Below are 57,671 nucleotides of genomic sequence, written 5' to 3'. Positions count from 1 at the left end.
AGCATTGATGAAATAATAATTTCTACAGGTGCAAAGCAGCCTATTTATAATAGTATACTTGCAACCTGTGATGTCGGCGATGAAATAATAATACCTTCTCCTTACTGGGTAAGTTATATTGAAATAGCAAAAATTGCTGGTGTCACTCCTATTATAATAGAAACTAAAGTCGAAAATGAATTTAAAATCACAGCTAATGATTTAAGCTCTTATATAAATCCAAAAGTAAAAGCTATTTTATTTAGCAACCCCTGTAATCCTACAGGAAGTATCTATTCAAAAGAGGAACTAGAAGAAATTGCTGAAGTTTGTTTACAAAATAACATATTAATAATATCTGATGAAATATACGAAAGAATCTATTATGATATTAGACCCATATCAATAGCAAGCATATCAGAGGCTATAAAAAACATAACTATCGTTGTAAATGGTTTTTCTAAGTCATGTGCTATGACAGGTCTTAGAGTTGGATATACTGCATCAAGAAAAGACATTGCTGACAAAATAGCATCAATTCAGGGTCATATTACTTCTCATCCTTCACTTATTTCTCAGTATGCTGCTTTAGGTGCATTATGTGAAGGATTAGATGATGTTGAAAAAATGGTAGAGGAATTTAAAGTCAGAAGAAATTATGTTCTAGACTTTATATCAAGCATTCCTGAAATCTCATTTATAGAGCCGCTTGGTGGGTTTTATTTATTTTTTAAAATTGAGAACCACTTTGATTCTATGAAACTATGCGAAGAGCTACTTGAAAAGTATAATTTAGCTTTAGTTCCATCTATCGCTTTTGGAGTTGAGGGCTATTTAAGAATGTCTTATGCTGCTGATTTAGAAGTTATCAAAAAAGGATTGAATGCTATAAAAAGCTTCATAATTGAAAATAACTAATCCTATAATAGAATTAGTTATTTAATACAATTTATAATTATGCACTTACTTTATTACTTTGTAATATGGTAGGTGCATTTTATGTAAATATGATATTTATCTAGCTATTTTATGATTCCTTCTATATTGCTCATAGGAATTATATCTTATATCTTCTTTCATAGCCACTGCTCCAGAAACATAATTGCTATTTCTTGTTGCTTGATAAGAATATTCTCTAGTAGCTTCTGGCATAGCGTGATGATGCGAAGTTCTAGTTGCTCTTCTTGATTTTTTAGGATTGCTTTCGTAAAAAAATGAGACATATAGTAATTTTAAACAATTTGCACAGATTATTGAAAAACAAAAAACGCAAATCCAACTTACAACTATATTCACCTCTATCACTCCCATCCATGGTAACTACTTAGTTTGATATAATCGATGACCCTCTAAGCTAGATTTCTTCAGCAATTCAAAAAATCCTTCTTTTTTTTGAAAAAAAAATTAAAATGAATCAAAGGTCCCACAATAACATCAGTTAAATTAAATAATATTTACTATTTTGTCAGAGATTTATCGTAAAATGAAAAAAGGCCTAAAAAGAATACATTTAATATTCTTTTAGACCTTTTATTAGATTAGTTCATAATATTTAGTATATATTTTTCATTAGTTTTGTTCTTTAGCGTCATTCTTTTCTTCTTTTATAGGCTTCATTGTAGGAAAAAGTATTACATCTCTGATAGATGACGAGTTAGTAAGTAACATTATAACTCTATCAATACCTATTCCAAGACCGCCTGTTGGTGGAAGTCCTACTTCTATTGCATTTAAGAAGTCTTCATCAAGCATATAGGCTTCATCGTCTCCTAGCTCTCTTTGCTTCAATTGATCCATAAATCTTTCTCTTTGGTCGATAGGATCATTTAGCTCTGAGAAAGCATTTGCAATTTCCCAAGTGTTTACAAATGCCTCGAATCTATTTGTAAGTCTTGGGTCATCTGGATTTCTCTTAGATAGCGGAGAAACCTCAACTGGATGATGAGTTATAAATGTAGGCTGAATTAAATGCTCCTCACAGAACTCTTCAAACATCGCAGCTATAACAAAGCCTCTATTCATAACTGGAGTAATTTCAATGTGATTTTCTTTTGCAACTTTAATGGCTTCTTCATCCGTTTGAATTTCATTAAAGTCTATACCTTTAAATTCTTTTATTGCATCAATCATGCTAAGTCTTCTCCACGGAGGAGTAAGATCGATTTCTGTACCTTGATAATTTATTTTTGTAGTTCCAAGTGATTTTTGCGCCATGCAAGCTACAGCTTCTTCAGTAAGTCTCATTATATCTTCATAATCAGCATAAGCCTGATATACCTCTATAGCTGTATACTCAGGGTTGTGCTTGATTGACATACCTTCATTCCTAAACATTTTTCCTAGCTCATATACTCTTTCAAACCCACCCACAATAAGTCTTTTTAAGTATAGCTCATTTGCAATACGCATATACATATCAATATCTAGAGTATTATGATGAGTGATGAAAGGTCTTGCTGTTGCTCCTCCTGCTATAGTAGATAGTATAGGAGTATCTACCTCTAGGAAATCTCTTTCATCTAGATATTCTTTTAATGCCTTTATTGCTTTACTTCTTATCAAGAAAGCCTCTTTTACATCTGGATTCACGATTAAATCCACATATCTTTGTCTATATCTTAAATCAGGATCTTTTAATCCATGATATTTTTCAGGTAAAATTTGAAGAGATTTAGTAAGTAATGCAACCTTAGATGCTTTTACTGATTGCTCCCCTTTATTGGTCATAAACACTGTACCTTCTACACCAATAATGTCTCCCATATCATAAGTAACAAAATCTGTGTAGCTATCATCACCTATAGCATCTTGTCTTACATAAACCTGTATTCTTCCTTGTTCATCTTGGATATCAATAAAAGAAGCCTTGCCATGTCCTCTCATACTCATAATTCTTCCTGCAAGAGAAACTTCGCTTCCCTCTAACTTTTCAAAGTTGTCCTTAACTTGCTTGCTGTGATGAGTCTTTATGTATTTCTCTATCTTAAAAGGGTTTTTACCAGCTTCTTGAAGCTTCTTCAGCTTGTCCCTTCTTATTTGAAGCATCTCGTTCAAACTTAGCGTTTCAGAATTCATTTGATCATTAGACATAACACTACCTCCTGTTTTTTTTATTATTAAAGCTCATATAAATTTTATATGAGCTTTTTATAACCCTGTTGTTATTACCTTCTTATTTCTAAAATTTTAATTTTAGAAATTCCATCTGGAACCTGAACGTCAATTTCATCTCCTACTACTCTTCCTAGAAGAGCTTTACCTATAGGCGATTCATTTGATATTTTAGACTCAGAAGGGTCTGCCTCTGCAGAGCCAACTATTGTGTACTCATCTTCTTCTACTTCATCTGTAAGTGCATCCTTAAACTCTATTTTAACTACTGAGCCTACTGTAACAAGATTTGTATCTATCGAGCTTTCATCGATTATAACAGCTACTCTAAGTATATTTTCAAGTTTTAATATTCTTTCCTCTAATTGAGCCTGCTCATTCTTAGCTTCATCGTACTCAGAGTTTTCAGAAATATCACCAAACGAAATGGCTACTTTGATTCTTTCTGCTACTTCTTTTCTTCTAACAGTCTTTAAAAGCTCTAGTTCATCCTCTATCTTCTTAAATCCTTCTTCTGTTAAAAGTATTTCTTTTTTTTGGTTGTCCACTTCTAAATCTCTCCTTTTTATCATGGCTCAAAGAGCATATTTTCTATTATATATGCGAATGATTATATAGTATGAATTTAACTATGTCAAGGATTGAGCATATTCAGTTAATGCATTAATAACGTCTGATGGCTCATACATTTTATTTATATGGTCTTTTATTCTGGCGCTATTTTTTAAACCTTTCAAGTACCAACCAAGGTGTTTTCTCATTTCTGTAACAGCTTTATGCTGTGTTTTATATTTTAGTGCAAGCTTATAATGGCTTATAGCTGTATCTATCTTTAGTTTAGGACATATTTCCTTTGGTAAAATTGCTGATTCCATATAATCATTTACTTCTTTAAAAATAAAAGGATTTCCTTGGGCTCCTCTGCCTATCATAAGTGCATCTGCTTTAGTTATATCGAGTATTCGCTCCGCTGCGTCAAACGATGTTATATCACCATTTGCAATCACTGGAATTGTAAGTTTCTCTTTTAATTCTTTTATTATTTCCCAGTCAGCAGTCCCACTGTAATATTGCTCTCTTGTTCTTCCATGAAGAGTTACAGCATCTGCTCCAGCCTCTTGCATTAGCTTTCCAAATTCAAGTGCATTAATACTTTTTTCGTCCCATCCCTTTCTAAATTTAACTGTTACAGGAAGATTAGTAGCTGCTTTTACTTTATTTACTATATCATAGGCAAGCTTTGGGTTTTTCATAAGAGCTGAGCCATCTCCCGCTTTTACAACTTTAGGAGCAGGGCATCCCATATTTATATCTATAATTTCAAATCTATTAAGCTCTGTTAATGTTCTTGCAGCTTCTGCCATAAAACCTGGTTCGCTTCCAAATATTTGAACAGCAACTGGTTTTTCTTGATCCTCTACAAGTAACATATCAAAGGTATTTTTGTCTTCATAGCAAACTGCTTTTGCATTTATCATCTCAGTATAGAGCAAGGATGCTTCAAACTGCTTACATATAAGTCTAAATGGCAAATCTGTCACTCCAGCCATAGGAGCTAAAAATACATTTCCTGGTGTTTCAAAGTTTCCAATTCTCAATTACATTCTATTCCTTTCATAAATTATCCTAAGTCCTTCTAATGTAAGAAACTTATCGACAATTTTTACAGTTTTTGTCTCTGCGCATATCAAAGGAGCAAGGCCACCTGTAGCAACAACATTTACATCATCACTTCCAAGTTCTTCTTTCATCATAGAAACTATATTATCTACAAGCCCTGCATATCCGAAAACTATTCCTGATTGCATTGCCCATGTAGTATTTTTGCCTATAGCACCTTTAGGCTTAGCTATTTCAACTTTATGAAGCTTTGATGCTCTTTGGAAAAGTGCCTCACTTGAAATTTTTATTCCTGGCGATATAGCTCCTCCTAGGTATTCTCCTTTTTGAGAAACTGCGCAAAATGTAGTAGCTGTGCCGAAATCTATAAGTATAAGAGGTCCACCATATTTTTCATAACCAGCTACCGCATTTACTATTCTATCAGCACCAACTTGCTGTGGATTTTCATATTTAATGTTAATTCCTGTTTTTACTCCAGGACCTACGATAATTGGTTCTTTTTCACAGTACTTGAATGAAAAGTTTTCAAGGGAATGCATAACCTCTGGAACAACTGAGGAAATAATAACATCTTCAATATTTTTCAAGGATATACCTTCATAATCAAATAATTGTCTTATTATTACGCCATATTCATCTGAAGTTTTGGATTTATCTGTTCCAATTCTAAAGTTGCATATAAGTTCCTTATCTTTGTATACTCCTAAAACCATATTCGTATTTCCAATATCAAATACCAGTAGCATAATTCACCTCTAAGTATATTTTAAGGGAAGCCATTGGCTTCCCTATCATAGTCAAATTATTATCGTCTTACCTTTTTTATAGCTTTTACTGCTGCAGTTACTATTAGCATTGCAACAAACATTTCAGGAAGACCATTTGTTATTCCTATACCACTTATAACTTTGAATGCGTTTTGGCCAGATAGTCCAAGTGCTGATACAAATTTTTCTGCATATAGTGCATATACCATACCCAACACACCTAGAGTATTTACTAAAGTTCCAAGTGCTCCTGTAATTCCAATCGAAACAGCTTCATTCTTTGTAGCTTTTGAAAAAAACTTGTAAATATAGTATGAAGCAAGTCCTATTAAAATTCTAGGAAGAATAGATACAAGGGGGTTCCAAAATACAAATGAAATAGGTGTAGGTGCTGTAATACTTCTTATAAGTGAGAAAATCCCAAATATAAGTCCTACAAGCATTCCTACTATAGGGCCTTCAACTATTGCTCCTATTATTACAGGAATATGCATTATAGTTGCGTTTGTTGGGCCTACTGGAATAAACCCCAGTGGAGTCATCCCTAGTACAACTGAAATAGCTCCAAGCATGCCTGTTACTGCCATATGCCTTACTGTAAAGGACTTCTTTGTTTCTATCAATTTGTCCACCTCCGTTCCAGCTCCTTCATGGATGCCGGACTAATAAAATAATGTTAATACACAAAGTTCAGTTTTATATGAATAAATACTGACTTACAAATAAATATTATATGCTAATTTATACCCAATTTCCATAGTTTTTGTATAATTTTTCAAATTATTTTTTTAGATACTTATTTTACTTTTCATCAGAAAGATCATTGAAGCTTTTTAAGCCTAAAACAGATTTTGAGCTTTTGACAGCGCTGTATATTGCTTCTTGCATTACTTCACTTGCCAAATTTGCAACCACATCGATACTTGTTTCAATTTCTCCCGTTGCTAAAGCAAAAATTGTATCTCCATCTAAAGTGGTGTGTATCGGAGATATAGCTCTTGCATATCCGTTGTGAGCCACCTGAGAAACTTTCTTACACTGGGCTTTTGAAAGCTTAGCATTAGTTATAATTGCTCCTATAGTTGTGTTTGTATTATCAAAGCCTCTTTGCAAAAGAGAGCTTGTCATTAATTTAGATGTATTGGCAAAGGAAGCTTTGTCTTTATTTAAAGCTCCAGCTATAATTTTCCCATCTTTTATAATATCTCCAAAAGCGTTTACTGCAACCAAAGCTCCTACAACCAGTCCTGATTCGTGAACAAACTCACTATACCCAAGGCCAGATTTCATAGCAAACTCCATAGAGTTTATCTTGCCTATACTCGCTCCAGTCCCTGCTCCATAATTCCCTATCTCAAAATCCTCACCCGCATTTTCACAAGCTTTATATCCCATAACTTCATCTGGTCTTACTTTATAATCCCCTAGCAAAAGATCAAATAAAACTGCTTGGCAAACAATTGGAACCTTTGTTACTCCTACATCAAATCCAATTTCTCTTTCTTCTAGATATTTCATAACACCAGTTGCTGCAGCTAATCCAAAAGCCGAACCTCCTGAAAGTACAACAGCGTGTACCTTATCAACTGTGTTTACTGGATCAAGTAAATCCGTTTCCCTAGTTCCAGGTGCACTTCCTCTTACATCAACGCCTGCAGTAGCTCCATTTTCACATAAAATTACTGTTACCCCAGTGAGAGCCTCTTCATCTTGTAGATTTCCAATTTTAATTCCTTTTACAGTTGTTTTTATAGTAATCACCCCTATCGTATAGAAATTTCTCCTGAGCTTAACTCTTTTACTTCACCATCTTGAGTCTTGATAATAAGCTCTCCTTGATTATTAATATCAACAGCTATAGCACTTTCAATTTGATTCATATAATGTACATTTATTTGCTTTCCAAGTACGCTTGAATTGTTTCTTAATATATTCACTACTTCACTGGTATTTTCATTTAAGTATAAATTATACAGAAGCTCAAATTCATATACAAATTGCCAAATTATATTTAACTTTTTCACATCATAGCCCTCTAATTTAAGAGAAGTTGCTACATTTTTAAGCTCACTTGGAAATTCTAAGCCACTAACGTTTATTCCTACTCCAAGTACTATATATTCTATAAACTCCATATCAGCTGACATTTCAGTAAGTATACCAGCAACCTTTTTGCCGTTTATTAACACATCGTTTGGCCATTTTACTTTAGTCTGTATATTGAATTTATTAAATGTATTTACAAGCGCCGCTCCAGCTATACTTGTTATAAAAGGTGCTTTAGCAGGTTCAAAACCAGGCTTAAGTATAATTGATAGGTATATTCCATCCCCTTTTCCAGAGTGAAAGCTTCTACCTCTTCTTCCTTTCCCCTTTACTTGCTCTAGAGATATAATCACACTACCATCTACTAATTCTTTTGCTTTTTTCTTTGTATAGTCATTGGTTGAATCAACACTTTCCAAAACTTCAACACTATGCCCAATAAAATCTGACTTCATTCCTATTTCAATAAGCTCTTTATTTAATATATCTGGATATGAAAGTAGCTTATAACCTTTTTTAGTTACGGACTCGATTTCAAATCCAAGCTCTTTTAGTTTAGATACCCTTTTCCATACTGCAGCTCTTGTAATTCCAAGTTTATCAGAGATATGTTGTCCCGATACATATTCACTACTCGAATCTATTAGCATTTGAATTATAGTTTTATTCATAATATTTCTCCTCACAATCAACATAACAGCTTCTTTCTTTATTTTAGCAAAAAAGCAGCCATAAGGCTGCTTTTAATTAATTAAATAAGCTTAGCATTACACCTGCTGCTACAGCTGAACCTATTACGCCTGCAACATTAGGCCCCATAGCATGCATGAGCAAGAAATTAGCTGGATTTGATTCTTGTCCTACTTTGTTCGAAACTCTAGCAGCCATAGGGACAGCCGATACTCCCGCAGAACCAATAAGCGGATTTATAGGATCTTTTGAGAACTTATTAAGTATCTTAGCTAAAATAACTCCAGAAGCAGAACCTACACCAAAAGCTACAACTCCAAGTACTATTATTTGAATTGTTTGAAGTGTAAGGAATTGTTCTGCATTAGCAGTAGCTCCAACTGATATCCCAAGCAATATAGTTACTATATTAATGAGCTCATTTGTTGCTGTTTTGCTAAGTCTTTCAGTCATTCCAGATTCTTTAAATAAATTACCTAACATAAGCATACCAATTAAGGTTGCAGCTGGTGGCAATATTAATGAAACAATAATAGTAACGACTATAGGGAAAATAATTTTCTCTTTTTTGCTTACAGTTCTAAGCTGTTTCATAACTATTTTTCTTTCATCTTCAGTAGTAAGCGCCTTCATTATAGGAGGTTGAATTACAGGCACTAAAGCCATATAAGAATATGCAGCAACAGCTATTGGACCAAGTAGATGAGGTGCTAACTTAGTAGTTAAAAATATTGCTGTTGGTCCATCTGCTCCACCAATTATTCCTATAGATGCTGCTTCTTGAGCCGTGAAACCAAGTGCAATTGCTCCAAAGAAAGTAAAAAATATACCAAATTGAGCCGCTGCTCCTAAAAGTAGCGACTTAGGATTTGCAATTAACGGTGCAAAATCAGTCATTGCACCTACTCCTAAAAATATTAAAGGTGGGAATATCCCAAGTTTATTACCCATTGATAAATAATATATTAACCCTCCAGGCAAGTTTGTCTTCATATGGGCTGAAAATATACCTTCCTGAGCTTTTTGTGCCTGCTCCATTGTTTCTATAGGGTCTATGTATAACAGTGTTTCTGGCGAACCCATAATACCTGCTAATGGTAAATTAGCCAGTAGCATTCCAAATGCAATCGGTACAAGTAATAAAGGTTCAAATCCTTTAGCTATAGCTAAATAAAATAATATACATGCTACAGTAATCATACCAATTTGTCCTAAAGATATATGAGCTATTCCGGTAGAATTCAAAAATTCTAGTATAACCTGAATCATAAGGTATCTCCTTTCTGTTTAAGTCAGATACTCAAAGCGTCTAGTTTGTGTAGTGACCTTTATTGATATATTACTGTACTACTACTAGAACATCTCCTGAACTAACAGGTGCTCCTTTAGTAACAGCTATTTGCTTAACAACTCCATCAATAGGAGACATAATTTCGTTTTCCATTTTCATAGCTTCCAAAATTACTAAAACTTCTCCTGCTTTTACGGTTTGTCCTTCTGAAACTTTTATATCATTAATAGTTCCAGGCATAGGTGCTTTTACGCTACCTGCTCCAGATGTGACTACTGGTTTTTTTACTTCAGCTTTTGGCGCTACTGTCGCTTTTGGTTGAATAGCAGCACTTGAAACCTGCGCCTGTGGTTTAGAAATACTTGTTGCAGAATCTTTTATTTCTTCAACTTCTACTTCATACTGATTACCATTAACTGTTATATTAAATTTTTTCATTGCCTACCTCCGATTATAATCTATTTTGAATTTGTTCAATTCTTCCATTTTTAGCCCATGTAGGTGTAACATCAGATACCCTATTAACATTAACAACTCTTATCTTACTTTGGCTAACTCCCATAGAGCACGCAATAGCTGCAGTAATAACTGCTACTAACTCTAGAGAATCTTCACTATCTACTTCAACTTCTTGAAGTGTAGAATCTACTATATCTACAGTATCATTTATACCTTGTTTAGGTTTGCTGTTTAGTAATAGTTCCATGGATTTTATAACTCCAATTAATAAAACTAAAACAGCAAAAACAATTAACATGGATAAAAATGTTACAGCTAATCCTCCAGCCATTTTTTCTCCAAATGTAAGAGCAGTTATATCATGTGCCATTTGGTCTAAAATTTCATTTATATTCATTTATAGTCCTCCTTTTATAATGGTACATTTCCATGTTTTTTAGAAGGTCTTTGTTCTCTCTTTGAAAGTAACATATCAAAGGCCTCAGCCAATCTTATAACTGAATGTGCTGGCTCAATTACATCATCTACAAAGCCTCTTTCTGCCGCTTTGTATGGTGTTGCAAACTCGTCAGTATACTCCTTGATTTTTTCAGCTCTAGTTGCTGCTGGGTCTTCTGAATTTTTTATTTCATCTTTAAAAATAATATTTGCAGCTCCCTGTGGTCCCATTACAGCAATTTCAGCTGTTGGCCATGCAAAAACCATATCCGCACCTAAATCCTTTGAACACATTGCAAGATATGATCCACCGTAAGCTTTACGAGTTATAATCGTAACCTTAGGAACTGTAGCCTCGCTATATGCATAAAGCATTTTAGCTCCATGTCTGATTATTCCTCCTAGCTCCTGTGAAGCTCCAGGCAAAAATCCTGGTACGTCTACAAATGATAATATTGGTACATTAAAACAGTCGCAAGTTCTGATAAATCTACTTGCTTTATCAGATGCATTTATATCTAGGCATCCTGCCATAACCATAGGCTGATTTCCAATAATTCCTACTGATTGACCATTTATTCTAGCAAAACCTGTTACAATATTTTTTGCAAAATATGGCTGCACTTCAAAGAAATCTCCAAAATCCACAATTGATGTAATGATTTTTTTCATATCGTAAGGCTTGTTTGAATCTGCTGGAACTATATCATTTAGTTCATCCGATACTCTGTTTATATCATCTGCTTCAAATACTGGAGCCATTTCCATATTATTTGAAGGCAAGTAGCTAAGGAGCTTTCTTATTTCAAGCAGACAAGCTTCATCATTTGAAGAAATAAAGTGAGCTACTCCTGAAACAGAGTTATGTGTCATAGCTCCACCTAGTTCTTCAGCTGAAACTTCTTCTCCTGTAACAGTTTTAATAACCTGAGGTCCAGTGATAAACATCTGGCTAGTTTTATCAACCATAAATATAAAATCTGTAAGCGCTGGAGAGTAAACAGCTCCACCTGCGCAAGGTCCCATTATTGCTGATATCTGAGGGATAACGCCTGAAGCTATTGTATTTTTATAAAATATTTCTCCATATCCAGCAAGAGCATCAACAGCTTCTTGTATCCTAGCTCCTCCAGAATCATTTAAGCCCACTACAGGTGCACCCATTTTCATTGCTAAATCCATAATTTTAGCCATTTTTTTGGCATGCATTTCTCCTAGAGAGCCACCGACTACAGTAAAGTCTTGAGCAAAAGCATAAACCAATCTTCCATCCACTTTCCCATATCCAGTTATAACGCCTTCAGCTGGAGCATCTACCTTGTCCATTCCAAAATTTGTACAGCGATGCTTTACAAATGCATCGAGTTCAACAAAAGTTCCTTCGTCAAAGAATACATTCATACGCTCTCTAGCTGTTAGTTTACCTGATTGATGCTGTTTATCTATTCTTTTTTGTCCGCCTGCCATTTCAATTTTTTCTCTTTTTTGGCGAAGCAGTTCAAGTTTTTCTGACATTTTATTGCCTCCTTAATTAATTGATTGATTGATGTCTATCTTTCGCTTAACTCGAGCAGAATGCCTCCAGTTGCTTTTGGATGACAAAAAGCAATCTTTGCTCCTCCAGCTCCATATCTTGGTTTTTCATCTATCATTGCATAGCCTTTTTCTTTCATATTGGCTATAGCCTCTTCAATATTGTCTACACGAAGCGCAACGTGCTGTATTCCGCCTCTTCCACCATTTTTTTCTATGAACTTAGCTATAGGACCATCTTCTGATGTAGATTCTAAGAATTCTAATTCTGTGTCTCCTACTGGGAAAAATGCAACTTTAACTTTTTGATCTTCAACTACTTCAGTACCTTCACATTTTATTCCAAGAACCTCTTCATAAAACTTTATAGTCTCATCAAGATTAGTTACAGCTATTCCAATATGATCTACTCTAGATACGTTCATTTACAGCCTCCTAGTTTTATTGAATAAATAGTTAATTATATAAATATCAAAATATTCTATATTACAACAAAATCTTTGATAAGATTTTCTCAGCCACTGAATATGGATCTATTTCATTATTCACCGTATCCATTAAAATTTTGGACATACTGTCCTCTGATATCAGCAAGGAAATTTTCTTTTCTATATTATCGTGTACTATTTCCTTTATTTCAGCTTTATTCCTATTTATTTTTTTCGAAATGATTTCTTCACTTGTTTCAAGGTATGATCTATGAAGCTCAATATTATCAAATAATTCAGCTATACCTTCGCCAGTTTCTCCTATAGCCATTGAAACAGGAGGTCTAAATTTCCAATCTTTTTTAAAATCAAGCATGATTTCAACTTCTCTAAAGGTTTTCTTAGCTCCGTCTTTATCGGATTTATTCACTACAAATACATCGCCGATTTCCATTACTCCAGCTTTTATAGCTTGGATGTCATCGCCTAACCCTGGAACCATTACCATAACAACTGTATCCGCAGTCTTTACTATATCAACCTCAGATTGTCCTACTCCAACAGTTTCAACAATAATATAATCACAGCCATATACATCTAATATTTTTATGGCACCTTGAGTGGCCCTTGATAGACCACCCAAATGCCCTCTAGTGCCCATCGATCTGATAAACACGTCTTTATCTACAGATAAATCAACCATTCGAATTCTATCGCCTAGAATCGCACCTTTTGTAAAGGGACTAGTAGGATCTATAGCAATTACACCAACTTTTTTGCCCTTTTCTCTGAGCTTTTTAATTAGCTTATCAGTCAAAGTTGATTTACCCGCTCCTGGAGGTCCAGTTATACCTATTACATAAGCTCCTTTGGTATGTTTATGAAGCTCTTTTAATAGCTCTACATATCCAGGTGATTCGTTTTCAACTATGCTAATAAGTCTAGCGCATGCAGTTTTTTCTCCTTTTAACAGCCTTTCCAAAAGTTCCATTGATTTTACCTGCCTTAATATAAATTTTTAAGCTTTTTTCTTAATATTCTCTTTTATAAAGTCTATTGTAATTTGTGTAGGTGTACCTGGAGTAAATACCTCAGAAATTCCCTTTTCCTTAAGTTCAGGGATATCGTCATCTGGAATAACTCCTCCACCTATGACAAGAATTTCATCAAAAACATTTTCAACTTTCAATAACTCTACTACTTTTGGAAGAAGGTGACTGTGAGCTCCTGATAAGATACTCATTGCTACTACATCCACATCTTCTTGTATAGCTGCTTGAACTATTTGGTCTGGAGTTTGTCTAAGTCCTGTATATATAACTTCCATACCTGCATCTCTAAGAGCTCTAGCTATAATTTTTGCGCCTCTGTCATGGCCATCTAGCCCTGGCTTAGCAACTAAAACACGAATAGGTCTATCCATTTTGGTTTCCTCCCCAAATCTATATAAATATTATAATTAAAGTATTACAGATTGCTTGTATTCTCCAAACACATCTCTCATAACGTTGGAGATTTCGCCTAAAGTTGCATAAGCTTTTACAGCATCTAGTATATATGGCATTAAGTTCTCATCCGTACTACATGCATTTTTAAGTGAAGCTAAAGCCTGCTCTACTTTTTGAGAATCTCTTTTTTGCTTAAGGTCAGCAATTTTATTTTCTTGTAGTTCTCCTACTATAGGATCAACTCTAAGTAATCCTGTTGGTTTTGGCTCTTCAACTTGGAATTTGTTCATTCCTACTATAATTCTTTTGCCCGATTCAATTTCTTTTTGGTAAGTATATGATGCATCCATAATTTCTTGTTGCATATATCCTTTTTCAATTGCAGATGGAGAACCACCTAAATCGTCAATCTTGTTAATTAGCTCCATAGCTTCATCTTCTAATTGATTTGTAAGCGATTCTACATAATATGAACCTGCAAGTGGATCTATAGTATCAGCCGCTCCGCTTTCATGAGCAACAATTTGTTGAGTTCTAAGAGCAGTTCTAACTGATGCTTCAGTAGGAAGCGCTAATGCTTCATCCTTTGAGTTTGTGTGTAGAGACTGAGTTCCACCAAGTACAGCAGCTAAAGTCTGGATTGCAACTCTTACGATATTGTTTTCTGGTTGCTGAGCTGTAAGAGTTGATCCACCAGTTTGAGTGTGGAATTTTAACATCATTGATTTAGGATTAGTTGCATTAAATCTATTTTTCATAACTTTAGCCCAGATTCTTCTAGCTGCTCTATACTTAGCAACTTCTTCAAATAAATCATTATGAGCATTAAAGAAGAATGAAAGTCTTGGAGCAAAGCTGTCTACATCAAGACCTGCATCTATAGCGGCCTGAACATAAGCTATACCATTTGAAAGTGTAAATGCAATTTCTTGAGCAGCAGTAGAGCCTGCTTCTCTGATATGATATCCTGATATACTGATAGTATTCCAAAGAGGAACTTCTTTAGAACAGTATTCGAATATATTAGTGATAAGTCTCATAGACGGTTTTACAGGGAAAATATATGTACCTCTTGCAACGTACTCTTTTAGTATGTCATTTTGAATAGTACCACGTAATTTATCTGAAGTAACTCCTTGTTTTTCAGCCACTGCAATATACATTGCAAGTAATACTGCCGCTGGAGCATTAATTGTCATAGAAGTCGAAACCTTATCTAAAGGAATTCCATCAAATAGAATTTCCATATCTGCTAAAGAGTCTATAGCTACTCCAACTTTACCGACTTCACCTTTAGATATTTCATCACTTGAATCATATCCCATTTGAGTAGGTAGGTCAAAAGCAACCGATAATCCCATAGAGCCTTGCTCAATAAGGTACTTGTATCTTTTATTTGATTCCTCTGCTGTAGCAAATCCTGCATACATTCTCATAGTCCAGAATCTACCTCTGTACATGGTGTCTTGCACGCCTCTAGTGAATGGATACTGAGCAGGTATTCCCAAATCTCTTTCATAATCAAGTTCTTCGATATCAGCTGGAGTATAAAGTCTTTTAACTTCAATCTCCGATGAGTTTTTAAAAGTCTCTTTTCTTTCTGGGAATTTTTCCAGAGCCTTTTTTACTTTTGTAGCTTCCCAGGATTCTACAGTCTCTCTGATTTTTGAAACATCATTCTTATTAAACATTTTTACTTCCTCCCTAGATAGTTATGTTTGTTTGGGAACCAACTACAAGATTAACACACTTTTTGTAATTTGTCTTTATAAATCAGAGTAATTTTCATGCAATTGAGTGAAAAAATTTCATGATTTCTTGACTAAGAATTATTTCATGCCATAAAATGCATTTTTGTATTCACTAGTTAATCATAAAGACTTATAAAACCTCTATTTTTCAGCTATAAGCTAATTGTTAAATTGTATTTTTTGCAGAATTACAATTTTAATCATGCACAATGAAAAAAGCGCCATATTGCTAATTTTAAAATAGCAGATAGGCGCTTTAAGCTTATTTAATATCTAAATCTAACTTTTTTACTAAACTTCTTTTTCACTTTCATCATCAAGTTTAATTTCAGAAGGAGTATCAGAAACAGTTTCACTGCTGATAGTTTCATCAATAAACTGACCTATTTCTTCTTTAGTTTCTGACTTAGCTTCATCACTTGACTCTAGATCATCATCTGTCAAATCAAGCTCACCAGCAAAAGCTTTTTGGAATTGAGCAGCATCAAGAGTTTCGTATTTTAACAATGCTTTTGCAACACCATGAAGCTTCTCTATATTATCACTAAGAAGCTTTTCTGTCATATGATATGCTTCATCTACTATCCTTCTTATTTCTCTATCAATTTCTGAAGCTACCTCTTCAGAATAATTTCTTCTAGTAGTAAAGTCTCTTCCTAGGAAAACTTCATCCGAAGAATCTCCAAATGCCATAGAACCAAGCTTTTCACTCATTGCATATTTTGTAACCATAGCACGAGCAATTGCAGATACTCTTTCCAAGTCATTTTGAGCTCCAGTTGATATATCATCTAAAACTAATCTTTCAGCTACTCTACCACCTAATAGATGCACTAATTGCTCTTCCATTTCAGTTTTTGTAGCATAGTATTTATCTTCAGTAGGGAGAATCATTGTGAATCCTCCAGCTCTACCTCTTGGAATAATAGTAACCTGATGAACAGGGTCTGTATGAGGTAATAGTGATGCCACAACAGCATGACCTGCTTCATGATATGCTGTAAGCTTTCTTTCTTTTTCACTTATTACTTTTGACTTTTTCGGAATACCAGCTATAACCTTAGTAATTGCTTCTTCTATTGTATCCATTTTTATTGTTTTCTCATTTAGTCTTGCTGTAAGAAGTGCCGCTTCGTTCATAAGATTTTCTATATCGGCTGGCGTAAATCCTGGTGTTCTTCTTGCAAGAACCTTTAAATTTACATCTTCAGCCAGAGGCTTATTTCTTGCATGAACTTTTAGAATCTCTTCTCTGCCTTTTGCGTCTGGCGAACCAACTAGCACCTGTCTATCGAAACGACCTGGTCTAAGTAAAGCAGGATCCAAAATATCAGGTCTGTTTGTAGCAGCCATGATAATAACTCCTTCATTTACTCCAAAGCCATCCATTTCAACTAAAAGCTGATTAAGTGTTTGTTCTCTTTCATCATGTCCGCCTCCAAGACCTGCTCCTCTTTTTCTTCCTACTGCATCAATCTCGTCTATGAAAATGATACATGGAGCTGATTTTTTGGCTTGTTCAAACAAATCTCTCACTCTAGATGCTCCGACTCCGACAAACATCTCAACAAAGTCAGAACCACTTATAGAGAAAAATGGCACTTTAGCTTCTCCAGCAACTGCCTTAGAAAGATATGTTTTACCTGTTCCAGGAGGGCCTACCATTAATATACCTTTTGGTATTCTAGCTCCTAACTCAATATATTTTTTAGGATTTTTTAAGAAATCTACGATTTCCTCAAGCTCCTCTTTTTCTTCGTCTAGTCCAGCGACTTCCTTAAAAGTTACTTTAACTTTTTCATCACCTTTATGCATTTTTGCTTTGGACTTTCCAAAATTCATAACCTTGCTACCGCCACCTTGAGACTGCTGCATAAACACGAACCAAATCACTACAAAAATCAATATCATAAATAGTGAAGGCAGTATTTCAATAAGCCAAGGTGTAGCTGGTACAGGCTCTCCTGTAACTACTAGCTTTTTCTCTTGTGCTTGTTTTAATATTTCCGAAGACAAGCTCTCCTCATTGATTGAATAAGGTAAATACGACGTAAATGTTTCATTTGTACTCTTTAAAGTTCCTGTAATTCTTCTATCTACAAATTTTACCTCTTTAACATCTTCTGCTTTAAGATTTTGGTAAAACTCTGAAAACGGTATATCCCTAATCTCCTGAGTCTGGTTCCCAAAAAGCTGAACAACCGAGATGATAATTAAAAATATAAGTAGATAAAAGCCTGCTCCTCTGAAAAATTTTTTCAAAAAGAAGCCCTCCTCTCTAACTATTTCGATTTAAGATATATCAAAGTATATCATACAACATTTTTTTTATAAAGTTTTACAAGTTATTCTAATGACCCTTTTAGTATTTTCATCAATTTTATAATCCTCGCTAATCTTATGTCCCATAAGCCACAAGATTCCTTTGTCATCTGAAAGTACAGCAATACTGTTTCTTTTTTCTCTTGGGATTTTTAAATCAATAAAAATGTCTTTAAGCTTTTTCGTCCCTCCTAACCCCATAGGTTTCATTCTGTCACCATCTAATCGTGATCTGACAATTAAATCACCTTTGATTTTATCATAATCAAAAGCTTTGGTATACTGACCTGTCGGAAGTGCAATGCATCTTTCTTTTGACATGATTTTAGATTCAATGCGCATACCGATTTCATCTATTTGTATATACCCATCTGGTTTCAAAATATAGTTGTAATTTACATTTTCAAAAGATATTTCTTCAAAAGTAAAAATTAAACCATCTGTTGTTTTATATATCATCAATCCTTTAGGAAGATTAAGCTTAAGCTGATTCTTAGAATTTTTTATAAGAGCTAATATATCCTCTATATGTACATTATCAATTCCTTCAAGTGTCCCAGCTAAAGTTTTAATAGCCATCCTAATAAGTCTTTTTACCAAAGAAGAATGAGTACTTTTCAGCTCTTCTATATCAAGTTTAATGATTTCATTTGTATTTTCCAGTACCTGCTCTTCGAAAATTCTTTGAGCTTCAGCTTCTAGATAATCGCTATCTTCTCTTAATATATTTGCCATTCTTGAAATTGTATCCTTTATATTAGCAGAAAATTCTTGCTCTATAAAAGGAAGTAATTTTAGTCGAATCTTATTTCTTGTATATTCTGTTTCTAAATTTGTGTAATCTATTCTAGGGTTCAGTTTGTTTTCATCGCAATAACTTACAATGTTAGCTTTTGAAATATCCATAAGAGGCCTAATAACTCCGTCTCCCCTTTTATAATCCATGCCCTTAAGACCTGTGATTCCTGTACCACGTATAAGCCTCATTATAACTGTTTCTGCTTGATCGTCTAGATTATGAGCTACAGCGATTTTTTTCGCTCCTATACGATTTTTCACTTCAAAAAGCATATCATATCTCAATTTTCTCGCAGCTTCTTCTAGTGTCATTTTCTTTTCTTTTGCATAGGCTGGTACATCTATAGCTTTTACAAAAAAAGGGACATCTAGCTCATCACATAATTTTGCTGCATAAAGTGCGTCCTTTTGGGCTTCTATCCCCCTAATTTTATGGTTTAAATGAGCAGCATAAATTTTTATATTATAATATGTCTCCAATTTTTTTAAAGCATGCAACAGACATACTGAATCTGGTCCTCCAGATAGAGCTACCAAAATTTTATCTTTATTTTCTATAAGATTTTCTCTTTCTATGGTTTGCTTAATTTTTTCAATAACCATCGAGTTCATCCTTTACAATATATTCATCTTTTATTTATTAACAGTTATGTGCATACTGTTTTTTCCTTCAAACATATTTTTTATCAAAATATCATATTCTATTGTGATATCTATTTCAAGAGGCTCTTCTTTAATATAAACATCCACACTTTTAGTCAGCATTTCCATTGTCATACTTCCATATGGTGTTTTATACTGAGTCCTATGTCTTTTATTCTTTTCAAACTCCATAGTTGAGGAGTTACTCCCTAGCCTTCTTAAAACAACTTGATTATCTTTTATTTTTAATGTAGTAGTCGTTCCTTGCATTCCAGAAATTTCGCTCTCATCATAAACAAGATAATAAGCATCGCTTTTTTTGTAAAACTTTCCTTCTGTTATTAACTCAATAACTTCATCTTGCTTTGTATTAATGTCTAACTGAGTAGTTCTTATATTTATAATTGCCTTATTCAAATGTATCACCTTTCAACTAACACCTACATATTCTTTTTAGAAGAATCTCTTTTATGTCTTTGTATAGCTAAGTCAATTAGTTCTTCTAACAAGTTTTCATAAGATACTCCACTATTTTCCCAAAGCTTAGGATACATGCTAATAGATGTAAATCCTGGCATTGAGTTAACTTCATTAAGATACACCTTTTGAGTATCCTTGTCTACAAAAAAATCTTATTCTGCAAAGTCCCTCTGCATTTAAGCCTTTATATGCTCTATATGCCATGTCTTGAATCTGTCTATCAGCTTCAAAACTAAGGTCTGCTGGTATGATAAGCTGAGATGCATTGCTTTTGTACTTAGCATCATAATCGTAAAACTCATCTGAAGGAATTATCTCTCCAGCAACTGATATTCTAATATTATCGCAATTGCCTAGCACTGCAACTTCTATTTCTCTTGCATTAACACCTTTTTCAATTATTATTTTATGATCATACTCAAAAGCTTTTTGCATAGCTAAAACCAGCTGTTGTTTATCTTTAGCTTTTGATATTCCAACACTTGATCCCATATTGGCTGGTTTAATAAAACAAGGATACCCTAAATTGGCTTCTGCTCTTGAAACAATCTCTTGTGTTTGCTCATATGAATAGCAAGTTATATGAGGTACTTGGTTTATCCCTTCATACGAGAATATTTTCTTCGCCATATCCTTATCCATTCCGTTAGCAGATGCTAGGACTGAACATCCTACGTATGGTATACCAGAAAGCTCTAGTAAACCTTGAAGCTTTCCATCTTCACCATATGGTCCATGAAGAACTGGAAAAACAAGCTCAAGCTCAGCAATCACTTTATCATTATCATAAATTCCTGGTTTTTTCTTGTTACTATATAAAATCACTTCAGCTGAAGTTTTTTTATCGAACCAGCTTCCATCTGAAACCTCTTCGATGCTTCCATCAAAGTAATGCATAAAACCATCTCTGTCCATTCCTATGAGATATACATTATGAACATCCTTATTAAGTCTTTTGTAAATATGCATTGCAGACTGAAGTGAAACTTCATACTCTGCAGATTTTCCACCAAATATTAATCCAATGTTCATTATTTTCACCTAGCCTTTTTTTTGTATTTATCGAGTATGAACTCCTTTACCTCTCTTATATGTTCCATAGCACAAGCTCTAGATATCTCTGGATCCCTAGATTTTAAAGCATCTAATATTTTTTTGTGGCTATGAACTATATATTTCGCTGTAGTAATGTCTTCAATATAGCTTTTTCTAAATCTATGAACTTGCTCTATAAGAACAGCATTAACCTTTACTAATCTTGGATTTCTAGAGGCACTTAACAAAACATCATGGAATCTAGAATCCCATCTTATAATTTTTTCAATATTTTTTTCCTCTACACTTTTAATAAGGGCTATATACGCTTTTTCTAGCTCCTTAAGCTCTTCTTCACTCATATTGACTGCAGCTAGTGATGCTGCTAAGCCTTCTAAGGTTTCTCTTACTTCAAGCACATCAGCTACATCTTTTACAGAAAGATCTGAAACCTGAGCCCCTCTTCTAGGAATCATTTCTACTAAACCTTCTAGCTCTAGCTTTCTAATAGCTTCTCTAATAGGAGTTCTAGACACACCTAGCTTGTCAGCTAGCTGAACTTCCATTAACCTCTCTCCAGGTAGCAACGTTCCATCTAAAATTGCATTTCTAAGATGCTCGAATACAATTTCTCTAAGTGGTTTTATATCTTTTATATTGAGCTTATTAATCCCTCGATTCAATATAAACTCCTCCTCTCTCTGTTTTAGTTACAAAAATTTCATTATATTTAAATCTTAAACTCTCATAGCAATCTTTCAAATCTGAAATGGATTCGAAAATTCCAAATACTGCAGTTCCACTGCCAGTCATCATAGAAATTTTCGCCTTGCCATTTATCATATCTTTTTTTATTTCGTTTATAAATGAAACTTTACTTGCTGTAACACTTTCTAATACATTACCCATAGTTTTTACCATCTCATCTAAATTATTATTCATAGCCTTTATAAAGCCATTATTGTCAGGTCTATTTGCAAGTTCTGAAAGAATTAGATTCTTATATACAAAAGCTGTAGATATAGACTCATCTGGCTTAATAATTAGCAGATTCAAATCCATAATTGGGAGCTTTTCCATTTTTTCTCCAATTCCTGTTGCTCTTACACACCCTCCTTCTATACAAAAGGGTACATCTGCTCCTATTTTAAGAGCTATACTTTTCATTTCCTCAAGTGACATGTTGAGATTAAAAAGCTCATTTATTCCAACTATTACAGCGGCTGCATCTGCACTTCCCCCAGCCATTCCTGCGCCAATTGGTATGGTTTTATTAATATGTATGTCCACTCCTGAAAATTCTTTTTCTTCCATAATTAACTTTGCTGCCTTAAATGCAGAGTTCATTTCGTCTATTTCTAAGCTATTATTATCACAGCTTACCTTTATATTGTTTTCATAATTCTTTTTTATAGTTATTTCATCATATATACCCACGCTGTGCATTACCATATCCAACAAATGGTAGCCATCTTCGCGTTTATCTATAACATCCAAAGTAAGGTTTATCTTTGCATTTGCTTTTACTACTAACTTTTCCATACTTCCTCCAAAAGGACAATTGATAATAATGTATTTTTTATACAATAAGAACATTATACTATACAAAAGTTGCAAAATACATAAAAACTGTAATTATAATCGAAAATAATTCTGCATACAAAAAACCCCTCTTAACTTAATAAAAGGGGTTTCTTATGTAGTAATACTAAGAAAGTTTAGCTAAGTCGTTTTTACTCAGTTTGAGTTTGACTGTAGATGTAAGTACATCAGAATAGCTATAAGATACTCTAGTAGTAGTTTCGTAGTTTCCATCAAGCCTAACAACGAAAACATTAGGATATGCATTTTCAAGTATGCCTTCCCTAACTATAATCTTTTTTCTGCCTTTGTTAGCTTTTAGAATTATCTTTTTTCCCAGGTGCTTTTCAATACTCTTTCTTATTCCTTCTAAGGTATGTTTCGTAGCCAAAAAATCACCCTCTTCTCTATTATCACTATTTACATAATAGCACAGCAGAGAGTAATTGTCAAATTTGTAAATTTTAATTATAATCCAAGTGCATAAGCGTTGTCAATAAATAAAACAAGATTTATAAAATAATTATTTTATAGTGTCTCATTTTGCAATAATAATGTAAAAACATTCGACATTATTTGGTTTTTACGTACTTCCTTATATGTTGCATATTGGGTCCAAACTCTTTATCCAGTTCTAGCTTATGCATTTTATATATTTCAGCGATAAAAATATCATGTGAAATAAACGACTCTGCCATGAGCATAAACGCCTTATTCTCTGTCCATATTCCTTGATCTATTCCTTTTTCAACAAAGACAGCAAATAAAGACTCTGCTCCATCTACAACAAGTGTAAACCACCTTCCAACTTCCTCTACTTGCTTTTCAAGCCCTTCCATCTCATGAAAATGCATAATACCTATATCATTTTTAGTATCTCCGTAGATAACGCTCACAATTTCTATTCCTTTACTTTCCACTTCTTTAAGCTCATCCGCAAAAAAATCAAATTCTTCAGCCCAAGCTTCTAAATATAAAAATGAATTTGCTTTAGGTATCATGTTTTTTATCTTTTGGAAAATATTATCTCTTCCTTCTAAATGCCATAGATATGATACTTTTTGTGATTGGCTTAAATTTTTTATATTCTTTTTTAGATAATCTACAGAATACTCAACATTTTCTTTGTACGTATCTAAAAATGCATCAAAATCAACGGGGATATATTTTGTAGGGTTATCTCCAATTATATTAACTAGATTTTTTGACAAAAGCTTACTCATAGTTTCATATATTTTAGCTTGGGGAACGCCAGAATCTTTACTTAGTTCATACGCAGTAACTTCAGGATTTTTAATTAGAGCTACATAGGCCTTAGCTTCATATTTATTTAGTCCAAAATCCATCATTTTTTCTATTATTCTTTCCTGATCCAAAATGGCTCCTCCTTAAATTTTTATAAAATAAAATTGTTATGGTTTTAATCATTTAAAATCATAACAACTCTATTTTAAATAAAAGGGAAGATTTCTCTTCCCTTTCACTACATTATATACTATTTTACTATTCTTGTCCCTGTCTGTCCTGCAATCCCTGCAGATGCTTTTTCTAGTGATGTAATAAGAGCTTTTCTACCTTCCTTTGACTCAGCAAAAGATATAGCCGCCTTAACTTTTGGAAGCATTGAGCCAGGAGCAAAATGTCCTTCTTCAATATATTTCTCAGCTTCACTTATAGTTAAAGTTGAAAGCCACTGCTCGTTTTCTTTTCCAAAATTAATAGCAACTTGCTCTACTGCTGTAAGAATAATCAAATAATCTGCATCTAAAATTTCAGCAAGCTTTGCTGAAGCAAAATCCTTATCAATAACTGCAGGAATTCCAATTAATTTATTGCCTTCAGCATAAACAGGAATTCCTCCTCCTCCAACAGCAATAACTACTTGATTGTTGTCAACTAGGGTCTTTATTGTTTCTTTTTCAGCTACGTCTATAGGAAGTGGTGAAGCAACTACTCTTCTATAGCCTCTACCTGCATCCTCTTTCATTACAAAGCCCTTTTCTGTCATTAGCTTTTCTGCCTCTTCTTTAGAGTAAAAAGCTCCAACAGGTTTAGTTGGGTTTTCAAATGCTGAATCATTTTTATCTACTATTACTTGAGTAACTACAGTAGCTACTGGGATTTGCATATCTCTTTCAAGTAGTTCTTCTCTAATCGCATTTTGAAGATGGTAGCCTATATAACCTTGGCTCATAGCTCCACACTCTGGAAATGGCATTTCTGGAGTAGCCGCAGATGATTTTGAAGCTACATCCATAGCAAGATTTATCATACCTACCTGTGGTCCGTTGCCATGGGCTATTATAACCTCATGACCATCAGCTATCAAATCCACGATTGGCTTTGCTGTATGTCTTACAGCTTGAATTTGCTCCTCAGGTGTATTTCCAAGGGCGTTTCCTCCTAGTGCAACAACAATTTTATCTTTCATTCATTTTCCTCCTAGTTTTATACATAATTTAAGTCTATAAAAGCAGGGAAAACTCCCCTGCTTTTAGTTTTTTTATTTAATCGATTAATCTTATAAGTTTCCTATAGTTGCAACCATTACAGCTTTTATAGTATGCATTCTGTTTTCAGCCTCATCAAATACTTTTGAATGTCTGCTTCTGAAAACTTCATCAGTAACTTCCATAGACTCAAGTCCAAACTTCTCATAGATATCTTTACCTACTGTTGTGTTTAAATCATGGAAAGCTGGTAAGCAATGTAAGAATAGAACATCTGGGTTTTCTGTCTTCTTAATCATATCCATGTTAACTTGGTAAGGCTTAAGCTGCTTGATTCTTTCTTCAAACATAGCCTCTTCACCCATAGAAACCCATACATCAGTATAAATAACATCAGCATTTTTTACATCATCAACATTCTCACTGAAGTTAATAGATGCTCCAGTTTCCTTAGCAACTTCTTTCATTTCGGCAACTAACTCTTCTGATGGCCATAATTCTTTTGGCGCAAGACCCCAGAACTCCATACCCATTTTTGCTGCACCTATCATTAAAGAGTTACCCATGTTATTTCTTGCATCTCCAGCATAAACAAATTTAACTTTGTTAAGTGGCTTAGCAACATGCTCTTTGATAGTTAAAAAGTCAGCTAAAATTTGAGTTGGGTGATAAAGGTCAGTAAGACCATTCCACACTGGAACTCCTGCATTTGCTGCTAAAATTTCTACTGTCTCCTGCTTAAATCCTCTAAACTCAATACCATCATAAAATCTTCCAAGTACTTTAGCTGTATCTTCGATTGATTCCTTTTTACCCATTTGACTATCGCCAGAACCTAAGAATGTAACATGACCACCTTCATCAAGTACTCCAACTTCAAATGCGCATCTAGTTCTTGTTGAGGTTTTTTCAAATAGTAAAACTACGTTTTTACCTTCAAGTAGATTCCCTTTAATGCCTGCTCTTTTTTTCGCTTTTAAATCAGCTGATAGATCTAAAAGATAGTTGATTTCTTCTGGTGTAAAATGCTTTAATGTTAAAAAACTTCTTCCTTTAAGACTTACTGGCATATTGTATTCCCTCCAATTTTTAAATTAAAAATTATTATTATTATTCTATAGGCAAGCCTAAGTTTAAGTGTATTATAGATTTTCTCTGTATAAAGGCATAGACATGCAGCGTGGACCGCCTCTACCTCTTGAAAGCTCACTCGATGGCATGATATGAAGTTTCACTCCAGCTTCCTCAAGCAATTTATTTGTTACGTGATTTCTAGAATAAACAACTACTTCACCTGGAGCAATTGCAAGAGTATTAGATCCATCATTCCACTGCTCTCTAGCGGCATCAATCATATCTCCGCCGCCACAACGGATTAAAGTAACTTTTTCAACTTCAAGATATTTTGCCAATACCTTATCTAGCTCTTGAGTTTCTTTTTGGATTTTTATACTGTTACCTTCTCCCCTACTGATAGCATATACTGTAAGAGGTCCTTCGATTTCAGGATGTATTGTGAATTTGTCAAAATCAATCATTGTGAAAACTGTATCTAGATGCATAAACGCCCTTTTATTAGGTATATGGAAAGCTAAAACTGTTTTAAAGCTCTCATCCTTATCAAAAATACGTTTTGCCATTTTTTCGATAGAAGCAGCATCTGTTCTCTCAGAAATACCTATAGCAAGTACTTCTTTATTAAGTACAAGCTCATCTCCACCTTCTAATGAAGTGTTGTCATCCCTGTCAAACCATTTAGGAACATCACTATCTTTAAAGCGTGGATGATTTTCAAAGATATACTTTGCAAATAAAGTTTCTCTGTTTCTTGTAACAGTGCGCATGTGATTTAACGAAATTCCAGAGCCAATAGTAGCAAAAGGATCTCGCGTGAAATATAGATTAGGCATAGGGTCTGCGACGAAAGGATAGCCTGAGTCCACCATGTCAGCAAGAGAAGTTGCATTGTAATTTGGAAGTTCAGATTTTCTGATTCCTTCCATCATTTTGTCAACTAATTCTCTATTTGTTTTGCAATTTAATAGGAGTTCTTTTACTAGCTGTTTTTTCTTCTCACCAAGAATACCAGCTTCTTTAATAAATTCATCTACAAATCTTTCTTTTACACTAGCATCTTCGATTGCCTCTGCTGCTAAATCCTCCAAATAAAGTACCTCTACTCCATTGTCGGATAAAATTTTGGCAAAAGCATCATGCTCTTGTCTGGCTACTTCCAAGTAAGGAATATCATCAAACAACAGTCTATCCATAAGATCTGGTGTAAGATTCTCAATTTCTTTTCCTGGTCTGTGAAGCAGTACAGTCTTTAGTTTACCAATTTCTGAATAAACATTAAGAACCTTCTTGTCTTCCATTACAGTCACCTCAATTTTATTTTTTTCCATAACTTTGAAAATTTTGTTATACCAAGCTACCATATTTAAAATAATAGGTAGGTGATAATCTCTCTCACCTAATATTATATACCCAATAAAAATAAAATAAACATTTATTGTACTACAAAGGTGGTTATTATCTACACAGTTAGTATAATACTAGCATAATAATTGTGTCAAATGTTTTCCAGTATATTTTTTAAAATTTCAAATAATTAATTTTATCCAATTTTCTTTATTTTCCGATAATTTTATTTTGTAATTTTTTTATAAAATTTCTATTTTTTATGTTTTCAATGCTTTGTTTTACATTATTTAATTTTCATTACAGGGATTTGTATTTCAGATATGTATTCTTCTTCAGAATCAGAAAAATCATAGTCTACGATGTTTTTTTCTATTGAGTTTCCTGTAATTTTATAGCCATGGTTTGAAATCCAATGAATTAAAATTTCATAATGCTTATGCATTTCTCTATATGGTCCTAAGAAACTAATGCATGCATATTCACCTTTAGGTAAAGTTATTATATCGGATTTTAATATATCTTCAGCGAATGGAAGCTCAATAAAATAGCTAAACTTATTAAAAATACCTTTTTCCAAATCTTCTTTTTCAAGAGAAGTGTATATCTGCCCATCAACAAGCCATGAACTCATAGCTATATATTGTTTGTTGTCACTAAACATTTTTTTAGTTTCATAATGGTCATCTTTTTGCTTTATTCTCAGAAAAATACCACTTCTAGCTGGCATCATCTTTAGTCTCACTATGTCTAAATCTTTTTGGGCTGATTCTATTATCTGTATTTTTGTCTTAATCTTATTTTCTAAAGCGCTCCAGTGCTGAACCTTTGCATGGGCCTCCTTCTCTTTTTTCTTCAAAAGAACCAGAAGATTCTCAGTGTTTTTATTATGGAGGTAATTTTTTATATCTTCAAGAGAGATATCCAAGCTTTTAAAAAAAAGTATCCTACTAAGCTTAAAAAAATCTCTCACATCATAATACCTATAGGAGTTATCTTTGTTGCACTGAGGTTTTAATAAACCTTTTTTGTCATAATGTCTAATAGTATCCGTGCTTATATTAAAAAGTTTGGCCAATTCTCCAATCATGAACTTTTCTTTCATAAACCTCTCCTTTGCTTGTGATTATATCTATTATTTGGATTATTATACTTTAAATTCAGCTATAAAAAAACTCAATATACTTTTTTTGTAAAAAAATATTTGACCTTTGAGTAACTCTAAAGTTTATAATCAACTCACATTTATTTTTTGATATTATATGGAGGTCGTTTGATGGAAAACAAAAGTTTAGCAAAACAGGCTTGGACAGTATTATTAGCTGGCCTTGGCGTAAATCTAACTATCGGAGTTTTATATTCTTGGAGCGTTATTAAAAAGTCACTAGTTGCTGATTTGAATTGGTCAAACAGTGAAGCTTCACTGCCTTACACAGTTGCTATTTTAGTATGGGCTCTTACTCTTCTTGTTGCAGGAAAGCTTCAAGACAAATATGGCCCAAAGAAAATCGTTATACTTGGAACTATATTTACAGCTTTAGGTCTTATCTTATCAAGTTTTACAACAAATCCTGCAATAATAGTATTGTCATATGGAATAATAACTGGAGGTGGAATAGGTTTTGCTTATGCTTCAGTAACTCCCCCAGCATTAAAATGGTTTCATCCAGCAAAAAAAGGTATGGTTACTGGAATAGTTGTAAGTGGTATGGGTCTTGCTTCTCTTTACATAGCTCCTATTACCACAGCTCTAATTTCATCATTTGGTATTTCTAGAACTTTTTTAATACTTGGTATTTTCATATTAATCGTTGGAACTGGAATAGCTCAGCTAATTAAAAACCCTCCTGAGGGTTATGTCCCTGAAGAGCCAAAAAATATGAAAAACTCAAACGCTCCTAAATCAAAACCAGTAGCTGATTTTGATTGGAAGGGCATAATTAAAACTAAAGAATTTTATTTTTTATGGATAATGTTTGCCCTGTCATCATCAGCTGGCCTGATGATAATAGGAAATCTAGCTGCCATTTCTTTGGAGCAGGCTTCATGGGATAAAGGGTTCTTTTTAGTTGGATTGTTAGCTATATTCAATGCACTAGGTCGTATAGGAGCAGGTCTTATTTCAGATAAAATCGGTCGTATACGTACACTTACTTTAGTCCTTGCTATACAAGGCATAAATATGTTGTTATTTGCTAGCTATGTAAACCCAATCGGAATTACTATAGGAACTATGTTAGCAGGTATAGGCTATGGTTCACTGCTCAGCCTTTTCCCATCTCTTACTGCAGATTTTTATGGAGTAAAAAACTTCGGCGGAAATTATGGCGTTTTATATACAGCTTGGGGTATAAGTGGAACTATAGGCCCTATTATGGCAGCTGTCATAGTCGATAGCACAGGTTCATACAATCTTGCATATCTTATATCTGCTGGACTACTTATATTTGCAATAGGAATATCACTAATAACAAAAAATCCTCAAGATTCAAAAAGGTTAAATCAAGCAGCCTAAAAAATATCCCTCTTAGCATTTTTGTTTTGTTTTCATTCACAGTTTAAAGGTATAATAACTAATATGCCGCTAGCTTAAATGAAAATCGACATGTTAAGGGGGTTTTTTTATGAATAAATATCTTTTTATAGAAAAAAACTTAGAAAAAATAATTCGCTCAAATAAACCTGTAGTGGGTTTAGAATTAAATAGTATATCAAAGGTAGTTCCTTATCCACAGAGCTTAAATTTAGCAATGGAGATTGAAGATATAATAAAAAGCAGTGGAGCTTACCCAGCAACTCTAGGAATTATTGATGGAAAGCTAATCGCAGGTCTTACTTCATCTGAAATAGCATATCTTCTCAGCATGGATCACGCACCTAAAATCTCAACAAGAGATATTTCCTATTTTATATCCCAAAAGCTTTCTGGGACGCTTACTTCAGCTGCAGCTCTTTTTATTTCCAAACTTGCTGGAATAAGAGTTCTGTCAACAGCTGCTATTGGCGGAGTTCACAGAGGTGCAGTTGAAAATTTTGATATATCCTCTGATTTACAAGAACTCTCATCTACAAATGTAGCTGTAGTTTGTTCGGGAGTAAACTACATTTTTGATATACCATTGACTTTGGAATATCTAAAAACATACGGTGTACCTGTTGTAGGATATACTACAGATATTTTTCCAGCTTTTTATGTATTGGACGACCGCCTCAAGGTAGAGTATAGAATAGACCACCCTAAAGAAATTGCTAGCTTGATTGATACAAAATGGAATCTAGGAATAAAAGGTGGAGTAATAGTTGCTAATCCTGTTCCTCCTGCATGCGTTATTGATAGAGAAACTATGGAAAGCTATGTGAAAATGGCACTAGAAAAAGCAAGGCAGTCACATATAGATAGAAAAGACTTCACTTCATATATGATAGAAGAAATAGACAGTTACACAAAAGGTAAAACTATGCAGTATATAGGTGAAATTCTAAAAAACAACGCTAGACTCTCATGTATTATAAGTGAAGAATTGACAAATTTATACAAGGAATAATTTAAAAAAACTCCATCAAGTCCATTTAGCTTTTTTAGCTAAGGTCTTAGATGGAGTTTATAATTTCTATAATTTATAATACTATTATATATTTTTAAGAATTTTATCTACTTTAGGAGCTCTAAGCATATGAGCTGTAAATGGGTCTTGACCTATAAGCGGCCTTAGATAATTTTTAAAAGCCTCTGTTACATGATTTCCTTCTTTATTTATAAAATGTTCCGGCATTGATTTTGTATATTTGGCTACCTTGTCTAAACTAGTAAGCCTGTAATCTACAGAATAATCTCCAGTTCTGTGTATAGTAATGGAACCATCCATATTATGCCAAAGAGCAAACTGCGCTGCTTTTTCTCCCACTTCTCTAGCCTCATGCTGATCCACTTCAGAAACACATCCCATGAATGACCTTTGCAAATATCCAAAAGTATCTGATCTGACTCTGCTTATTCCTAAATTTTCTTTTACATAGCTAGCTAACTTTTCTCCTAATGCACCTGTAGAAGAAAGGACTATATTGCCATGAGCATCGTATTCTATCTTGCTCATTAAGTCTTTTGCAACAGGAACGCCATCTTCATTTTTTATACCTTCTGATACTGCAACAACGCATCTACCGTATTTTCTATATATTTCTCTTACGTCTCCCAAAAATTTCTCTTTGTCAAATGGAACCTCTGGCAAGTATATGAGGTGAGGCCCATCGTCAGGAAATTTCTGAGCAATGGCGGAAGCTGCAGTTAAAAAACCTGCATCCCTTCCCATAACTACTCCTATATAAACACCTGGAAGTGCTCTATTATCTAAATCAACTCCATTGAAAGCTTGAGAAACAAACTTTGCAGCAGAACCATATCCTGGAGTGTGATCATTTACTAAAAGATCATTGTCTATGGTTTTAGGAATATGTATAGCCCTAAACTCATATGAGGATTTTTTTGCATTTTCATTAACTATATTCACAGTTGATGCAGAATCATTTCCTCCAATATAAAAGAAATATCTCACATCATGAGCCTTTAATACCTCAAATATCTCCTTGCAATATTTTTCATCAGGCTTATCTCTAGTAGAAAATAACGCTGAAGATGGTGTATTCGCAACGCATTCCAAATTATGAGTCGTTTCTTGAGTAAGATCAAGAAAGTCTTCATTAATTATACCTCTAACACCATGAACTGCTCCATAAACTCTCTCAACCTGAGGAAATTTTCTAGACTCTAAAGCTGCACCAACTAAAGATTGATTAATTACAGCTGTAGGTCCTCCACCTTGAGCTATGACAACCTTGCCTTTTAGTACCATACATAATCCCCCTAACCAATATCAAAGATAAGTTAAAATAAGAGCTAAGTGATACAAAATAAAGACTAAATTAATTCCTTGAGTTTAAAATCCAAGTAGTCACATGACACCAAAGAATATTCCACATTGTTTACTCTACCTTGAAGTCCAGTTTTAAAAAAATCATTGCCATGAAGGTGACCATAGACCACTTTATCAACATTATACTCATTAATTAGAGCTGTAAACAACGAATTCTCAAACAGCTCATTTGTAGGCGGATAATGAAGCATGGCTATAATAGTTTTTACACCTGTACTTTTTGCTTTATCTAGAGAATTTCTAAATCTCATAGCTTCTCTTTCATACACCTTTAAATCTTCTTCTGTAAACTTTGTTTCATTTGGACAAAGCCAGCCTCTTGTTCCGCAGATAACGTAGTCTCCAAATACATATACGTTGTTATGAAGGAAAAACATATTATCATATAATTTATTCATTTTGCTTAAAGTACCCCACCAGTAGTCGTGGTTTCCTTTAATCAATACTTTTGTACCTGGAAGCTCAGCAATTTCTTGCAAATCTTGTTTTGCTTCATCTAAATGAATTGCCCATGAGGTGTCTCCTACCAAAAGCACCAAGTCTTCAGATTTTACCTTAGCCTTCCAATCTTCAAATATTCTTTCTTTGTGATTATGCCATCCGAATATGTCCATAGGCTTGTTTGAATTACTTGAGAGATGAAGATCTCCTATAGCATATATTTTCATTAATTCTCCTTAATAATACTTTATTTTTACGATTTTTTTAGTTCATAAATACGTTTGTTAAGCTCATTTCTAAGCATTATTATATCGTCCATTTCAGATACAGTGCTTACTGCATCAAATCTGCGTTGAAAATCCTTAGCTTCATCAGTAAGACCCATTTTTTGAAGCTCCTGAATGCTGTAAATGATATCCTTTACAGTTACTGATTTCATTTCAAACATAACCTGAGCTCTCATTATTTCTTCTCTAATCACACTCATCTCTTGGTCTAAATTAAAAGCGGCATCAGCAGCTTTTCTTAGTCTTTGCGCTATATCAGAAGGAATATAGTGGTTATACTTATACTTCAAAGAATGCTCAATAGTAGCCCAAAAGTTCATAGATAGAGTTCTTATTTGAATTTCTGCTAGGATGTCAACTACTCCAGATACAGTTTGAATGGGGTATTTTATTATTACATGGTAGCTTCTATAACCACTTGACTTGTCATTTTTAATATAATCCTTTTCATAAAGCACATCCATATCCTTACGGCTTCTTATATAAGAAACCACAGTATATATATCCTCTACAAACTGGCACATTATTCTTATCCCAGCTATATCTTCAATTTTGTCATCTACTTCGCTTAAGTCAATATCTAAGCGCTTGGCTTTATCTATAATTGATGATATTTTTTTTACTCTTCCCGTAACGAACTCAATAGGAGAATATTCGCCATTGTCTATTAGCTCTTTGCGAATATTTTTGAATTTTACTTTTAGTTCCTCTACAGCGTACTGATAAGGAATAAGAACAGTTTTCCATTGATTAAGTTCCATAATATCGTCCCCTTCACAATATTAAAGTTTGTAGTAATACACTAAACCATTTTCAACCTCGTATTGAATTTGATCATTGTCAATTAACAAGGTTAACATGGAGCCGAGTGTGGAATAGTAATAATGATATTCTTTATAATCTAGTTTCAAGTCATTATCACTTATTATCTTACTAAGTAGTTCTTCTCTAGTATATGGTTGTTCTAACAGATTATATATTTCATTCACGTACCTGTTAACATTATCTTTATTTTTGCTTACAATATCCGTTATTTCATCCTTGTTATAAATGGATTTGCTGTGTCCTATAACACAATAATCAAAATCAATCTCATCTATCAGCTCAAGGCTTTTTAAATATTTTTCTACATCAAATATAAAAGGAAAATCATATTTTTTCATTATATGATAGTCAAATAATGCATCCCCAACGTAAAGAACCTTATCAGGCGATAGAATTCCTATATCTCCATTACTATGCCCATTAAGCTCATATGCTTGAAATTTTATATCAGAAAGCTTAAACTGTCCTTGTTTTATTGTATCTTCTATATCAAAATCAAAAATACTGGCTTTTGTATTTCCTAGTAATTTTTTATGTGGATTTGCTCCATAAATATATGTAGTAAAAAATTTAGGACTTTGAAGAAATCTTTTTGTGTTTTCAGAGCAGAAAAAACTACATCCAGTAAAATGATTCTTAATACTACTGTATGCTTCGAAATGATCCAGATGTTCATGAGTTGTGATACAGTATCTAGCTCTAAGAGAGCTGTCTTCTAACATCTGGCTTAGTCTATTTCCTCTTGCAGACGATAGACCCGGATCTATAATAAGTACAGATTTATCCTTAAAAGTATATATTCCTGTGGTAGTCCCACCCTTTACAAATCCACTTTTCCCATTAATTTTTGTAATCTCCATAGTATTACCTCGTTTTAAAATCTATTAATTTTGGTATAATATATAGTAACCTTATATATTATATCAGAAAAACACAACATTTTCTCTTGTTGATTATTATTAGAAAGGAGGATTGAAATGAAAAAATCTCTCCTCATCTTCATGGTTATCTTTTTACTCATGCCTGCCAATACCTTCGCCCTTAGTGCGACTGCTTACGATGCCAACAATCTAATACAAAGTGAACAATTTCGCCTAGAACTTATCCAAGATGCAATAAGCAGAAAAGAAAATATCAATTTAAATTTAAAAAACTTTAGCGATAGTCAAGCACAGAAAATTTTCAATCATATTACGAATATAATTTTTTATCAAAGCAATATGGACATCTATTCTATTACTATGGATGGAAGTGTAACTGGAAAATCTGCCAATTTAGTTTTAAACTTGGATTATCGCATGACTCCAGATGAAAATACAAAAGTTAATGAATGGATAAAAACCACTATGGATCCTTTTTTAGCACTAAGTCCTAGTAATCTTGATGTAATTAAATTTGTAAACGATACTATAGTTAAGCATGTTGAATATGACCTTAGTTATGAAAAAAATTCTGCATATCATGCAGTCTTTAATAAATCATCACTTTGTGAAGGCTATTCATTTCTAACTTATAAAATGCTTAGTTACGCAGGAATAGATGCAAAAATTATAAGTGGAGTGGCTGCTAATGAAGACCACATGTGGAATCTAGTTAAGCTAAACAATTTATGGTATCATTTAGATGTCACATGGAATGATCCAGTCTACAGCGGCTCATTTAAGAAACCATTAAATTATGTAAGCTATGATTTCTTTATGCTTACAAGTACTCAAATGGCAAAAACCCACACCTGGGATCAGACTCTATTTCCATTAGCTAAATAAATCAATTAGGAGGAATTATGACAACCAGATATATAAAAATAATCACCTTAAAAGGGAGTTATTTTACTAAAGAATATGAAAAAAAGAAAAAAGATGTAATAAAAGTAAGGAAGGTTCTTGAAGAAACCGTTAAAAAATTTTTTAAAGCAAGAGATTGCGAAGTCCTAATAATTTTTGAAGAGACTGGGAGAGAAGTTTTGGTTACCCCAGATTCTTCAACTGAGGATATCAAAAAATATCTAGGTGAAAAATTTATTCCATAAGGCTCTAATCAGTATTAATATAGACCAACCTCACTTACTGATAATTTATTCCTAAAAAATAAAAGAGTAGTCCAATAATGAAATATAATTGGATTACTCTTTTCTATTATAAGCCTAAAGGTGTCTTACAGCTTTTCCTCCTAGATAGTCAAAATAACACCCTTGGTATAAATCATTTGCTATCATATAGGCTTCAATCATATCTTTAAGCTTCCACCATGAGGTAGAATAATTACAAAAAATCGTATCTTCTTTTGGAGCTCTTCCTAAAAGCCTGTGAATTACAATATCTGGAGAAAGATAAGCAAGAAAAAGCGAAGTTCTTTTTATATAATCATCCATTGAGCATATCTCTAGTTTACCTGACTCGACTAAATCTGCCATTGGAGTGTTTTTAATAAGATATAAGGAATGAAGCTTTACTGCATCGACCTTAAGCGCGGAAAGTATCTTTGCTCCCTCAATTATATCTTCTTCGTCATCATACGGAAGATTTAGTATCATGTGTACTACTAGCTCAAAGCCATAGCTTTTTACAAGATTAGCCGCTTCAATAAACTCTGCCAAGGTATGACCTCTGTTTATGCTTTTTAAGGTCTTATGATTTATGCTTTGAAGCCCAAGTTCTATTGTTATTTCAATATCATGTGCTTCTTTTATCATTTTAAGAATATCTAAATATCTCTCATCCAATGAATCTGGTCTAGTAGACACTGAAATTTCAACTACATCCTCCCTTATAGCCTCTTTAACATAAGCTTCAAAGACAGCCGGTGGCAGATAAGTGTTAGTGAAATTTTGAAAATACGCTATATATTTTTTAGCCTTATATCTAGGCCCTATATAGTCAATATTTTTCTCAAGCTGCTCTTTAACAGATATTTTATTCGATAGGGCTTCAAATCCTGCAGCTTTTTCTGAGCAAAAGCTACAGCCATCTTTTGCAACGCATCCATCTCTATTTGGACAAGTTACTGGAAGATTTATAGGTATCCTATAAACCTTTTCTTTGTACTTTTCTTTTAAGTACTCCGAATAAACCTGATACAATTTATTATTAGACATTTGTTTCTCCTGCTATTTTATAAAAAAGAAGTATACGAGCAAAATACTAGAGAGCGCTATTCTGTAATATCCAAAAACCTTAAAATTATGCTTTTGAACATAGTTTAAAAATAGCTTTATAACCAGAAGAGCTACTATAAAAGAGAAAACACAGCCTAGAAACAGTAAAAACCACTGCCATGCGGTAAAAATTGTACCACCCAAAAACATTTTCGCAAGTTTTAAAAGAGTAGCCCCGAACATCGTAGGAATCGCTAGGAAAAAAGAAAATTCTGCTGCCGCTCCTCTTGAGCACCCAAGGAGCATAGCTCCTATAATTGTTGCAGCTGATCTTGATGTACCTGGAATCATTGCTAAGCACTGTACAAGTCCAATTAAAAGAGCAGTTTTATATGTAATTTTATAAACAGAATCAATAGATATTTTTTTATTTTTATTTTCAATCCAAACTATTATTATTCCCCAAACAAAAAGCGCTATTGTAACTGTTACAGGTCCAAACAGATATTCATCTATGAAGTCGTCGAATAAGAATCCTAAAATTCCAGCTGGAATAACTCCTACTATTACTTTTAACCATAAATCTATTGTATTCTTTTTTTGCTGTTTAGATTTATTTGAACTAAAAGGGTTTAGTTTTTCAAAATACAACACAACTACCGATAGAATAGCCCCAAGCTGAATAATAACATTGAAGCTATTTGAGAAAGACTGTGGCTTTAGGGAAACAAATTCATTTACTAAAATAAGGTGGCCAGTGCTACTAACTGGTAGAAACTCAGTCACACCTTCTACTATACTCAAAATTAATACTCTTATTATGTCTAACATCCAAAAATCCTCCTAGTTATTATGTTTAGTACTATGATATAATAACATGTTTTTTTAATCTTCTACACATAAATTTAATTCCATTAACGCCTCATTGGCTTTCTGAAAATCTATAAAAAAAGGACTAGTACATATAGTTATAAGTGATGCCTTTTTAGCAAGGTTATTAATCACTTCTATTTTTCTTTTCCTGTCAATGTACTCCATATCCTCGCTAAAAAAATCCAAATCAATATCTAAAATATACCCATTACTACTCTCAGCTTGATTTTCAATATTATCCAAAGAATATGTTGAATCCACTATAAATAAGTTCTCAATTAAGCTTTCCTTTTGAAGTGGCTTAATAAAATTTCCTACATTTAACACAGCATTTGTATAATAAAATGCAGCATCTAACAAAGTTACTTCGTAATCTATATCTTCTTTGCTTAGATAATTAATTTCATAAAGAAAATCCCTTATATCTGTCTGCCAATTCTTCACTTCAGAAAAATCTACATCTGGTTTTCTCGTATCTTTATGCTGATCAATATGAATCATATCAAGTCCCAAGGGAATTTTATTTTCAAAAATTTCTTTATATATAAAGAAAAATGCATGGTTATGATTGTCAAATACGTAAATTTTTTTATTCTTATGAGTTTTTACTATGAATGGTTCTATCCCTTTAAAACCGACTTCTTTATCGTTATCCATCTCTACAAAAGCTACAGTAGTTGATTCTTTTATATGGATTTCACTCGATTCTATTAAAGATGAAATGCAGATTTCTTTATAAAGCTCTCTTTTATCGAATGAGAATTTATTATTTCCTATTTCACTTTTTAACTTAAAAGATTTCTTATAATGGAAATTCATAGCTATCACCTTTCGTTTTATTAACAAAGAAAAATTTTATTAAATTTAATTCTAATTAATATCCCTACTACACAATATCAATTGATATTAGAAAAAGAATGAGTTATAATATTTTTTTAAAAACTAAAAGTCTTTTTTTTATCGTAAATTTTAAAACTATCACTTGTTTTTAGTTTATTATTGTATCTTTAGTGGGGGTAAAATCATGGGAGCAATTATATCATCTTTCTTACTTATATTTTTAGCTGAAATGGGAGATAAAACACAGCTTCTAGCACTTGCATTTTCAACTAAATATAAAATAAATCAAGTTCTTATAGGTGTTTTTCTTGGAGCATTTTTAAATCACGGTCTTGCAATAGTTTTTGCAAGCTTTATAAGTAACTATGTTTCTCTAGATTTAATTAAAGTTGTGGCGGCCATTATGTTTATTATTTTTGGGCTTTGGTCTCTAAAACTAGAATATGAAGATGAGGAAGAGGAGGATGAGACATCTTTTTCTTTCAAAACTCCTATTCTAACTGTAGCAAGCGCTTTTTTCATAGGCGAGCTTGGTGATAAAACTCAACTTACAGCAATGACTCTAGGAGCTAAATCAGCTTATCCATTTCTAACACTTCTTGGAACCACTTCAGGAATGATTGCCGTAAGTTTAATCGGTATATTAGTAGGAAAAGTGCTTGGAAAAAGAATTCCAGAAGTCACAATGAAGATTCTTGCTTCAATTATATTCTTAGGGTTTGGTTTATCTGGTCTATACTCTTCAGTAGATAAAATACATTTCACACCTACTTACATAGCTCTATTTAGTTTTATACTTGCACTATCTATTGGTATTATTTTAAAAACGAATTCCAAAAATCACAATATATATTACGAGAAAAAGCTTGCAGGCCTTATAGCCAAATGCAGACATTGCGATATCCACGACACAAACTGTATCACAGCTATGCAGATAAGAGAGTTAACTCAAAAATACGTAGGTCAAGACCTTCCTTATATAGGAGATATAATTTTATACTTTGAATCCATGAAAAAGGTGGCTCCTAAAAAAGCCACCGGTTTAGAAAAAATATTTCACACTAAAATCTAAATATAGAGTCAAAGAAATTATGACTATTTGATAAATATATCCCATGGCTTATGGTCTGGTAACTCAATTTTGAATTCGAGCTTTTCTTTTTTAGTAGGATGCTCAAAGCTCAAATAATACGACCATAAAGCTATGGATTTTTTTTGAGGATTAGAAGAGCCATATTTTAAATCTCCATATAAAGGGCACCTTCTAGATGAAAACTGCACTCTTATTTGATGTGACCTTCCTGTAATAAGGTCGACTGAAACCAAGCTAAGTCCTTGTCTCTCATCCATAACCTCATAGCTCAGCTTTGCATCTTTAGAATCTTTAACTTCATTCTTAAATGCTTTTACTTTGTTATTTGATTTGTCCTTTAAAAGAAAATCTTCCATAAAACCTGACTTTTTCTCAAGACTTCCTTCTGCAACTAAAGTATATTTCTTTTCAATTTGTTTTTTTCTTATTTGATCTGATAACCTAGATGCAGCCTTAGAGGTTCTAGCAAAGACCATTAGACCTCCTGACACTCTATCTAGCCTATGAACCAGTCCTATAAATACCTCTCCTGGCTTATTGTATTTTTCTTTTACATATGCCTTGACCCAGCTGAGCATATCCAAATCCTTTGAATCATCCTCTTGCGATGGCATCCCAAAGGGTTTTACTACTACTATAATATGGTTGTCTTCATATATTACTTCAGGAGTCACTTTTATTTCTCCCATCTTCCGTATATTCCACACGGTAGAATTAAATTTTCTTTTTTCACTGGCAAGCCTATTTCTCCACTCGATACACTTCCTTGCTTATCCTTTACTATTATAAGCTTAAGCATATTTTCTATAGCAGTTGGAGATAATCCTGTTGTGTAAGAATTTAATAATAAAAATAGCGGTTCATCACTTAGCACCTGGGATGTAAGCTTTAGTAGATTTGTAAGCTCCTCTTCAAATTTCCAAATCTCCCCATTTGGCCCTCTTCCATACGAAGGAGGATCCATTATTACAGCATCGTATTTGTTACCTCTTCTTATTTCTCTTTGTACAAACTTAAAGCAATCATCTACTATATATCTAATTTTATTGTTCGATAAACCACTAAGCTCTGCATTTTCTTTAGCCCAAGCAACCATTCCTTTTGATGCATCCACATGGCATACTTCTTCTGCTCCAGCATAAGAAGCAGCGCAAGTTGCTCCTCCAGTATATGCAAATAAATTAAGAACCTTTATCGGTCTATTTGCTTTTGAAATTTTATCCATCATCCAGCTCCAATTAGCTGCTTGCTCAGGAAACAGTCCTGTATGCTTAAAAGCTGTAGGCTTGATATAAAAAGATAGTCCCTTATAAGATATAGTCCATCTTTCAGGAATTTTCTTTTTAAACTCCCAAGTTCCTCCACCTTTGCTACTTCTATGATAATGTCCATGGACATCTTTCCACTTTACGTTATCTGTATCAGCTGGCCATATAGCCTGAGGGTCAGGCCTTCTAAGCACAATGTTTTTCCATCTTTCTAACTTCTCGCCGTTACCAGCATCAATAATCTCATAATCTTTCCAATCATCTGCTAAAATAAGCATTGCTTCACATCCTATAATTTAAGTTTCTTAATAATTAGCTTTAATCCTAAAACAGTATAGCATCTGAAAATCATTTAATAAAGAAAAAATAAACATTAAACAAACCAATTTTCGTCGATAATTTGGCTTTTAGTTTTTTTCTGAGTTAAAGCACTATAAATTTTCGATGATAATTTAGTTTCTCCTATTAATAATCCCCCTACCAAAATATCATTTTCAAAAACTAATTTTTTATAATTATTAGAGTCTTCAACAATTTCGTAAGTTCTTCCTTCTTTGTCCTCTATGTCTCCTGCAGAATAAACTCCAATTTCTAGTCCTTTTAATATAGTAGCAGGAATAAAGCCATCAAATTCTTTATTGTCACCAAGTACATTGGCCGCTACGATTTTTCCCATCTGCATAGCCGCTGGCCAAATTCCATATGTGCTATTTCCAATTTGTACATTATCTCCTGCTGCATAAATATCCTCATCACAGGTTTTAAGATTTTTCGTTACCATTATCCCTCTATCACAATCTATCTTACATCCTTTTGGAAGGTCTATATTTGCTCTTACTCCAACAGAAATAATAACCATATCTGCATCTAGAATTTTTTTGCTATTTAGTTCAACCCCTTTTACAGTTTCTTCTCCTAAAATAGCTTTAGAGGATTCTCCAAGATAAAACTTTATACCAGATTTAGTTGCAGATTCTAAAACTAATTTCGATGCTTTGATATCGAGCTGTCTTGGCATCAACCTATCACTAAATTCTACAATGCTTACATCAATATTTTTATGAAGTAAGCTCCAAGCTGCTTCAATTCCTAAAAGTCCTCCCCCAATAATCACTGCATTTTTTACTTTATCAATACTTTTATTTATATTTTCTATATCGCTAGCATATTTAATTGTATATACACCTTTTTTATCTGTTCCTTCTAAAGGAGGAATAAAATTATTACTTCCAGTGCATAAAATCAACTTATCATATTCATAGTTAGCGTTGTTTTCTGTTGTTACGATTTTTTTATCTTTATCTATTCCGATTACTTTAGTGTTTAGAATTATAGAAATATTTTTTTCCTGAAAATATTCTTTAGTTTTTAAGTAAAAGTTGGTTGGGTACTCAGTTTCTCCAATCATATGTGATAGCATAGGTCTATAATAAGGAAGTCTATCATCACTGCTAATCATTGTGATTTTTATATCTGGATTCAACTTTCTCAATGTTTCAGCTGTCGATATCGCTGCGGCACTACTTCCAATAATTACTATTTTCATAAAATCTCCTCCTATTTGATATAAAATTAACCAATTGAATAAATAAATTATTATTTATTTATAAATTTCATTTTAATCTGAGAAATCATGTCTATTTCTTATCTAATTATATCATTAATAACGCTTTAAAACACTCAAATAAAACAATTGGATAATAAGATTTAAAACACGCTTATAATTACTTGTTTCTTTAATAATGAAATTTTGTTAATAAATAAATTAATTGTTATTCAATCGAGAATATTATGAATATTTATTAGTTTTATTTTGATTTTTTTGATATAATATTTTTATCCAGATTTTACAAATTTAAAAATTGCTTTTTTAAATTTTGTAAGTTTAATTCCCACTAAAGTACTCTGGAAACGTTATCTTTAAAAAAATAGGTTTTTCTTAATTTTACTTATTACTACAATATAGGAGGGTGATAATTTCTAACTATGAATAAAAGCTTAACGATAAATATATCGTAAGTAGTTAATTTATCAAAGAAAAGGGGCGTAGTTGAATATTTCATTCACTTGATAATCGTTTTCTTGAATATTCGACTAATTTTATTCAAGAAAACCTAAAAAATATTCATTGATATTCAGCGTTTCGTGAATATTTAACCATTATTGTAAATACTATTTTTCTTTTTTTTAAATTCTGTTATATTATGGGTAAAGATTGTCTAATATTTAGCAAGGAGGGATAATATGCAAGAAACCACTTTAAACAAGGAGCTTTATGATCAGTTAGCAGATTATATTGCTAATATCGAAAATAAAGAAACTGCTCTTATCGAAGTTCTTCATAAGGCTCAAAACCTCTTTGGATTTATTCCAAAGGAAGTTCAACTATTTATAGGTGAAAAATTAGGAGTACCAGCTTCTAAAGTATTCGGTGTTGTTAGCTTTTATTCTTACTTTACTACAGAACCAAAAGGTAAATACGTAATTAACGTATGTATGGGTACAGCATGCTTTGTTAGAAAAGCTGATTCTCTACTTAGAGAACTTGAAAAAGTTCTATGCATCAAGCCAGGCGAGACTACTGAAAACAAAATGTATTCAATCGAGGCGCTTAGATGTGTTGGAGCCTGTGGTTTAGCCCCTGTTATTATGGTAAACGACGAAGTTTATGGAAAAGTAACTGTGGACGATATTCCAAAAATACTTGCAAAATATGCTGATTAGGAAGGAGGACTAACATGAATAAAATTGAATCTTTTAAGGCTCTACTAGATTTACAAGCTGAATACAAGCCAAATTTAAAGCTAAGAACAGATAACATTCAAAATACAGAGTACAGAGAAATCCTAGTGTGCGGTGGAACTGGATGTATGTCCTCTCAAAGTCAAAAACTAATCGATAATCTTAACGCTGAAATAGCAAAAGCAGGTTTATCTGACAAGGTAAACGCTCATATTACAGGATGTTTTGGTTTTTGTGAGCAAGGACCAATTGTAAAAGTATTCCCGGATGATGTGTTTTATGTACAAGTAGCTCCTGAAGATGCAGCTGAGTTAGTTAAAACTCATCTTGTTGACGGAAATAGAGTACATAGACTACTATACCAAGATCCTGATTCACACGAAAAAGTAAACACTCAACACGAGATGTCTTTTTATAAAAAACAAAAACGTATTGCTCTTAGAAACTGTGGTCTTATTAATCCAGAGCTAATCTCTGAGTATATTGCTTGTAGAGGTTATGAGGCAATTGGAAGATGCATTACTGAAAAAACACCTCAAGATGTAATTGATGAAATAAAACTATCTGGCCTAAGAGGAAGAGGCGGCGGAGGTTTTTCTACTGGTCTTAAGTGGGAATTCACGAAAAAGCCTGTATCAGATATTAAATATATAGTATGTAATGCTGACGAGGGAGACCCTGGTGCATTTATGGACCGTTCTATCCTTGAAGGTGACCCTCATAGTATAATCGAAGCTATGGCTGTAGCTGGTTATTCTGTTGGAGCATCAAAAGGATTCGTTTATATTCGTGCTGAGTATCCTCTTGCTATCAAGAGACTCCGTCATGCTATAAATGAAGCTAGAGAGCACGGACTACTTGGAGACAATATAATGGGAACTAGCTTCTCTTTTGATATTGAAATCAAGTATGGCGCAGGAGCTTTCGTATGTGGAGAGGAAACTGCTCTTATCCATTCTATAGAAGGACAACGTGGAGAGCCAACTACAAAACCTCCATTCCCTGCTGAAAGTGGACTTTGGGGCAAGCCTACATGTGTTAATAACGTTGAGACTCTTGCAAACGTACCTGCTATCCTTTTAGAAGGAGCTTCTTGGTTTAACGCAATCGGAAGTGAAACATCAAAAGGAACCAAAGTTTTCGCACTTGCTGGTAAAATTAACAACGTTGGTCTAGTTGAAGTTCCTATGGGAATTACTCTTAGAGAAATCATTTACGAAATAGGTGGCGGAATCAAGGACGGCAAAGAATTTAAAGCTGTTCAAACAGGAGGCCCATCAGGTGGATGTATTACTAAAGACCAATTAGATGTAAAAATAGATTATGAATCATTAGGCGCTATCGGATCTATGATGGGTTCAGGCGGTATGATTGTTATGGACGAAGATAACTGTATGGTTGATATAGCTAAATTCTACTTAGAGTTTACTGTAGAGGAATCATGTGGAAAATGTACTCCATGTCGTGTAGGTAACAAGAGACTTCATGAAATGCTTACTAAGATTTCTGAAGGTAAGGGAACTATGGAAGATCTTGACGCTATGAAAGAGCTCGCTCAAACTATAAAAGATACTTCACTTTGTGGTCTTGGTCAAACTGCTCCAAACCCTGTACTATCTACACTAAATTTCTTTGGCGATGAGTATAGAGCTCACGTTCAAGATAAAATTTGTCCTGCTGGAGCTTGCCAGTCTCTTCTAAAATATATGATTAATGAAGAGAAATGTATCGGATGTACTAAGTGTGCTAAGGTTTGTCCAGTATCATGTATTAGTGGAAAAGTTAAGGAGAAGCATGTAATAGATCAAAATCAATGTATTAAATGTGGTGCTTGTTTTGATGCTTGTCCTGTAAATGCTATTACTAAAGGTTAAGAAGGGGTGATTACGGTATGGTGAATGTTAATATAAATGGAAAAGATATACAGGTTCCTGCAGGTTCTACAATACTTGAAGCCGCTAAAGAACTAAATATCAAAATACCTACTTTATGTCACCTTGATCTTCATGACATAAAGATGGTAAACCAAGCTGCATCTTGTCGTGTGTGCGTGGTTGAAGTTGAAGGAAGAAGAAATCTTGCTCCAGCTTGTGCTACTCCAGTATTTGAAGGAATGAAAATAAAAACAGATACTCAAAAAGCAATCAGAGCTAGAAGAACAGTTGTTGAGCTTTTATTGTCAGATCATCCAAAAGATTGTCTAATCTGCGAAAAGAACACTGATTGTGAGCTTCAATCTCTTGCTGCTGATTTAGGTATAAGAGAAATCAAATACGAAGGCAAAATGTCTGAGTACCCAATTGATAGAAGCAGTTATTCTATAGTTAGAAATATGGATAAATGTATTTTATGTAGAAGATGTGAAACAGTATGTAATGAAGTTCAAACAGTTAACGTATTATCTGCAGTTGGCAGAGGTTTTGATACTGTAGTAGGTACTGCATTTGATTTACCTATTCATGAAACTACGTGTACATTCTGCGGACAATGTCTAGCAGTATGTCCTACAGCTGCTCTTACAGAAGTAAATAACGTTTCTAAAGTATGGGATGCTATAAATAGCAAGAAATATGTTGTAGTGCAAACAGCTCCAGCTGTTAGGGTTGCTCTAGGTGAAGAGTTTGGTATGGAGCCTGGAACTGTAGTTACTGGCAAAATGGCTGCTGCACTTAGAACACTTGGATTTGATAAAGTATTTGACACAGACTTTGCTGCTGACCTTACTATAATGGAAGAAGCATCTGAGTTTGTTCATAGATTAGAGCATGGTGGCAAGCTTCCAATACTTACAAGCTGCTGTCCAGGATGGGTTAAATTCTTTGAGCATCAGTTCAGCGATATGTTAGATATCCCATCAAGCTGTAAATCTCCTCACGAAATGTTTGGAGCTGTTGCTAAAACTTATTTAGCTGAGAAGCTTGATGTTAAGCCAGAGGATATGATTGTTGTATCTGTAATGCCTTGCGTAGCTAAAAAATACGAGTCTGCTAGACCAGAGCTTGGTCATGGTGGAACTAAAGACGTTGATATAGTAATTACTACTAGAGAGCTTGCTCAAATGATTAAAGAAGCTGGTATAAACTTTAATGAATTAGAAGACCAAGACTTTGACAATCCTCTAGGAGAATCAACTGGAGCATCTGTAATATTCGGAACTACTGGTGGAGTTATCGAGGCTGCTCTTAGAACTGCTTATGAGTGGTTAACAAAAGAAACTCTTGAAAACGTTGAATTCGAAGCGCTTAGAGGTCTTGATGGAACTAAAGAAGCTACTGTAAATATCAATGGTCAAGATATCAAAATTGCTGTTACTCATGGACTTGGTAATGCGAGAGCTTTACTTGAAAAAATCCGTGCAGGTGAAGCTGAATATCACGCTATAGAAATCATGGCTTGTCCTGGTGGATGTATCGGTGGAGGCGGACAGCCATATCACCATGGAGACTTATCAATTCTTTCAAGAAGAATTGAAGGTATTTACTCTGAAGATAGAGCAAAAACTATTAGAAAATCTCATGAGAATCCAATGATAAAACAGCTTTATGCTGAATATCTAGGAGAACCATATGGCCATAAAGCTCATGAATTACTTCATACAACTTATACAGCAAGACAAAAAATGTAAGTCCCTTCCCCACAGTTAATTTATTAAACCCACATAAATAAGCTAAAACGCTCATTACCTAAAAGGTAATGAGCGTTTTTATATTGTCTTTATCTACTCTTCATAGGTTCTTGGTTTAAACTCAGTAATTTCATTAAAATTAAATCTATTATCTATCTTATTTTTGATATAATCATAAAAATAGTCTTGAACGTTAAGAGGCTCTTTACCCCTTTTGTCTACTCTGCTATATACCCCTGTACTATGAAGAATTCTAGTTTTGTCAGTATCTGAAAGATATAAATTAATAATATTTTTCACTCTTGCTTTATTACATTCATCCTCTACTGGAAATAGTAGCTCAACTCTTCTATCAAGATTTCTAGGCATAAGGTCGGCACTAGACATAAATATCTTTTCTTGACCAGCATTATAAAAATAAAAGATTCTGCTATGCTCTAGCAACTTCCCCACGATACTCTTTACTTCTATATTTTCACTTACTTGAGGATATTCAGGAACCAAACAGCATATGCCCCTTATAATCAGCTTTATATTTACTCCTGCCTCGGAAGCCTCATATAAAAGTCTAATCATACTTTCATCCACCAGAGAATTCATTTTAAATATTATCTGTCCTCCAAACCCTTCTTTTGCATTTCTTATTTCATTCTTAATTAAATTTTCTATCTTCTTTCTCAATCCCACTGGAGCTATATCTAGCTTTTCAAGTCTTTGGATTTGGCTGAATCCAGATAACATATTAAAAACAGCTGAGGCATCTGCCCCAATATAAGGGTTGCAAGTCATTATTGCTGTATCTGTGTAAAACTTAGCAGTTACATCATTGTAGTTACCTGTCCCCATATGCACATATCTCTTTATCTTATCTTCTTCTCTACGCACTACAAGCAATAGCTTACAATGGGTTTTTAAGCCCACAAGTCCATATATTACATGACATCCAGCTTTTTCAAGCTGTTTAGCCCAAATTATATTATTCTCCTCATCAAATCTCGCTTTTAGCTCTACCAGCACAGTCACCTGCTTGCCGTTTTCTGCCGCCTTTGCAAGAGCTGATATTATTGGTGAATTTCCACTTACCCTATAGAGAGTTTGCTTAATCGCAAGTACATTGTCATCATCAGCTGCTTGTCTTACAAAATCAACAACTGTATCAAAGCTTTCAAAAGGATGATGAAGCATAATATCTCTTTCACTTATAGCTTCAAAAATATCGTTATTTTGAACTGTGATAGAAGGAAGTGGTATCTGATTTTCAAATTTTAAATCTTGGTAGCCTTTTAAATTATAAAACTTCATAAGAAAAGTAAGATCTAAAGGTCCACCGATTCTATACATTCCACCTTCAAAAGCCTCTGATTCTTCTAAAATATAATCAATTATCTCTTGAGAGGTATTTTTTTCGTACTCTAATCTTACAGCATTACCCCACTTGCGTTTTTTTATAGACTGCTCTATTTCTTCAAGCAAATCCTCTGCTCCATCTTCATCAATAGAAAGGTCAGCATTTCTTGTAATTCTATAACATGCCATGTCCAGAATCTCATGCCCTATAAACAGCATATCCATATGAATTTTAATAATATCTTCAAGTAGAATAAATTCTTTTTTATCATTCTCACAAGGAAGAAGAATAAACCTATCTAGCACAGATGGAACCTGAACTGTTGCAAACACTGGTTCTATATCTTCATTTCCTCTAAGTAAAATAGCAATGTTCAAACTCTTATTTAATATTAGTGGAAATGGTCTTGATTTATCAACTACCATTGGAGTAAGAACAGGGTATATTTGATTAAAAAAATATTTTTCTACAAAATTCCTCTGCTCGTCCGTTAAATTCTTAGGTCTTTTGAAATATATATCTTCTTTTTTAAGTGCTGGAATAAGTGACCTAAGATAGGTGTTGTATTTTTCAGATACTAGTTCGTGTACTCTGAGAGTAATTCTATCTAGCTGTTCCTTTGGAAGCAGTCCAGCTGAATCTTTCTTACTGTATCCTGCTATTATTTGGTCATTTAAGGATGCTACCCTAACCATAAAAAATTCATCTAAATTAGAAGCAGTAATAGCCAGAAATTTTAGCCTTTCAAATAATGGATTTTTTAAATCCTGAGCTTCTTCAAGCACTCTTGTATTAAATTCCAGCCAGCTTAATTCCCTGTTAAAAAAAGGATAGACTGTATTATTTGTCATTTTCTTCACCCTTTAACTTTTAGAATTGGTCTATATCCTGTTACATCTTCAAAAAAATCTGCTTTTTTCATAAAATACCATTTTTCGAGAGGAATATCATCCTTTGCATGAGCTGTTATTATTAGATTGGTGTCCTTAACCTTTATATCTATGGATTTAATTTTTCTTTTATGTGTTATATCCATAGCATCACAAAGCTTTAATATGCTTGATAGCTTACTTATTTTTATTCTATTCTCATAAGGCAAAATCTGATAAGAGTCTATACTCTTTGGATTCTCTTCATTATGAAATCTAGCCGTATGAGCTATTATATTTAAATCACTATCGCTTATTCCCATTATGTCCTGAGCTTTTATAATACTGTATGAATGCTCAATGTGTTCGTTGAGATTGATATACTTGCCTATATCATGAAGAAGCGCTGCAATCTCAAGCAAAAATCTATCGTTAGAACCAAGCTCATGAATCTTTTTTGTTTTATCAAAAATTTTTATAGCCATTTCTCTTACATGAAGAGCATGGGAATCATCTATTCTGTAACGCCTACCAAGATAAGCCACCGAGCTTAATATATCGTTTAAAAATTCTTCTTTACGCTTTGTATTATATATATTATCAGCCATATCTGCTAAAATACCATGCCTTAAGGACACTCTTGGAGCATATATCCCATCTGCCTGAGTAAGGTCTACAAATTTTTTAAATATAACTAAAGTTGGAAGCACCATTTCTGCTTGTTTTTCTGAGATTTGCATATATTGTGCTACCTCATAGGTATTCATCTGTTTTATCTTTTTGTATAAGTCAGTCAGATTCTCTTTTGAAACAAATTTTATAGATTTTTCTTTATCAGTTTTCTTTGATATTTTATATATCTCAGTAAATTCTCCACCAATTCCTATGAAATTTGATAGATTATAGGGCTTTATTCTGTCTTTTAATATATAAATATTGCTCTCAATATAGTCTTCAATCACAGAGGCAAAATCCAAAGTAATTTTTTCTAAATCAGCTAAAGTTTCCATTACTCTAAGCGATCCAATTTTTACATACTCTGTAAACTGTAGTTTAGAATCATAATAAAGACTTACTTCCACCCCGCCTGAACCTATATCTACAATCAAAACTCCAGCTTGCTTAATATTACTAAAATCAGGCAAATAATCTTCTATAGCTTTATATGTGAGGAGTCTTTCCTGCGCATTGTTAATTATCTCTAAGCTAAGTCCGCTTGATATTCTTATCTGCTCAAGCACATAATCACAATTTGCTGATTCTCTTATTCCACTTGTCGAAACTGCTCTATATTCTGTTACTCGATAGTCAAGCATTAGCTTTTTAAAATTTTTTAGTATTTTACATGCCTCTTTTATAGTTTCAATGCTTATTTTTCCATAATTATATGTATCCTTCCCAATGTCAATCGGCTTTTTTACTTCGTCTATTATATTGATTCCAGTGCTTTCTCCTATTTCAGCTATAATCATTCTAATTGTGTTCGAACCCACATCTATAGCTGAAACCAGCTTAGTGCTCTTTCCCATTTAATCCACTCCTACATTTATATTGCTATTTCTATTATACAGGCAACACGTATACTATTTGTTAAGCAATGATTAATTAATCTTATACCCAATAATTTTATGTAGTTAAAGCAAAAATACATCTTTTATATATATTTCTAATTAAGTGAAGGCAGAGCTTTGTTTTGTGGTATCATTTATAGTAAGAATTCTGCTCATTAATACAATTAAAGATTGATAATTGGTCTCAGACATTTTGTTGTATTCATAATAAAGCTAGACTAAATACAACAATAATTAGGAGGTGAAATTTTTATGGATACTATAGGAATCATAGATATGGGTTCAAACTCTGTGAGATTAATACTAGTGAGAGTCTTTAAGGACTTGTCATTTAGACTTATGGATGAACATAAGGAATCCATTCGTTTAGGAGATGGAATAGATCAATATTCTAACCTAAAGGAAGATAAAATTCAAGATGCACTAAAAACCATGAAAATGTTTAAAAGATTATGCGATGCTCAAAATGCAACTAAAATTATTGCTGTTGCAACTGCTGCAGTTAGAAAAGCCAATAATGGCCAAGAGCTTATAGATAGAATTTATGATGAAACTAATATAGATATGAAGGTAATAAGCGGAAAAGACGAAGCTTACTTTGATTATCTAGCAGTTTCCCATTCTGTATTTTCAAAAGATGGATTAATTTTAGATATAGGCGGAGGAAGTTTTGAGCTTGTGCTTATGAAAAACAGAGAGCTTATAGAGTCCGTAAGTATCCCTATGGGCTCAATAGATTTTGCTCAAAAATTTAAAATTAAAGACCCTCTTACAAAAGATGAAGAAAAGAAAATGATGAAGTTTATATCAGACAAGCTAAAAGAAGTTCCATGGCTTAAATCTGCGAAAAATTTACCTCTTATAGGAGTCGGTGGAACACTTCGTAACATTGGTAAGATTAACATGTTAAAACGAAATTACCCCATCGATATTCTCCATAATTATGAAGTTAAAACTGATGAGGTTTTTGAAATATACGATGAACTCAAAGCAATGGATTATGAATCAAAAAAATCATATCCAGGGCTATCATCAGATAGAGCAGATATCTTTATAGGCTCCCTTGGTCTTGTTTCAGCCATTATGAAGCAGATTAACAGCGATAAATTGATAGTAAGTGGTAAGGGCGTAAGAGAAGGCTTGTTTTACAACTATCTGCTTGAAAAAAATGTATATGTAGATAACCCTCTAATGCTATCACTTGAAAACACTACTAAGATTATGGGGCTAGACCTCGTGCATTCATATCAGGTTAGAAAGCTTACTAAACGTCTTTTTGATTTATTAAAACCTGTTCATAAGATAACTGATGATATAGGCAACATAATAGACACTTCATCACTACTTCATGATGCAGGAATAATAATAAACTACTATAACCACCATAGAAATTCATTCTTCGTAATACTTAATTCTCAAGTAAATGGATTGTCCCATAAGGAACTTTTGATGAGTGCTTATACAGCTTCCATGCATAGAAAAAATAAAGCATTAGAAAATTACTCCAGATACAAACTTTTGCTAGATTCAGAGGATGTACAAAAAATAAAAAAAATAGCTATCTTTCTCAGAATTGCTGAGAGTCTTGATAAAAGTATGAGCTGTATAGTTTCTGATTTAGAAATAGAAATCAAAAAAGACAAAGTTATAATTAAAGTTATTTCTAAAGACAATCCAGAAGTAGAGCTCAATGATGCGAGAACTGCTATGTCTGCATTCAAGAAGCTTTATAAACTTGACCTAATTATTGAGTAGAAAATGTTTATTATAATCTTAACTCAAAAGCAATCCAAGATTATTCACTTGGTATGATAACATTTATGTAACCAAAATAAAAACTAGGATATAACCAATTGGTTAAGTCCTAGTTTTTTTAACTTTTAAGAATAAAGCATTTTGACCATCTTCTTAAATAAATTCATTTTATTTTTTGAGTAAGGAAACCATTGAATCTCTTTGTTCTTTATTCCAGTGTCTTCTACGATTCCCACTTCATTTACAAAAGATAGCAGCCCTTCTTTTCCATGATAGCGTCCCATTCCACTTGCTTTAACTCCCCCAAATGGAAGTGCCATATTTGCAACAGGAACTATAACTTCATTTATAGCTATTACTCCAGCATTAAGCTTAGAGGAAACTCTAGACGCTTTGTTTGCATCTGAAGTAAATATGCTAGCTCCTAGTCCGTAAATACTGTCATTTGCAAGCTCTACAGCTTCATCCTCGTATCTGAATTTCATCACTGGAAGAACTGGTCCAAAAGTCTCTTCTCTCATCACTAGCATGTCGTGATTTACACCGCTAAGCAAAACTGGAGAAATAAATTTATTATTATCTATCATTTCTGCTTTTGTATAGAGCTCTGCACCCTTAAGCTTAGCATCCTCAATATGAGATTTTACTATGCTAACTTGGTTATCACTAGTCATGCAACCAAGATCTGCATAAGGCTCTGTCCCTTGCCATAGCTCACCAATCTTAGCTTTTACTAATGATAGAAACTCATCATATATTTCTTCTTGTACATAGGCTCTTTCTACAGATAGGCATACCTGACCAGAGTTTGTAAAGGCTCCCCAGACAGCAGCGCTTGAAGCTCTCTCTAAGTTTGCATCCTTAAATACTATCATAGGATCCTTGCCACCTAGCTCTAGTTCCACAGGAATCAGATGTTCACTTGCCTGTTTTAATATTTTTTTCCCTGTAGCTGTAGAGCCAGTAAAAAATATTTTGTTAGGTTTTAAATCTATTAATTTTTCTCCAAGTCCTGAGTTGCTATTAGCATAAACTACCTGAACTATTTTTTTCGGAAAATTTAAGGCAGTAAACATTCTTTCAATAAGCTTTCCAACGGCAAGAGTTTCAAAAGAAGGCTTTAATATTACACTATTTCCAGCTATCAGTGCTGAAATTACTGGCACCATAGATAGATTAAACGGAAAGTTCCAAGGTGATATAACAAGCACCGTACCTAGTGGTCTATATTCTACATAGCTTTTTTTCGGCTTAAAATATAGCGGACTAGATACTTTTTTTGTAGATAAAGTATCCTCTGCAGTTTTCTCATAGTATTTTATTGCTTCTATCACCGATAGAACCTCCGATGTATAAGCTTCTATGACAGGCTTTCCTGTAGCTTTTGATATTTCTCTGCTAAGCTCATCTCCCATTTCTACTAAATACTTTCTAAGAGACTGCATATATTTCAATCTTTCCTTTAAAGATAAATGTGACCATATTCTAAATGCATCAGCTGAATCTTTATAGATAGCTTCTAAATCATCGGGCTTTGTTGAGTTTATAGTTGCTATTATTTCAGAGTTTATTGGACTTTTACATTCTATCATTGCTCTCACTCCTACATTTATTTTCTTTACTATCTATTCCCGAATTGCTTATGCTATAAACATTTTATCTCACACTTAAAAGCAAGCTTTTAGAAACTTTACTTTTTAATTCTAGTCAATCCATTTTTTACAGCTTCAATTACTGTGGCTGATTCATCTATTTTGTATATTCTAGCTGGATTGCCTTTGGTATCCCAATCAACTCCACTCCACCAAATGGCAAGTTTAATTCTGTCATATTTGTTAATCTTAGTAAACATATCTTGAATCCAAGCTGGTTTATCTCCACCATGTGAGCTAGAACCAAATTCTGTAATCATAAGTGGTTGGGAGAATCTATTTGCATATTCATAATATATTTCATCGTAGATTCTTTCAAAGCTTCTCCAGCTTTCTCCTTTATAGTAATTTCCTGTATTATATCCTGTTAATCCAACTACATCCACATACTCATCCCCTGGATAATATGACATGTAGTGATTCCAAGCAAAGTTTGGAAAGCTTCTTTCATTGGGATTCCATACAAAAATAGCATTATCTACTCCATTTGCTTTGAACAAATCATAAATATATCTATATAGCTCGACATATAAATCTGCATCTTTTCCATAATGATATGCACTGTATTTGCACCAGTCTCCGTTCATCTCATTGTTCAGTCTAAATAAAACAGGATAATTAATAGATTTTAAATCATTGGCGTAGGTAATAAAATACTGGTCATATTCTCCATTTAAAATCTTATAGGTTATATCCTCCTGTGAGCCTTGCTCCTTTGTAGTTTGCATAGTAAGCTCAACTACCTTATTATTTAGTTTTGCCGTAAGCATCTCATTTTTAGGGAATTTTTCATCCATATGCTGATACCTTACAATAACAGGAAAATCATAATCTAACTTTGTTTGTAATTGCTTTAGATATGAAAAATCATATGGAGCAGTTGGTTCAAAAATACCGAACTTCAAATTACTCTTTTGAGCAAATGTCTCATCGTAAAATACTTTAGCCTCTTTACTCATAGGTCTAGTTATAGTTTTCGTAGCTTTATAAGCTGGCATAGCTGAGCTTGAGGATGTAAATTCAAAAGTGCTAGCAATTGCTTCAAAATCAGATATTGGCTTGTTTGACTTCATTATTATAGTGTATACCTTTTTATTTGTCCTAGGTATTTCTACGCAGGCATAATAGTTTTTATCATTTTTTATTTTGGATAGCTTTGGCCTAGTATAGTAAATCAAATGTGATTTAATTCCACTTACTTTAATGTCCCTTGATTTGCTTACAGAAAACAAAGGATTGTTATAAAGGCTTTTATTCCCATAATTTTTATAAGTTGCAAAACTATCAAGCTCATTTGTAAAATCATCATAATAAACATCAATAGTCGTATCAGCATTTACAAATCTAGTTCTTATATCCATTGCAGATTCGTCAATCTTCATATCTTGATAAACATGAAGGCTGTACCCTAAAGCATGATTTTCATATTGATTGGTGTACTCATTAAGCGATACTACTGTGGATGCTGACTCGGCAGATGCCTCAATTGGCAGTAAGGTAAGCCCTAGGATTAATGCTAATCCTAATAATGTCAAATTCTTTTTCATGGTTCCTCCTAGATTATCTCTATATTATAGAAGCTCGCTTGGAATTAAAGCATCATCAAGTCTAGCAATAAAATAGTTTTGATTAGCTACATTTATTTCATCAGCATAATTTTTAATCTCTGATGAAGTAATTTTCTCAGCAATAAAAGCTCCTTTGTGTAAATTTATTAAATTATAAGATGAAAGCTTTGCTTTTAATTCTTCTATTTTATTTGTATCATTTAATCTCACATAATAGTCTGCTAAAATTGGATTTACTTTTGTGCTAGAAAAATCAACTGCTAGGTGCTCAATAGCCTCGTGGTTATATATATCTAAAAGATCACTCACTACTGCATTTGCAGTTGCATATCTTCCAGCTCCTTCTCCATAAAAGCTCACTTCGCTTAGGTTATCTCCTTTTGCCATACCAATATTATATTCATCAGACACTTGGGCAAAAATGGAGTTTTGTTTTAAAATAACTGGCTCTACAGCAGCCTTATAATTATTATTTTCATAATTAGACTTGGCTATTAGTTTTATGTCGCATCCTGCTTTTTTTGCTATATCCATATCTTGCTTTTCAATATGTCTGATTCCATTTATTTGAATATGCTCAAGTGGAAGGTGCTTTTTAAAAATTGTACTAGAAAGCACTGAAATCTTTCTTGCCATATCAGTACCATCGATATCATCTGAAGGGTCTTGCTCAGCATAGCCTTTTTCTTGAGCTTGCTTTAATACATCTGCAAACTCCAAGCCTTCTTTTGACATTTTACTCAAAATAAAATTGCTAGTTCCATTTAAAATCCCCGAAATCTCATAAAAATTATTTATTCTAGCATTTTGCTTTAAAGGCTTAATAAGAGGTATTCCTCCACCTACGCTTGCTTCATATAAAAGTGCTGCGTTATTGTTTTTAGCTAGAGCTAAAAATTCCTCCATGTGCTTGGCTAGAACTGCTTTATTGGCAGTAACTACATGCTTGCCTTGTGATAATGCGTACTTTATATATTCATAGGGCTTATCAATTCCGCCCATAACCTCTACTACAGTATCAATCTCAGGATCGTTTAATATTTCGTAAGGATCTAAGGTCAAATTCAGGCCTTGCTCTTCATAAGAGATATATTTGCTTTTATTTCTAACTAGAGCAGTTTTAACTTTAATATCATATTCTTGAAACTTAGTGGTGGATAGAATATCCCATACTCCTCCGCCAACTGTACCTAAACCTAAAATGCCTATCTTCATCTCAAACCTCCTGATCATAGTATTAAATTCTACTTTATACTATACAATATAAACACTATAATTTAAACAAAAAATCCCTTTATAACTATTAAATATTAAATTAATATCTAAAGTTAAAAGGGATTTATTTTTAGCCGATAGCAAACATTAGTTCAGCTTCTACTGCAACCTTGTCTCCTATTTTTGCTATAGCGCTTCCTATTCCTATAGAAGCCTTTGATTTTATAATCTCAACCTCAAGAGTAAGCACATCTCCAGGTTTTACTTTTGTCTTAAATCTAGCCTTATTTATTCCTGCAAAATAAGCTGTCTTACCTTTATTTGCATCTACGCTTAAAATACACACCGCTCCAGCTTGAGCCAGTGCTTCAATTATAAGCA

At 33.3% G+C, this 57,671-nt stretch carries 55 protein-coding genes (2 of these 55 running past the window's edge); 10 read left to right on the top strand and 45 right to left on the bottom strand.

Features of this window, described 5'->3' with window-relative positions:
- On the top strand, window positions 1–897 hold the 3' portion of the coding sequence (locus CLOST_RS04990) for a pyridoxal phosphate-dependent aminotransferase (protein ID WP_013361172.1). 261 nt of this gene lie to the left of the window's left edge; 897 of the gene's 1,158 nt are visible here — the last part of the coding sequence; its start codon lies off the left edge, out of view; its stop codon occupies window positions 895–897.
- Between the two features lie 96 nt (window positions 898–993).
- Here the strand turns inward: CLOST_RS04990 and CLOST_RS04985 are convergent, their stop codons facing one another.
- The 29 genes from CLOST_RS04985 to CLOST_RS04850 form a co-directional block, all read right to left on the bottom strand.
- Entirely contained in the window at window positions 994–1,275 is a 282-nt protein-coding gene (locus CLOST_RS04985) for a hypothetical protein (RefSeq protein ID WP_041487109.1), read from the bottom strand.
- A 273-nt stretch (window positions 1,276–1,548) separates the two neighbouring features.
- A complete protein-coding gene (lysS, locus tag CLOST_RS04980; RefSeq protein ID WP_041487371.1) occupies window positions 1,549–3,054 on the bottom strand; it encodes a lysine--tRNA ligase in 1,506 nt (501 codons plus the stop codon).
- An 89-nt stretch (window positions 3,055–3,143) separates the two neighbouring features.
- Window positions 3,144–3,662, bottom strand: coding sequence for a transcription elongation factor GreA (gene greA, locus CLOST_RS04975; RefSeq protein ID WP_041487108.1), 519 nt, complete (start codon window positions 3,660–3,662; stop codon window positions 3,144–3,146).
- A 57-nt stretch (window positions 3,663–3,719) separates the two neighbouring features.
- Entirely contained in the window at window positions 3,720–4,688 is a 969-nt protein-coding gene (gene dusB / locus CLOST_RS04970) for a tRNA dihydrouridine synthase DusB (RefSeq protein WP_013361168.1), read from the bottom strand.
- On the bottom strand, window positions 4,689–5,459 hold the full coding sequence (locus tag CLOST_RS04965; RefSeq protein WP_013361167.1) for a type III pantothenate kinase: 771 nt from the start codon (window positions 5,457–5,459) through the stop codon (window positions 4,689–4,691). It lies immediately after the preceding gene.
- 59 nt (window positions 5,460–5,518) lie between these two features.
- The gene (locus CLOST_RS04960) at window positions 5,519–6,112 is read right to left on the bottom strand and encodes an ECF transporter S component (RefSeq protein WP_041487107.1); all 594 of its coding nucleotides are present in this window, start codon (window positions 6,110–6,112) and stop codon (window positions 5,519–5,521) included.
- Window positions 6,113–6,281: 169 nt separating this feature from the next.
- Window positions 6,282–7,241 (bottom strand): P1 family peptidase, encoded by a 960-nt coding sequence (locus tag CLOST_RS04955; RefSeq protein ID WP_013361165.1) that lies wholly within the window; start codon window positions 7,239–7,241, stop codon window positions 6,282–6,284.
- Window positions 7,242–7,243: 2 nt separating this feature from the next.
- Complete coding sequence (locus CLOST_RS04950) at window positions 7,244–8,197, bottom strand: biotin--[acetyl-CoA-carboxylase] ligase (RefSeq protein ID WP_013361164.1); 954 nt, start codon at window positions 8,195–8,197, stop codon at window positions 7,244–7,246.
- Window positions 8,198–8,273: 76 nt separating this feature from the next.
- On the bottom strand, window positions 8,274–9,485 hold the full coding sequence (locus CLOST_RS04945) for a sodium ion-translocating decarboxylase subunit beta (protein ID WP_013361163.1): 1,212 nt from the start codon (window positions 9,483–9,485) through the stop codon (window positions 8,274–8,276).
- Window positions 9,486–9,555: 70 nt separating this feature from the next.
- Window positions 9,556–9,945, bottom strand: a complete 390-nt coding sequence (locus tag CLOST_RS04940) for a biotin/lipoyl-containing protein (protein WP_013361162.1) — start codon at window positions 9,943–9,945, stop codon at window positions 9,556–9,558.
- 13 nt (window positions 9,946–9,958) lie between these two features.
- Window positions 9,959–10,363, bottom strand: coding sequence for an OadG family protein (locus CLOST_RS04935; RefSeq protein WP_013361161.1), 405 nt, complete (start codon window positions 10,361–10,363; stop codon window positions 9,959–9,961).
- Between the two features lie 14 nt (window positions 10,364–10,377).
- A complete protein-coding gene (locus CLOST_RS04930; protein WP_013361160.1) occupies window positions 10,378–11,919 on the bottom strand; it encodes an acyl-CoA carboxylase subunit beta in 1,542 nt (513 codons plus the stop codon).
- Between the two features lie 35 nt (window positions 11,920–11,954).
- Window positions 11,955–12,362, bottom strand: a complete 408-nt coding sequence (gene mce / locus CLOST_RS04925; protein WP_013361159.1) for a methylmalonyl-CoA epimerase — start codon at window positions 12,360–12,362, stop codon at window positions 11,955–11,957.
- Between the two features lie 61 nt (window positions 12,363–12,423).
- The gene (meaB, locus tag CLOST_RS04920) at window positions 12,424–13,356 is read right to left on the bottom strand and encodes a methylmalonyl Co-A mutase-associated GTPase MeaB (RefSeq protein WP_013361158.1); all 933 of its coding nucleotides are present in this window, start codon (window positions 13,354–13,356) and stop codon (window positions 12,424–12,426) included.
- A gap of 27 nt (window positions 13,357–13,383) precedes the next feature.
- Complete coding sequence (locus CLOST_RS04915) at window positions 13,384–13,788, bottom strand: cobalamin B12-binding domain-containing protein (RefSeq protein ID WP_013361157.1); 405 nt, start codon at window positions 13,786–13,788, stop codon at window positions 13,384–13,386.
- A 36-nt stretch (window positions 13,789–13,824) separates the two neighbouring features.
- Window positions 13,825–15,504: an acyl-CoA mutase large subunit family protein gene (locus CLOST_RS04910; RefSeq protein ID WP_013361156.1), complete on the bottom strand. Its 1,680-nt coding sequence runs from the start codon at window positions 15,502–15,504 to the stop codon at window positions 13,825–13,827.
- 351 nt (window positions 15,505–15,855) lie between these two features.
- Window positions 15,856–17,826, bottom strand: coding sequence for an ATP-dependent zinc metalloprotease FtsH (gene ftsH, locus CLOST_RS04905; RefSeq protein WP_013361155.1), 1,971 nt, complete (start codon window positions 17,824–17,826; stop codon window positions 15,856–15,858).
- A 66-nt stretch (window positions 17,827–17,892) separates the two neighbouring features.
- Window positions 17,893–19,287, bottom strand: coding sequence for a tRNA lysidine(34) synthetase TilS (gene tilS, locus CLOST_RS04900; protein WP_013361154.1), 1,395 nt, complete (start codon window positions 19,285–19,287; stop codon window positions 17,893–17,895).
- A 30-nt stretch (window positions 19,288–19,317) separates the two neighbouring features.
- A complete protein-coding gene (locus CLOST_RS04895) occupies window positions 19,318–19,752 on the bottom strand; it encodes a YwiB family protein (RefSeq protein ID WP_422665477.1) in 435 nt (144 codons plus the stop codon).
- 14 nt (window positions 19,753–19,766) lie between these two features.
- Window positions 19,767–19,928 carry a hypothetical protein gene (locus CLOST_RS14155; protein ID WP_259369989.1) on the bottom strand — a complete coding sequence of 54 codons (162 nt, stop codon included), beginning with the start codon at window positions 19,926–19,928 and terminating at the stop codon, window positions 19,767–19,769.
- On the bottom strand, window positions 19,918–20,838 hold the full coding sequence (locus tag CLOST_RS04890; RefSeq protein WP_013361151.1) for a D-alanine--D-alanine ligase family protein: 921 nt from the start codon (window positions 20,836–20,838) through the stop codon (window positions 19,918–19,920). The genes CLOST_RS14155 and CLOST_RS04890 overlap by 11 nt, the downstream gene beginning before the upstream one ends.
- Before the next feature lie 5 nt (window positions 20,839–20,843).
- Window positions 20,844–21,524 carry a GntR family transcriptional regulator gene (locus CLOST_RS04885; RefSeq protein ID WP_013361150.1) on the bottom strand — a complete coding sequence of 227 codons (681 nt, stop codon included), beginning with the start codon at window positions 21,522–21,524 and terminating at the stop codon, window positions 20,844–20,846.
- Window positions 21,508–22,383: a 4-(cytidine 5'-diphospho)-2-C-methyl-D-erythritol kinase gene (gene ispE / locus CLOST_RS04880; protein ID WP_049779754.1), complete on the bottom strand. Its 876-nt coding sequence runs from the start codon at window positions 22,381–22,383 to the stop codon at window positions 21,508–21,510. The genes CLOST_RS04885 and ispE overlap by 17 nt, the downstream gene beginning before the upstream one ends.
- Window positions 22,384–22,549: 166 nt before the next feature.
- Entirely contained in the window at window positions 22,550–22,813 is a 264-nt protein-coding gene (locus CLOST_RS04875) for a Veg family protein (protein WP_013361148.1), read from the bottom strand.
- A 181-nt stretch (window positions 22,814–22,994) separates the two neighbouring features.
- The gene (locus CLOST_RS04870; RefSeq protein WP_013361147.1) at window positions 22,995–23,798 is read right to left on the bottom strand and encodes a TrmB family transcriptional regulator; all 804 of its coding nucleotides are present in this window, start codon (window positions 23,796–23,798) and stop codon (window positions 22,995–22,997) included.
- A gap of 119 nt (window positions 23,799–23,917) precedes the next feature.
- Window positions 23,918–24,853, bottom strand: coding sequence for a carbamate kinase (gene arcC / locus CLOST_RS04865; RefSeq protein ID WP_013361146.1), 936 nt, complete (start codon window positions 24,851–24,853; stop codon window positions 23,918–23,920).
- A gap of 90 nt (window positions 24,854–24,943) precedes the next feature.
- A complete protein-coding gene (argF, locus tag CLOST_RS04860) occupies window positions 24,944–25,942 on the bottom strand; it encodes an ornithine carbamoyltransferase (protein WP_013361145.1) in 999 nt (332 codons plus the stop codon).
- 72 nt (window positions 25,943–26,014) lie between these two features.
- Window positions 26,015–27,277, bottom strand: a complete 1,263-nt coding sequence (gene arcA / locus CLOST_RS04855) for an arginine deiminase (RefSeq protein WP_330360764.1) — start codon at window positions 27,275–27,277, stop codon at window positions 26,015–26,017.
- 302 nt (window positions 27,278–27,579) lie between these two features.
- Window positions 27,580–28,398 carry a MerR family transcriptional regulator gene (locus CLOST_RS04850; protein WP_013361143.1) on the bottom strand — a complete coding sequence of 273 codons (819 nt, stop codon included), beginning with the start codon at window positions 28,396–28,398 and terminating at the stop codon, window positions 27,580–27,582.
- Between the two features lie 171 nt (window positions 28,399–28,569).
- Here CLOST_RS04850 and CLOST_RS04845 point away from each other — a divergent pair, with 171 nt between their 5' ends.
- Window positions 28,570–29,808 (top strand): L-lactate MFS transporter, encoded by a 1,239-nt coding sequence (locus CLOST_RS04845; protein ID WP_013361142.1) that lies wholly within the window; start codon window positions 28,570–28,572, stop codon window positions 29,806–29,808.
- 109 nt (window positions 29,809–29,917) lie between these two features.
- The gene (locus tag CLOST_RS04840) at window positions 29,918–30,838 is read left to right on the top strand and encodes a pseudouridine-5'-phosphate glycosidase (protein WP_013361141.1); all 921 of its coding nucleotides are present in this window, start codon (window positions 29,918–29,920) and stop codon (window positions 30,836–30,838) included.
- Window positions 30,839–30,922: 84 nt separating this feature from the next.
- Here the strand turns inward: CLOST_RS04840 and CLOST_RS04835 are convergent, their stop codons facing one another.
- The 4 genes from CLOST_RS04835 to CLOST_RS04820 form a co-directional block, all read right to left on the bottom strand.
- The gene (locus CLOST_RS04835) at window positions 30,923–32,143 is read right to left on the bottom strand and encodes a 6-phosphofructokinase (RefSeq protein WP_013361140.1); all 1,221 of its coding nucleotides are present in this window, start codon (window positions 32,141–32,143) and stop codon (window positions 30,923–30,925) included.
- Between the two features lie 65 nt (window positions 32,144–32,208).
- Window positions 32,209–32,892, bottom strand: coding sequence for a metallophosphoesterase (locus CLOST_RS04830; protein WP_013361139.1), 684 nt, complete (start codon window positions 32,890–32,892; stop codon window positions 32,209–32,211).
- 26 nt (window positions 32,893–32,918) lie between these two features.
- Entirely contained in the window at window positions 32,919–33,713 is a 795-nt protein-coding gene (gene yjbM / locus CLOST_RS04825) for a GTP diphosphokinase (RefSeq protein WP_013361138.1), read from the bottom strand.
- 21 nt (window positions 33,714–33,734) lie between these two features.
- Window positions 33,735–34,637: an MBL fold metallo-hydrolase gene (locus CLOST_RS04820; protein WP_013361137.1), complete on the bottom strand. Its 903-nt coding sequence runs from the start codon at window positions 34,635–34,637 to the stop codon at window positions 33,735–33,737.
- A gap of 117 nt (window positions 34,638–34,754) precedes the next feature.
- On the opposite strand from CLOST_RS04820, the gene CLOST_RS13530 reads away from it, so the two are divergent.
- On the top strand, window positions 34,755–35,543 hold the full coding sequence (locus tag CLOST_RS13530) for a transglutaminase domain-containing protein (RefSeq protein ID WP_013361136.1): 789 nt from the start codon (window positions 34,755–34,757) through the stop codon (window positions 35,541–35,543).
- 17 nt (window positions 35,544–35,560) lie between these two features.
- Entirely contained in the window at window positions 35,561–35,806 is a 246-nt protein-coding gene (locus CLOST_RS04810) for a hypothetical protein (protein ID WP_013361135.1), read from the top strand.
- A gap of 114 nt (window positions 35,807–35,920) precedes the next feature.
- Here the strand turns inward: CLOST_RS04810 and mnmL are convergent, their stop codons facing one another.
- From mnmL to CLOST_RS04795, 3 genes are read right to left on the bottom strand one after another with little or no spacing between them, the layout of a single operon-like run.
- Window positions 35,921–36,871 (bottom strand): tRNA modification radical SAM protein MnmL/YtqA, encoded by a 951-nt coding sequence (mnmL, locus tag CLOST_RS04805; protein ID WP_013361134.1) that lies wholly within the window; start codon window positions 36,869–36,871, stop codon window positions 35,921–35,923.
- Between the two features lie 12 nt (window positions 36,872–36,883).
- Entirely contained in the window at window positions 36,884–37,702 is an 819-nt protein-coding gene (locus CLOST_RS04800) for an undecaprenyl-diphosphate phosphatase (RefSeq protein ID WP_013361133.1), read from the bottom strand.
- 54 nt (window positions 37,703–37,756) lie between these two features.
- Window positions 37,757–38,563 carry a peptide arginase family protein gene (locus tag CLOST_RS04795; protein WP_013361132.1) on the bottom strand — a complete coding sequence of 269 codons (807 nt, stop codon included), beginning with the start codon at window positions 38,561–38,563 and terminating at the stop codon, window positions 37,757–37,759.
- A gap of 205 nt (window positions 38,564–38,768) precedes the next feature.
- On the opposite strand from CLOST_RS04795, the gene CLOST_RS04790 reads away from it, so the two are divergent.
- Window positions 38,769–39,656: a TMEM165/GDT1 family protein gene (locus CLOST_RS04790; protein WP_013361131.1), complete on the top strand. Its 888-nt coding sequence runs from the start codon at window positions 38,769–38,771 to the stop codon at window positions 39,654–39,656.
- Between the two features lie 23 nt (window positions 39,657–39,679).
- On the opposite strand, the gene CLOST_RS04785 is transcribed toward CLOST_RS04790, so the two are convergent.
- From CLOST_RS04785 to CLOST_RS04775, 3 genes are all read right to left on the bottom strand, one after another.
- Window positions 39,680–40,366: an RluA family pseudouridine synthase gene (locus CLOST_RS04785; RefSeq protein ID WP_041487106.1), complete on the bottom strand. Its 687-nt coding sequence runs from the start codon at window positions 40,364–40,366 to the stop codon at window positions 39,680–39,682.
- On the bottom strand, window positions 40,354–41,223 hold the full coding sequence (locus CLOST_RS04780; protein WP_013361129.1) for a class I SAM-dependent methyltransferase: 870 nt from the start codon (window positions 41,221–41,223) through the stop codon (window positions 40,354–40,356). The genes CLOST_RS04785 and CLOST_RS04780 overlap by 13 nt, the downstream gene beginning before the upstream one ends.
- A 95-nt stretch (window positions 41,224–41,318) precedes the next feature.
- A complete protein-coding gene (locus tag CLOST_RS04775) occupies window positions 41,319–42,491 on the bottom strand; it encodes an NAD(P)/FAD-dependent oxidoreductase (RefSeq protein ID WP_013361128.1) in 1,173 nt (390 codons plus the stop codon).
- 698 nt (window positions 42,492–43,189) lie between these two features.
- Between CLOST_RS04775 and CLOST_RS04770 the strand changes: the two genes are divergently transcribed.
- From CLOST_RS04770 to CLOST_RS04760, 3 genes are read left to right on the top strand one after another with little or no spacing between them, the layout of a single operon-like run.
- Window positions 43,190–43,669 carry an NADH-quinone oxidoreductase subunit NuoE family protein gene (locus CLOST_RS04770; RefSeq protein ID WP_013361127.1) on the top strand — a complete coding sequence of 160 codons (480 nt, stop codon included), beginning with the start codon at window positions 43,190–43,192 and terminating at the stop codon, window positions 43,667–43,669.
- 14 nt (window positions 43,670–43,683) lie between these two features.
- Window positions 43,684–45,561 carry an NADH-quinone oxidoreductase subunit NuoF gene (nuoF, locus tag CLOST_RS04765; RefSeq protein WP_013361126.1) on the top strand — a complete coding sequence of 626 codons (1,878 nt, stop codon included), beginning with the start codon at window positions 43,684–43,686 and terminating at the stop codon, window positions 45,559–45,561.
- A 17-nt stretch (window positions 45,562–45,578) separates the two neighbouring features.
- Window positions 45,579–47,312, top strand: a complete 1,734-nt coding sequence (locus CLOST_RS04760; RefSeq protein WP_013361125.1) for an NADH-dependent [FeFe] hydrogenase, group A6 — start codon at window positions 45,579–45,581, stop codon at window positions 47,310–47,312.
- A gap of 93 nt (window positions 47,313–47,405) precedes the next feature.
- Here the strand turns inward: CLOST_RS04760 and CLOST_RS04755 are convergent, their stop codons facing one another.
- Window positions 47,406–49,511: an RNA degradosome polyphosphate kinase gene (locus tag CLOST_RS04755; protein WP_013361124.1), complete on the bottom strand. Its 2,106-nt coding sequence runs from the start codon at window positions 49,509–49,511 to the stop codon at window positions 47,406–47,408.
- 5 nt (window positions 49,512–49,516) lie between these two features.
- A complete protein-coding gene (locus CLOST_RS04750; RefSeq protein WP_013361123.1) occupies window positions 49,517–51,058 on the bottom strand; it encodes a Ppx/GppA phosphatase family protein in 1,542 nt (513 codons plus the stop codon).
- Window positions 51,059–51,352: 294 nt separating this feature from the next.
- Here CLOST_RS04750 and ppx point away from each other — a divergent pair, with 294 nt between their 5' ends.
- Complete coding sequence (gene ppx, locus CLOST_RS04745; RefSeq protein WP_013361122.1) at window positions 51,353–52,855, top strand: exopolyphosphatase; 1,503 nt, start codon at window positions 51,353–51,355, stop codon at window positions 52,853–52,855.
- 125 nt (window positions 52,856–52,980) lie between these two features.
- Here ppx and CLOST_RS04740 read toward each other — a convergent pair whose 3' ends face one another.
- The 4 genes from CLOST_RS04740 to fabZ form a co-directional block, all read right to left on the bottom strand.
- On the bottom strand, window positions 52,981–54,447 hold the full coding sequence (locus CLOST_RS04740; RefSeq protein WP_013361121.1) for an aldehyde dehydrogenase family protein: 1,467 nt from the start codon (window positions 54,445–54,447) through the stop codon (window positions 52,981–52,983).
- Between the two features lie 98 nt (window positions 54,448–54,545).
- Window positions 54,546–56,054, bottom strand: coding sequence for a glycoside hydrolase family 26 protein (locus tag CLOST_RS04735; RefSeq protein ID WP_013361120.1), 1,509 nt, complete (start codon window positions 56,052–56,054; stop codon window positions 54,546–54,548).
- Between the two features lie 24 nt (window positions 56,055–56,078).
- A complete protein-coding gene (locus tag CLOST_RS04730) occupies window positions 56,079–57,290 on the bottom strand; it encodes a homoserine dehydrogenase (protein WP_013361119.1) in 1,212 nt (403 codons plus the stop codon).
- Window positions 57,291–57,420: 130 nt separating this feature from the next.
- Window positions 57,421–57,671: the 3' portion of a 3-hydroxyacyl-ACP dehydratase FabZ gene (fabZ, locus tag CLOST_RS04725; protein WP_013361118.1), read on the bottom strand. The gene runs 172 nt beyond the window's last position; only the last 251 of its 423 coding nucleotides appear in the window; its start codon lies off the right edge, out of view; it ends in the stop codon at window positions 57,421–57,423.

The sequence above is a fragment of the Acetoanaerobium sticklandii genome (assembly GCF_000196455.1).
GTDB lineage: Bacteria > Bacillota > Clostridia > Peptostreptococcales > Filifactoraceae > Acetoanaerobium > Acetoanaerobium sticklandii.
This window is presented reverse-complemented; position numbering and strand designations above follow the sequence as displayed.

Coding starts and splice junctions, on each gene's coding strand:
- lysS (WP_041487371.1), bottom strand. CDS start 3,054: ATGAATTCTGAAACGCTAAGTTTGAACGAGATGCTTCAAATAAGAAGG.
- greA (WP_041487108.1), bottom strand. CDS start 3,662: ATGATAAAAAGGAGAGATTTAGAAGTGGACAACCAAAAAAAAGAAATA.
- CLOST_RS04965 (WP_013361167.1), bottom strand. CDS start 5,459: ATGCTACTGGTATTTGATATTGGAAATACGAATATGGTTTTAGGAGTA.
- CLOST_RS04950 (WP_013361164.1), bottom strand. CDS start 8,197: ATGAATAAAACTATAATTCAAATGCTAATAGATTCGAGTAGTGAATAT.
- CLOST_RS04945 (WP_013361163.1), bottom strand. CDS start 9,485: ATGATTCAGGTTATACTAGAATTTTTGAATTCTACCGGAATAGCTCAT.
- CLOST_RS04940 (WP_013361162.1), bottom strand. CDS start 9,945: ATGAAAAAATTTAATATAACAGTTAATGGTAATCAGTATGAAGTAGAA.
- CLOST_RS04935 (WP_013361161.1), bottom strand. CDS start 10,363: ATGAATATAAATGAAATTTTAGACCAAATGGCACATGATATAACTGCT.
- CLOST_RS04930 (WP_013361160.1), bottom strand. CDS start 11,919: ATGTCAGAAAAACTTGAACTGCTTCGCCAAAAAAGAGAAAAAATTGAA.
- mce (WP_013361159.1), bottom strand. CDS start 12,362: ATGAACGTATCTAGAGTAGATCATATTGGAATAGCTGTAACTAATCTT.
- meaB (WP_013361158.1), bottom strand. CDS start 13,356: ATGGAACTTTTGGAAAGGCTGTTAAAAGGAGAAAAAACTGCATGCGCT.
- CLOST_RS04915 (WP_013361157.1), bottom strand. CDS start 13,788: ATGGATAGACCTATTCGTGTTTTAGTTGCTAAGCCAGGGCTAGATGGC.
- CLOST_RS04910 (WP_013361156.1), bottom strand. CDS start 15,504: ATGTTTAATAAGAATGATGTTTCAAAAATCAGAGAGACTGTAGAATCC.
- tilS (WP_013361154.1), bottom strand. CDS start 19,287: ATGGTTATTGAAAAAATTAAGCAAACCATAGAAAGAGAAAATCTTATA.
- CLOST_RS04890 (WP_013361151.1), bottom strand. CDS start 20,838: ATGAACATTGGATTAATATTTGGTGGAAAATCTGCAGAGTATGAAGTT.
- ispE (WP_049779754.1), bottom strand. CDS start 22,383: ATGGAAAAGTTAGTAGTAAAAGCAAATGCAAAGATAAACCTTACTTTG.
- arcC (WP_013361146.1), bottom strand. CDS start 24,853: ATGAAAGATAAAATTGTTGTTGCACTAGGAGGAAACGCCCTTGGAAAT.
- argF (WP_013361145.1), bottom strand. CDS start 25,942: ATGCCAGTAAGTCTTAAAGGAAGAAGTTTTTTAACATTAAAGCATTTT.
- arcA (WP_330360764.1), bottom strand. CDS start 27,277: ATGGAAAAAAATAAAATTGAGGTGACTGTAATGGAAGACAAGAAGGTT.
- CLOST_RS04850 (WP_013361143.1), bottom strand. CDS start 28,398: ATGAAAGAAAAGTTCATGATTGGAGAATTGGCCAAACTTTTTAATATA.
- CLOST_RS04845 (WP_013361142.1), top strand. CDS start 28,570: ATGGAAAACAAAAGTTTAGCAAAACAGGCTTGGACAGTATTATTAGCT.
- CLOST_RS04840 (WP_013361141.1), top strand. CDS start 29,918: ATGAATAAATATCTTTTTATAGAAAAAAACTTAGAAAAAATAATTCGC.
- CLOST_RS04835 (WP_013361140.1), bottom strand. CDS start 32,143: ATGGTACTAAAAGGCAAGGTTGTCATAGCTCAAGGTGGAGGACCTACA.
- CLOST_RS04830 (WP_013361139.1), bottom strand. CDS start 32,892: ATGAAAATATATGCTATAGGAGATCTTCATCTCTCAAGTAATTCAAAC.
- yjbM (WP_013361138.1), bottom strand. CDS start 33,713: ATGGAACTTAATCAATGGAAAACTGTTCTTATTCCTTATCAGTACGCT.
- CLOST_RS04820 (WP_013361137.1), bottom strand. CDS start 34,637: ATGGAGATTACAAAAATTAATGGGAAAAGTGGATTTGTAAAGGGTGGG.
- CLOST_RS13530 (WP_013361136.1), top strand. CDS start 34,755: ATGAAAAAATCTCTCCTCATCTTCATGGTTATCTTTTTACTCATGCCT.
- CLOST_RS04810 (WP_013361135.1), top strand. CDS start 35,561: ATGACAACCAGATATATAAAAATAATCACCTTAAAAGGGAGTTATTTT.
- mnmL (WP_013361134.1), bottom strand. CDS start 36,871: ATGTCTAATAATAAATTGTATCAGGTTTATTCGGAGTACTTAAAAGAA.
- CLOST_RS04800 (WP_013361133.1), bottom strand. CDS start 37,702: ATGTTAGACATAATAAGAGTATTAATTTTGAGTATAGTAGAAGGTGTG.
- CLOST_RS04795 (WP_013361132.1), bottom strand. CDS start 38,563: ATGAATTTCCATTATAAGAAATCTTTTAAGTTAAAAAGTGAAATAGGA.
- CLOST_RS04790 (WP_013361131.1), top strand. CDS start 38,769: ATGGGAGCAATTATATCATCTTTCTTACTTATATTTTTAGCTGAAATG.
- CLOST_RS04785 (WP_041487106.1), bottom strand. CDS start 40,366: ATGGGAGAAATAAAAGTGACTCCTGAAGTAATATATGAAGACAACCAT.
- CLOST_RS04780 (WP_013361129.1), bottom strand. CDS start 41,223: ATGCTTATTTTAGCAGATGATTGGAAAGATTATGAGATTATTGATGCT.
- CLOST_RS04775 (WP_013361128.1), bottom strand. CDS start 42,491: ATGAAAATAGTAATTATTGGAAGTAGTGCCGCAGCGATATCGACAGCT.
- CLOST_RS04770 (WP_013361127.1), top strand. CDS start 43,190: ATGCAAGAAACCACTTTAAACAAGGAGCTTTATGATCAGTTAGCAGAT.
- nuoF (WP_013361126.1), top strand. CDS start 43,684: ATGAATAAAATTGAATCTTTTAAGGCTCTACTAGATTTACAAGCTGAA.
- CLOST_RS04760 (WP_013361125.1), top strand. CDS start 45,579: ATGGTGAATGTTAATATAAATGGAAAAGATATACAGGTTCCTGCAGGT.
- CLOST_RS04755 (WP_013361124.1), bottom strand. CDS start 49,511: ATGACAAATAATACAGTCTATCCTTTTTTTAACAGGGAATTAAGCTGG.
- CLOST_RS04750 (WP_013361123.1), bottom strand. CDS start 51,058: ATGGGAAAGAGCACTAAGCTGGTTTCAGCTATAGATGTGGGTTCGAAC.
- ppx (WP_013361122.1), top strand. CDS start 51,353: ATGGATACTATAGGAATCATAGATATGGGTTCAAACTCTGTGAGATTA.
- CLOST_RS04740 (WP_013361121.1), bottom strand. CDS start 54,447: ATGATAGAATGTAAAAGTCCAATAAACTCTGAAATAATAGCAACTATA.
- CLOST_RS04735 (WP_013361120.1), bottom strand. CDS start 56,054: ATGAAAAAGAATTTGACATTATTAGGATTAGCATTAATCCTAGGGCTT.
- CLOST_RS04730 (WP_013361119.1), bottom strand. CDS start 57,290: ATGAAGATAGGCATTTTAGGTTTAGGTACAGTTGGCGGAGGAGTATGG.